60 protein-coding genes, 2 tRNA genes and 1 riboswitch (1 of these 63 cut by a window edge) are annotated in these 54,913 nt (G+C 63.0%); of the genes, 27 read left to right on the forward strand and 35 right to left on the reverse strand.

Annotated features, from left to right (window positions below; all coding sequences use genetic code 11):
- The 3 genes from OE856_RS09000 to OE856_RS09010 all read left to right on the forward strand — a co-directional run.
- On the forward strand, positions 1-182 hold a 182-nt coding region (locus OE856_RS09000; RefSeq protein ID WP_263715757.1), incomplete at its 5' end, for a hypothetical protein.
- 160 nt (positions 183-342) lie between these two features.
- Positions 343-585, forward strand: coding sequence for a helix-turn-helix domain-containing protein (locus tag OE856_RS09005; protein WP_263715758.1), 243 nt, complete (start codon positions 343-345; stop codon positions 583-585).
- Positions 586-4,416, forward strand: a complete 3,831-nt coding sequence (locus tag OE856_RS09010; RefSeq protein WP_263715759.1) for an SIR2 family protein — start codon at positions 586-588, stop codon at positions 4,414-4,416.
- Between the two features lie 26 nt (positions 4,417-4,442).
- Here OE856_RS09010 and OE856_RS09015 read toward each other — a convergent pair whose 3' ends face one another.
- The 4 genes from OE856_RS09015 to OE856_RS09030 form a co-directional block, all read right to left on the reverse strand.
- Positions 4,443-6,293, reverse strand: coding sequence for an endonuclease NucS domain-containing protein (locus tag OE856_RS09015; RefSeq protein WP_263715760.1), 1,851 nt, complete (start codon positions 6,291-6,293; stop codon positions 4,443-4,445).
- An 84-nt stretch (positions 6,294-6,377) separates the two neighbouring features.
- Positions 6,378-6,467: transfer RNA gene (locus OE856_RS09020), tRNA-Ser, on the reverse strand.
- 64 nt (positions 6,468-6,531) lie between these two features.
- Positions 6,532-7,629 carry a redox-regulated ATPase YchF gene (gene ychF / locus OE856_RS09025; RefSeq protein WP_263715761.1) on the reverse strand — a complete coding sequence of 366 codons (1,098 nt, stop codon included), beginning with the start codon at positions 7,627-7,629 and terminating at the stop codon, positions 6,532-6,534.
- Between the two features lie 84 nt (positions 7,630-7,713).
- On the reverse strand, positions 7,714-8,544 hold the full coding sequence (locus OE856_RS09030; protein WP_263716054.1) for a PhzF family phenazine biosynthesis protein: 831 nt from the start codon (positions 8,542-8,544) through the stop codon (positions 7,714-7,716).
- Positions 8,545-8,639: 95 nt separating this feature from the next.
- On the opposite strand from OE856_RS09030, the gene trpA reads away from it, so the two are divergent.
- From trpA to OE856_RS09045, 3 genes are all read left to right on the forward strand, one after another.
- On the forward strand, positions 8,640-9,431 hold the full coding sequence (gene trpA, locus OE856_RS09035) for a tryptophan synthase subunit alpha (protein WP_263715762.1): 792 nt from the start codon (positions 8,640-8,642) through the stop codon (positions 9,429-9,431).
- A gap of 108 nt (positions 9,432-9,539) precedes the next feature.
- Entirely contained in the window at positions 9,540-10,181 is a 642-nt protein-coding gene (locus OE856_RS09040; RefSeq protein ID WP_263715763.1) for a hypothetical protein, read from the forward strand.
- Positions 10,182-10,245: 64 nt separating this feature from the next.
- Positions 10,246-11,409: an alpha-hydroxy acid oxidase gene (locus OE856_RS09045; protein WP_263715764.1), complete on the forward strand. Its 1,164-nt coding sequence runs from the start codon at positions 10,246-10,248 to the stop codon at positions 11,407-11,409.
- Positions 11,410-11,412: 3 nt separating this feature from the next.
- On the opposite strand, the gene OE856_RS09050 is transcribed toward OE856_RS09045, so the two are convergent.
- Entirely contained in the window at positions 11,413-11,979 is a 567-nt protein-coding gene (locus OE856_RS09050) for a GNAT family N-acetyltransferase (protein WP_263715765.1), read from the reverse strand.
- 435 nt (positions 11,980-12,414) lie between these two features.
- Here OE856_RS09050 and OE856_RS09055 point away from each other — a divergent pair, with 435 nt between their 5' ends.
- From OE856_RS09055 to OE856_RS09065, 3 genes are all read left to right on the forward strand, one after another.
- Positions 12,415-13,044, forward strand: coding sequence for a 50S ribosomal protein L25/general stress protein Ctc (locus OE856_RS09055; protein WP_263715766.1), 630 nt, complete (start codon positions 12,415-12,417; stop codon positions 13,042-13,044).
- Between the two features lie 104 nt (positions 13,045-13,148).
- Positions 13,149-13,841: an aminoacyl-tRNA hydrolase gene (gene pth / locus OE856_RS09060; RefSeq protein ID WP_263715767.1), complete on the forward strand. Its 693-nt coding sequence runs from the start codon at positions 13,149-13,151 to the stop codon at positions 13,839-13,841.
- 8 nt (positions 13,842-13,849) lie between these two features.
- Complete coding sequence (locus tag OE856_RS09065) at positions 13,850-14,242, forward strand: DUF2237 family protein (RefSeq protein WP_263715768.1); 393 nt, start codon at positions 13,850-13,852, stop codon at positions 14,240-14,242.
- On the opposite strand, the gene OE856_RS09070 is transcribed toward OE856_RS09065, so the two are convergent.
- The 11 genes from OE856_RS09070 to OE856_RS09120 form a co-directional block, all read right to left on the reverse strand.
- Positions 14,206-14,733 carry a helix-turn-helix transcriptional regulator gene (locus OE856_RS09070; RefSeq protein WP_263715769.1) on the reverse strand — a complete coding sequence of 176 codons (528 nt, stop codon included), beginning with the start codon at positions 14,731-14,733 and terminating at the stop codon, positions 14,206-14,208. The two genes, OE856_RS09065 and OE856_RS09070, sit on opposite strands and share 37 nt — an antisense overlap.
- Before the next feature lie 46 nt (positions 14,734-14,779).
- Positions 14,780-15,322, reverse strand: coding sequence for a PepSY domain-containing protein (locus tag OE856_RS09075; protein ID WP_263715770.1), 543 nt, complete (start codon positions 15,320-15,322; stop codon positions 14,780-14,782).
- Between the two features lie 104 nt (positions 15,323-15,426).
- On the reverse strand, positions 15,427-16,062 hold the full coding sequence (locus OE856_RS09080) for a hypothetical protein (protein ID WP_263715771.1): 636 nt from the start codon (positions 16,060-16,062) through the stop codon (positions 15,427-15,429).
- Positions 16,063-16,269: 207 nt separating this feature from the next.
- Complete coding sequence (gene trpB, locus OE856_RS09085) at positions 16,270-17,508, reverse strand: tryptophan synthase subunit beta (protein WP_263715772.1); 1,239 nt, start codon at positions 17,506-17,508, stop codon at positions 16,270-16,272.
- A gap of 76 nt (positions 17,509-17,584) precedes the next feature.
- A complete protein-coding gene (locus OE856_RS09090) occupies positions 17,585-18,235 on the reverse strand; it encodes a phosphoribosylanthranilate isomerase (protein ID WP_263715773.1) in 651 nt (216 codons plus the stop codon).
- 9 nt (positions 18,236-18,244) lie between these two features.
- Positions 18,245-18,607 carry a lipopolysaccharide assembly protein LapA domain-containing protein gene (locus tag OE856_RS09095; protein WP_412174881.1) on the reverse strand — a complete coding sequence of 121 codons (363 nt, stop codon included), beginning with the start codon at positions 18,605-18,607 and terminating at the stop codon, positions 18,245-18,247.
- A gap of 16 nt (positions 18,608-18,623) precedes the next feature.
- Complete coding sequence (ihfB, locus tag OE856_RS09100) at positions 18,624-18,902, reverse strand: integration host factor subunit beta (RefSeq protein ID WP_263715774.1); 279 nt, start codon at positions 18,900-18,902, stop codon at positions 18,624-18,626.
- A gap of 295 nt (positions 18,903-19,197) precedes the next feature.
- Complete coding sequence (gene rpsA / locus OE856_RS09105) at positions 19,198-20,982, reverse strand: 30S ribosomal protein S1 (protein WP_263715775.1); 1,785 nt, start codon at positions 20,980-20,982, stop codon at positions 19,198-19,200.
- A 264-nt stretch (positions 20,983-21,246) separates the two neighbouring features.
- A complete protein-coding gene (gene cmk, locus OE856_RS09110; protein ID WP_263715776.1) occupies positions 21,247-21,858 on the reverse strand; it encodes a (d)CMP kinase in 612 nt (203 codons plus the stop codon).
- Positions 21,855-23,207, reverse strand: a complete 1,353-nt coding sequence (gene aroA, locus OE856_RS09115; RefSeq protein ID WP_263715777.1) for a 3-phosphoshikimate 1-carboxyvinyltransferase — start codon at positions 23,205-23,207, stop codon at positions 21,855-21,857. The genes cmk and aroA overlap by 4 nt, the downstream gene beginning before the upstream one ends.
- 63 nt (positions 23,208-23,270) lie before the next feature.
- Positions 23,271-23,753, reverse strand: a complete 483-nt coding sequence (locus OE856_RS09120) for a hypothetical protein (RefSeq protein WP_263715778.1) — start codon at positions 23,751-23,753, stop codon at positions 23,271-23,273.
- Between the two features lie 77 nt (positions 23,754-23,830).
- Between OE856_RS09120 and OE856_RS09125 the strand changes: the two genes are divergently transcribed.
- Positions 23,831-24,262, forward strand: a complete 432-nt coding sequence (locus OE856_RS09125) for a MarR family winged helix-turn-helix transcriptional regulator (RefSeq protein WP_263715779.1) — start codon at positions 23,831-23,833, stop codon at positions 24,260-24,262.
- A gap of 6 nt (positions 24,263-24,268) precedes the next feature.
- Here OE856_RS09125 and trmB read toward each other — a convergent pair whose 3' ends face one another.
- The 11 genes from trmB to miaB form a co-directional block, all read right to left on the reverse strand.
- The gene (trmB, locus tag OE856_RS09130; protein WP_263715780.1) at positions 24,269-24,982 is read right to left on the reverse strand and encodes a tRNA (guanosine(46)-N7)-methyltransferase TrmB; all 714 of its coding nucleotides are present in this window, start codon (positions 24,980-24,982) and stop codon (positions 24,269-24,271) included.
- A 41-nt stretch (positions 24,983-25,023) separates the two neighbouring features.
- Positions 25,024-25,488 carry a preQ(1) synthase gene (gene queF / locus OE856_RS09135; protein WP_263715781.1) on the reverse strand — a complete coding sequence of 155 codons (465 nt, stop codon included), beginning with the start codon at positions 25,486-25,488 and terminating at the stop codon, positions 25,024-25,026.
- A gap of 3 nt (positions 25,489-25,491) precedes the next feature.
- Positions 25,492-26,658 (reverse strand): methionine adenosyltransferase, encoded by a 1,167-nt coding sequence (gene metK / locus OE856_RS09140; protein ID WP_263715782.1) that lies wholly within the window; start codon positions 26,656-26,658, stop codon positions 25,492-25,494.
- A gap of 6 nt (positions 26,659-26,664) precedes the next feature.
- Positions 26,665-26,713: riboswitch (SAM-SAH riboswitch) on the reverse strand.
- Between the two features lie 34 nt (positions 26,714-26,747).
- Complete coding sequence (gene lnt / locus OE856_RS09145; RefSeq protein WP_263715783.1) at positions 26,748-28,268, reverse strand: apolipoprotein N-acyltransferase; 1,521 nt, start codon at positions 28,266-28,268, stop codon at positions 26,748-26,750.
- A gap of 2 nt (positions 28,269-28,270) precedes the next feature.
- Positions 28,271-29,197 (reverse strand): hemolysin family protein, encoded by a 927-nt coding sequence (locus tag OE856_RS09150; RefSeq protein WP_263715784.1) that lies wholly within the window; start codon positions 29,195-29,197, stop codon positions 28,271-28,273.
- Between the two features lie 25 nt (positions 29,198-29,222).
- Positions 29,223-29,732: an rRNA maturation RNase YbeY gene (gene ybeY, locus OE856_RS09155; protein ID WP_263715785.1), complete on the reverse strand. Its 510-nt coding sequence runs from the start codon at positions 29,730-29,732 to the stop codon at positions 29,223-29,225.
- Between the two features lie 103 nt (positions 29,733-29,835).
- Positions 29,836-30,342, reverse strand: a complete 507-nt coding sequence (locus OE856_RS09160) for a VPLPA-CTERM sorting domain-containing protein (protein ID WP_263715786.1) — start codon at positions 30,340-30,342, stop codon at positions 29,836-29,838.
- Between the two features lie 87 nt (positions 30,343-30,429).
- Positions 30,430-31,446 (reverse strand): PhoH family protein, encoded by a 1,017-nt coding sequence (locus OE856_RS09165; RefSeq protein WP_263715787.1) that lies wholly within the window; start codon positions 31,444-31,446, stop codon positions 30,430-30,432.
- Between the two features lie 148 nt (positions 31,447-31,594).
- Positions 31,595-31,897, reverse strand: coding sequence for a hypothetical protein (locus tag OE856_RS09170; RefSeq protein WP_263715788.1), 303 nt, complete (start codon positions 31,895-31,897; stop codon positions 31,595-31,597).
- A gap of 10 nt (positions 31,898-31,907) precedes the next feature.
- Positions 31,908-32,468, reverse strand: coding sequence for an OmpA family protein (locus OE856_RS09175; protein ID WP_263715789.1), 561 nt, complete (start codon positions 32,466-32,468; stop codon positions 31,908-31,910).
- A gap of 186 nt (positions 32,469-32,654) precedes the next feature.
- A complete protein-coding gene (gene miaB / locus OE856_RS09180; protein ID WP_263715790.1) occupies positions 32,655-33,986 on the reverse strand; it encodes a tRNA (N6-isopentenyl adenosine(37)-C2)-methylthiotransferase MiaB in 1,332 nt (443 codons plus the stop codon).
- A 116-nt stretch (positions 33,987-34,102) separates the two neighbouring features.
- Here miaB and OE856_RS09185 point away from each other — a divergent pair, with 116 nt between their 5' ends.
- Both OE856_RS09185 and OE856_RS09190 read left to right on the forward strand, forming a co-directional pair.
- The gene (locus tag OE856_RS09185) at positions 34,103-34,972 is read left to right on the forward strand and encodes a glycosyltransferase family 2 protein (RefSeq protein ID WP_263715792.1); all 870 of its coding nucleotides are present in this window, start codon (positions 34,103-34,105) and stop codon (positions 34,970-34,972) included.
- 11 nt (positions 34,973-34,983) lie between these two features.
- Positions 34,984-35,577, forward strand: coding sequence for a DUF2238 domain-containing protein (locus tag OE856_RS09190; protein WP_263715793.1), 594 nt, complete (start codon positions 34,984-34,986; stop codon positions 35,575-35,577).
- Here the strand turns inward: OE856_RS09190 and irrA are convergent.
- Complete coding sequence (gene irrA / locus OE856_RS09195; protein ID WP_263716056.1) at positions 35,574-35,990, reverse strand: iron response transcriptional regulator IrrA; 417 nt, start codon at positions 35,988-35,990, stop codon at positions 35,574-35,576. The genes OE856_RS09190 and irrA overlap by 4 nt on opposite strands.
- Before the next feature lie 178 nt (positions 35,991-36,168).
- On the opposite strand from irrA, the gene fabA reads away from it, so the two are divergent.
- Genes fabA through OE856_RS09210 form a run of 3 tightly spaced genes read left to right on the forward strand, consistent with a single transcriptional unit; the run spans position 36,169 to position 38,728 of the window.
- On the forward strand, positions 36,169-36,678 hold the full coding sequence (gene fabA / locus OE856_RS09200; RefSeq protein ID WP_263715794.1) for a bifunctional 3-hydroxydecanoyl-ACP dehydratase/trans-2-decenoyl-ACP isomerase: 510 nt from the start codon (positions 36,169-36,171) through the stop codon (positions 36,676-36,678).
- A gap of 25 nt (positions 36,679-36,703) precedes the next feature.
- Positions 36,704-37,933, forward strand: coding sequence for a beta-ketoacyl-ACP synthase I (gene fabB / locus OE856_RS09205; RefSeq protein ID WP_263715795.1), 1,230 nt, complete (start codon positions 36,704-36,706; stop codon positions 37,931-37,933).
- Positions 37,934-37,939: 6 nt separating this feature from the next.
- Positions 37,940-38,728 (forward strand): enoyl-ACP reductase, encoded by a 789-nt coding sequence (locus OE856_RS09210; RefSeq protein WP_263715796.1) that lies wholly within the window; start codon positions 37,940-37,942, stop codon positions 38,726-38,728.
- On the opposite strand, the gene OE856_RS09215 is transcribed toward OE856_RS09210, so the two are convergent.
- Together OE856_RS09215 and OE856_RS09220 are read right to left on the reverse strand one after the other, a co-directional pair.
- The gene (locus tag OE856_RS09215; RefSeq protein ID WP_263715797.1) at positions 38,725-39,354 is read right to left on the reverse strand and encodes a hypothetical protein; all 630 of its coding nucleotides are present in this window, start codon (positions 39,352-39,354) and stop codon (positions 38,725-38,727) included. The genes OE856_RS09210 and OE856_RS09215 overlap by 4 nt on opposite strands.
- Positions 39,355-39,419: 65 nt before the next feature.
- Entirely contained in the window at positions 39,420-39,848 is a 429-nt protein-coding gene (locus OE856_RS09220; protein WP_263715798.1) for an FKBP-type peptidyl-prolyl cis-trans isomerase, read from the reverse strand.
- Positions 39,849-40,001: 153 nt separating this feature from the next.
- Between OE856_RS09220 and OE856_RS09225 the strand changes: the two genes are divergently transcribed.
- From OE856_RS09225 to OE856_RS09260, 8 genes are all read left to right on the forward strand, one after another.
- The gene (locus tag OE856_RS09225) at positions 40,002-40,688 is read left to right on the forward strand and encodes a haloacid dehalogenase type II (protein ID WP_263715799.1); all 687 of its coding nucleotides are present in this window, start codon (positions 40,002-40,004) and stop codon (positions 40,686-40,688) included.
- Positions 40,685-41,509, forward strand: a complete 825-nt coding sequence (locus tag OE856_RS09230) for an alpha/beta fold hydrolase (RefSeq protein WP_263715800.1) — start codon at positions 40,685-40,687, stop codon at positions 41,507-41,509. Before OE856_RS09225 ends, OE856_RS09230 begins: the two co-directional genes overlap by 4 nt.
- Before the next feature lie 2 nt (positions 41,510-41,511).
- Entirely contained in the window at positions 41,512-42,477 is a 966-nt protein-coding gene (locus OE856_RS09235) for a threonine/serine dehydratase (protein WP_263716058.1), read from the forward strand.
- 96 nt (positions 42,478-42,573) lie between these two features.
- Positions 42,574-43,743, forward strand: coding sequence for a 4-hydroxybenzoate 3-monooxygenase (gene pobA, locus OE856_RS09240; protein WP_263715801.1), 1,170 nt, complete (start codon positions 42,574-42,576; stop codon positions 43,741-43,743).
- Positions 43,740-44,531, forward strand: a complete 792-nt coding sequence (gene pcaD / locus OE856_RS09245; RefSeq protein ID WP_263716060.1) for a 3-oxoadipate enol-lactonase — start codon at positions 43,740-43,742, stop codon at positions 44,529-44,531. The genes pobA and pcaD overlap by 4 nt, the downstream gene beginning before the upstream one ends.
- A gap of 21 nt (positions 44,532-44,552) precedes the next feature.
- Complete coding sequence (locus OE856_RS09250; RefSeq protein ID WP_263715802.1) at positions 44,553-45,269, forward strand: alpha/beta fold hydrolase; 717 nt, start codon at positions 44,553-44,555, stop codon at positions 45,267-45,269.
- 70 nt (positions 45,270-45,339) lie between these two features.
- Positions 45,340-46,419 (forward strand): Zn-dependent alcohol dehydrogenase, encoded by a 1,080-nt coding sequence (locus OE856_RS09255; RefSeq protein WP_263715803.1) that lies wholly within the window; start codon positions 45,340-45,342, stop codon positions 46,417-46,419.
- Positions 46,420-46,560: 141 nt separating this feature from the next.
- Complete coding sequence (locus OE856_RS09260; protein WP_263715804.1) at positions 46,561-47,166, forward strand: TetR/AcrR family transcriptional regulator; 606 nt, start codon at positions 46,561-46,563, stop codon at positions 47,164-47,166.
- A gap of 31 nt (positions 47,167-47,197) precedes the next feature.
- Here the strand turns inward: OE856_RS09260 and OE856_RS09265 are convergent.
- Positions 47,198-47,274: transfer RNA gene (locus OE856_RS09265), tRNA-Arg, on the reverse strand.
- 129 nt (positions 47,275-47,403) lie between these two features.
- Here OE856_RS09265 and OE856_RS09270 point away from each other — a divergent pair.
- The gene (locus tag OE856_RS09270) at positions 47,404-48,519 is read left to right on the forward strand and encodes a THUMP domain-containing class I SAM-dependent RNA methyltransferase (protein WP_263715805.1); all 1,116 of its coding nucleotides are present in this window, start codon (positions 47,404-47,406) and stop codon (positions 48,517-48,519) included.
- A gap of 3 nt (positions 48,520-48,522) precedes the next feature.
- Here OE856_RS09270 and OE856_RS09275 read toward each other — a convergent pair whose 3' ends face one another.
- The 4 genes from OE856_RS09275 to OE856_RS09290 are packed head-to-tail and all read right to left on the reverse strand — an operon-like array spanning position 48,523 to position 52,749.
- Positions 48,523-49,659 carry a CaiB/BaiF CoA transferase family protein gene (locus tag OE856_RS09275; RefSeq protein WP_263715806.1) on the reverse strand — a complete coding sequence of 379 codons (1,137 nt, stop codon included), beginning with the start codon at positions 49,657-49,659 and terminating at the stop codon, positions 48,523-48,525.
- Positions 49,656-50,789, reverse strand: a complete 1,134-nt coding sequence (locus OE856_RS09280; RefSeq protein WP_263715807.1) for an acyl-CoA dehydrogenase family protein — start codon at positions 50,787-50,789, stop codon at positions 49,656-49,658. The genes OE856_RS09275 and OE856_RS09280 overlap by 4 nt, the downstream gene beginning before the upstream one ends.
- 10 nt (positions 50,790-50,799) lie before the next feature.
- Positions 50,800-51,987: an acetyl-CoA C-acyltransferase gene (locus tag OE856_RS09285; protein WP_263715808.1), complete on the reverse strand. Its 1,188-nt coding sequence runs from the start codon at positions 51,985-51,987 to the stop codon at positions 50,800-50,802.
- 12 nt (positions 51,988-51,999) lie between these two features.
- The gene (locus tag OE856_RS09290) at positions 52,000-52,749 is read right to left on the reverse strand and encodes a 3-hydroxyacyl-CoA dehydrogenase (RefSeq protein WP_263715809.1); all 750 of its coding nucleotides are present in this window, start codon (positions 52,747-52,749) and stop codon (positions 52,000-52,002) included.
- Between the two features lie 112 nt (positions 52,750-52,861).
- Between OE856_RS09290 and OE856_RS09295 the strand changes: the two genes are divergently transcribed.
- The 3 genes in view from OE856_RS09295 to OE856_RS09305 are tightly spaced (at most 57 nt apart) and all read left to right on the forward strand, a layout consistent with a single transcriptional unit that may run on beyond the window.
- Complete coding sequence (locus OE856_RS09295) at positions 52,862-53,875, forward strand: AraC family transcriptional regulator (RefSeq protein WP_263715810.1); 1,014 nt, start codon at positions 52,862-52,864, stop codon at positions 53,873-53,875.
- Between the two features lie 57 nt (positions 53,876-53,932).
- Complete coding sequence (locus OE856_RS09300; protein WP_263715811.1) at positions 53,933-54,199, forward strand: hypothetical protein; 267 nt, start codon at positions 53,933-53,935, stop codon at positions 54,197-54,199.
- Positions 54,196-54,913, forward strand: the 5' portion of a protein-coding gene (locus OE856_RS09305) for a hypothetical protein (protein ID WP_263715813.1). It continues 98 nt past the right edge of the window; 718 of the gene's 816 nt are visible here — the first part of the coding sequence; it begins with the start codon at positions 54,196-54,198; its stop codon lies off the right edge, out of view. The genes OE856_RS09300 and OE856_RS09305 overlap by 4 nt, the downstream gene beginning before the upstream one ends.

A 54,913-nucleotide genomic window follows, 5' to 3' on the forward strand; every position in this document is an offset into this window, starting at 1 on the left:
GCCCCATCAAAACTTCAACCTGCCGCAACTTCGAGACAATCTCTTCGGGCTTCGGTCGCTTGTTCGCCATTCTCAGTCCTCCGTTTCCTAAACATAACGGTGGACCAGTTCAGATGGGGAGGCTCACCGTAGAAACAGCGACTTCTTTGTACCAGCTTGGCGTCCGTTCAACCGGATTTTGAACTGGGGCCGTGACGTTGCAGGCCGCGACACTCAACAATGCAAAGGCTGCGGTCAACGGAAAGGCAAATTTCATGGTATCCCCACGTGAAATATCTGAATTTTAGATAACTGATTTTCAGATATATGTGAAGTGCCCATTCGGAGTAAGGATGGGCGAACGTGGAGAAGACACTTACCTCAAAGGCACATGCGAAGTTGGTACGGATGTTGATCGACAAGCGGGAAGCCGCAGGGATCACCCAAACGGAACTGGCCAGCAAGCTGGGCGAGTATCAGTCTTTTGTCGCACGTTTGGAGAGTGGCCAACGGCGCATCGACGTCGTAGAATTTATCGAACTTGTCCGCGTTTTGAATTTCGATGCAGCGGGTTTCATTGAAGAATTGATGCAGGATGGTTGCTAGTTGCGTTTCGTCGATCTTGGCCCAGACATACCAGATGAGTTGCTTCTGGCCTTAGATGAAGGCCGGGTTGTATTCTTCTGCGGTGCGGGGGTTTCACGAGCTAAGGCTGAACTACCTGATTTCTTCGGCCTTGCGGATCAAGTTCTAGGAACACTTGGCGTTCCTGACGACTCCCCAGCGGTCAAGATTTTGACCGAAGCTCGCGAAATCGAAGCACGAACGGGCGTGTCGGGTTTGATCTCAGCCGACCGCATTTTTGGCCTTCTTGAGCGCGACTTTCTCGAACGCGACATTGAACGCGCGGTTGCGCAAGCGCTTGCCCCTAGCAAAGGTGTCAACCTGTGGGCACATGAACTTCTGTTGGACCTTGCCACCACCAAGGAAGGTGTCACGAAGCTTGTAACGACCAACTTTGACAGGTTGTTTGATGATTGCGGGCGTGGATTGGACGCGTGGCAACCTCCAAGACTACCTGACCCGGCAAGACCGGGCGATTTGAACGGAATTGTCTACTTGCATGGTCGTGCGACAGAAAACTACGATGGGTCCGAGGGCGACGGGTTTGTCCTGTCTAGCGCTGAATTCGGTCGGGCTTATCTTGCAGAAGGTTGGGCAACTCGATTTTTCAAAGACGTGATCGACCGCTATTCTGTTGTGTTCGTCGGCTACAACGCAGACGATCCGCCGGTACAATACTTGCTCGAAGCACTGAACAAGTCGAATGGTCGGCTGGATGAAGTCTACGCTTTCCAATCCGGTGACGCTGACGACGCAACTTCGCGCTGGGCGCACAAGGGTGTAACGGCAATCCCTTACGACAGCGACGAAGGTCACTCAGCACTGTGGGAAACTCTTAAGGAATGGGCGGATCGCGCCAATGACCCCGAGGGCTGGCAGGTAAAAACTATCGCGATGGCCCAACACGGCCCGGAGGCGTTATCGCCCTTCGAACGCGAACAAGTCACGCATTTAGTGTCCACCAAAGAAGGTGCCCGAAAATTCCTTGAAAGCGACCCGCCTGCACCTGCCACTTGGCTATGCGTTTTTGACCCTTCAATTCGCTACTCAAAGCCGGAGCAAGACGAAAACGGATATGAAGTAAACCCCTTTGCGCTCTATGGGTTGGCAAGTGACATAGTGCCCGCGCCCATCCCCCCCGACGATCACTATGCTAAGCGCGAAACACCATCGACGGCATGGGACGCATTTTCGCTTAACCGCCGGGACAGGTTGGAGTTGCGAGACGACCACATTACGCCAATGCGGGGTGGTGCTTCACTTGTAGCGGGGCGGCTGCCCGACCGTATCAATCATTTGGGCGTATGGATTGGGAAAGTCTCCAATCAAAACGCGGCGGTTTGGTGGGGTGCACGGCAGCTAGGGTTGCACGAGGGTATTCAGGGACAAATCCGTTGGCGTCTTGAACGTAGTGACGTCGAATGTGCTCCCCACATTCTTCAAGCTTGGCACTACCTGTTCGAACATTGGCGCGCTGGGAACGTAGACGACCGTCCTGATTGGTATCGCTTCGCCGATGAACTCAAGGTTGTTGGCTGGAGCAAGACGGCTATTCGAAAGTACGAAAAGCTCTCGCGCCCGCGTCTCACTGCGCACAGCAACTATTTCCGGGACACAGTTCCTCCACAGGCTGACCAAGAGATTCGGCTGCAAGACTTGATAAGACTCGAACTTGCCTACAACGAAAACGGCCCAGACATATCAATACCAGATGAATGGTTGGCCGACGTTGTAGCAGCCCTCAAACGCAATCTGGATATTGGAATACAGCTTGAGACGGAGCGTGGCCATTACAGTTGGATGGACATACCTCCGATCATTCCTTCGGACGACCCGGACATTAGCGATTATGCCCGCAACGAAGGACTTTCCGGAGCCGTATTGTCTTATGCCGCCCTCTTCGAACGACTTCTGAACCTAGACGTCGAAAAGGCACGGCAGGAAGCCGCGACCTGGCCCACAGATGACGACAACGTTTTTGCTCGGCTGCGGATGTGGGCTAGCCGGTTTGATACGCTAGTTCCCAACGAAGATTTCACCGAGTTCTTCGACAAAGTTAGTCGTGATGCGTTCTGGAAAGTCCGTCATCAACGTGACCTGTTGTTGACACTGCAAGAGCGCTGGGCACGGCTCCCAATGCCTGCAACTAGACGGATTGAGGACCGCATCCTTGAAGGCCGAGAACGCTGGGACAACGAAGCAGAGCATGACTTTGCGCAACGCCGGGCATGGAACATTGCCGAACGTCTTCATTGGCTCCATTCCAGAGGGTGCAACCTGAACGTCAATTACGAACAGGAAATAGAACGGCTGCAAAACGCGGCCCCAGATTGGTCGCCTGAACACGCCGAAAACGCGGACCGATCTTGGGAAAGCCGGGGGGGATGGGTACGCACCGAGACTGAACATAGCCTCTTGTTGTCTGAACCTCTTTCCAACGTTTTGGCGAAAGCTCAAGAAATTGGGGGGCGAACCGGGCTAGCGCTTGTTGAACATGATCCGTTTCAAGGATTGTCTACCAGCCACCCGGTTATGGCAATTTCTGCCCTACGGTTGGAAGCCTCGCGTGGCGAGTACCCGGAATGGGCTTGGCGGCGCTACTTGAACTCAGACCAACGCAAAGAGGACAAAGGACGTCTCAAGAACTTCATTGCCGAACTTGTCATTGGGGCAAACGACGAAGCGTTAGGAGGCATAATTTACCCGGTCTCCGAGTGGTTGTTGTCCACGACTGACGACTTGCCGAATGAATGCGTTCCGACTTTCGAGCGCCTCGTCGTGCGCCTAATGGCGTTCTTGAACGAAACCCCAGACGCTGGTGGCTCTGGCATCGTGCGTGGAAGCCGCGACCCGGATTGGGCAACGGAGGCGCTAAACTCGCCCGCCGGGAAAATCGCCCAAGCATTGTATAACGATCCGCGCCGCAAGGACCTTGAGAAAAACCAAGGGCTTCCAGCCGAGTGGAAAACACTCGTCGAAAGTGCTCTTTCTCTGCCCGGCGACAATGGCCGTTTTGCCTTGGTCTTTGTTAGTCACTTGTCGAACTGGTTCCACTACGTCGATCCTGCTTGGACAAGCGACAATCTGTTGACCGTGTTGGAAACCGACGATGAAGACACGCTCGAAGCTTGGTGGACGGGCTACCTGTGGGGAGTAAAGACGCTTCCACCGATGGACCTTTTCGAAAAGCTGAAACCACATTTGCTGGCCAAGGCAGCAAGCCAAACCAAGAGCGAAAGAGACAATCGCGACAGCCTAGCAGGCTTAGTTCTTGCAAGCTGGGCCTACCCCGACTCTGACACAGGGGCAGAGCGCATCACAGACGGCGAGTTGCGCCAGCTTTTGCTGGACGCCGGTGATGGCTTCAGGGCGCGCACGCTATGGGTTCTGGAACACCGGGGTGAAGGAGAAGAAGACGACGGCGAGCACTGGAAGGCCCTTCAAGAACGGTTCCTGCGCAATGTATGGCCTGTGCAGAAAGCCGCCCGTACGCCAAAAAACTCAGCCCGCTTGATCGAACTTGCGTTCTCAAACGAAGAAACCTTCATGGCCATTTCGGAAGCAATCCTTCCGCTCCTTAGCCCAATTGAGCGCGACCACATCATGTTGCCTTCAATCCGGCGTGGCGAAGGGAACATTGTCGATAAACACCCGGAACGCGTGCTTGAAATCCTGTATTTGGCCCTTCCCGAAAATGCGAACAGTTGGCCTTACGAGATAGACGCCACCCTTGCACGCATCGGCGATTCCAAGCCGAGCCTGAAACAAGACGTACGCCTAGTCGAATTGCTCAGACGTTGGAACAATCGCTAGAGGTTCGATGCTGCACAAATGCACGATTAACTGCCTGCAACCAAGAACCAGGTCCCACCATTTCTGGCGTACAACTGCCCCTTTCCGAGACCAACCCCTTGACCAACTTCTTTGAAGCAAGCCGCACAGTAGTTCGCCCAAGGGCCGCTCTGGCCAACGGCACCGTCAATCATCAACCTGCATTGAGAGAATGGCCGGTCGCATAGTTGGCAGACAGGTAGCTCTCCCGCCCACCTTTTTGAAGATGTGGGTTCTTCGGATATTGCGAACTCTTCGATCAGATCGTTTTCGCAATCACGTAATGTCTTGGCATCTTGCAGGGCTTCAACATAGCCAGAGAATTCAGTCGAATGATTGACAAAACACGATGCTAGCTCGCTAACGAATTCACGAACCTCCGAAGCAAAGTCAAAGATGTTCTTTCCCAACGGTTTAGTGGCAATGTTCATTGACATGCCGCGGAAACGAACTTTTACGGGTTTTTGATCATCATCTAGCATCACCAATACAAATGACATTCCGAGTTCCGCTAAAATCTCGTCGTTGATGGACCGGTTCTCACCAAAGTGTTCGAACATCAAGATCATGAAGGGATCACCGCTGAAATAGCTTTGAACCAACTCGCCAAAGTTAGGCTTGGCACCGTTCCACTCTAGGAGGCCGTAAAACGTATGCGTCTCATCCTGCTTTGATATTGTCACTTCAAGGTTCGGTACATACCCGAGCTGACCGACAGCAATACCAGCAATTGACTTCAAAATGTCATCGTTGTTGAAGCAGCGCACATGGACTGTTTCATAAGCGTTCTTCTGCGCGTAATCGACAAGTGCTCCAAGCTGAGACTTCCACTGCTCGTTTGCATAGAGAACTTCAGCCATTGCATCTTTTAGCTCCGCAACTTGCGGCTTGGAGTTCAGGTCCACGACCCTATCCAAATGATAGGAACTGGTTCCGGCTTGACCGCAAATCTCGGAAACAATGGTTTCGTCATCTATATTATCGTCAGCAAACCTACCGTATCTATGCACCTCAATTTTCGCCGCTCGCTCGTTTGAAAGCCAGTGCATCGCCCTTTCTGGGTACGAGATTTGTTGTCCCCTTGGCCGCACTGCTTCGTACGCTCCGCATCCGCCCCACACCCGGTCAGCCGCTTCACCAACCTTGTCACTTTCTTCAGTAAGGTCAGAAATCCACTCCAAGAACTCTTCCAACTCACCCTTGGACAAGTTCTTCTCTATCCTCTCCATATAGTATTTGAGGCTGTGTTCCTGTTGGGCAAAGTAGATCAGACCACCGATGCCATCGACTTCGCTTCGAAGCGAAACATCCAACAGCACAAAATCTTCCAAGCCAGCATTCTTCAGAGCACTCGCCAAGGCTGGAATTCTGTTTCGCGGCTCGTCGGCCCCAACCATCTCCCAAATGTGCTGGCGGGGCGAAATCCGACGAACCAGCGCTTGTGAAGTTCTCTCGATTTCGGAAATAGCGGTGATCTCACCACTCTCTCGGACTTCTATTGAGTATCCGACACAATCGTATGGACTAGTGCGTAAGAACTCCGAAAAGGGCACCGAAAGTTCATGCCATTGCGTTGAGACGACCGCTAGGCGAATCTCGCTATCTCGAAGCAACTTGTTCTTTTTCAGAAGGGCCACATACTTTGAGAGTTCGTGGATTGCTTGCCTCGATGCCGCATCGCTTTTCTTGATCTCGACGATCAGCAATCGGTTTGCTGAATCTTTGCAGAAAATATCAACGAAACCGGATGATCCCTCATCGTTGGGAAGATACTTTTCCTTCTTGATCAGGGTTAGTCCCGGTTCAAGGATATCTAGGTTCTGGGCCAGATAGTCCCGAATATCAGCTTCTACAACCATGACTGCCTCGAGCAAGATTTCCCGTGGGTAGATCGTGGGTAGAAATCCAAATTTGGGAAATAATTGAATAAAATCAAAGCCTAATGGCGGAGACGAAGGGATTCGAACCCTCGAGACGGTTTCCCGTCTACTCCCTTAGCAGGGGAGCGCCTTCGACCACTCGGCCACGTCTCCGCCGACCCGTTTAATTGGCAGTGCGGGCGGGGGCAAGCGGAAATCTTTCGGAAAGTGATGCCGCTTAGGTGTTGAACAGAAAGTGCATCACGTCGCCGTCCTGCACGATGTATCCCTTGCCCTCGGCGCGCATCTTGCCGGTATCCTTGGCGCCCTGTTCGCCGTTGCAGGCGATAAAGTCGTCATAGGCGATGGTTTCGGCGCGGATAAAGCCCTTTTCGAAATCGCCGTGGATCACCCCGGCGGCTTGCGGGGCGGACACGCCTTTGCGGATGGTCCAGGCGCGGGCCTCTTTGGGGCCGACGGTGAAATAGGTTTGCAGGCCCAGGAGTTCATGCCCGGCGCGGATCAGGCGATCGAGGCCCGCCTCTTCCAGGCCCAGCTCGCCCAGGAACATCTCGGCCTCGTCAGCATCCAACTGGCTGATCTCTTCCTCGATCTTGGCCGAGATCACCACCGCGGCGGCGCCCTGCTCGGCCGCCATCTTGGCGACGGCCTCGGAATGGGCGTTGCCGGTGGCGGCCTCGTCCTCGGCGACGTTGCAGACATAGAGAATGGGCTTGCTGGTCAGCAGTTGCAGCATGCTCCAGGCCTTGCGGTCATCCTCGGCCACCTCGACGGTGCGCACGGGCTGGCCGTTTTCCAGCGTCGCCAGCGCGGTTTTCAGCAGGCGTTCCTGCTGCACGGCCTCTTTGTCGCCGCCACGCACCTTGCGCACGATGTTCTGCAGGCGCTTTTCGATCGATTCCATGTCGGCCAGCATCAGCTCGGTCTCGATCACCTCGGCATCGGCCACGGGGTCAACGCGGCCCTCGACATGGGTCACGTCGCCATCCTCGAAGCAGCGCAGCACATGGGCAATGGCGTCGCATTCGCGGATATTGGCCAGGAACTGGTTGCCCAGGCCTTCGCCCTTGGACGCGCCTTTGACCAGGCCGGCGATGTCGACAAAGGTCATGCGGGTGGGGATGATCTGTTTCGACTTGGCAATCGCGGCCAGTTTGTCGAGGCGCGGATCGGGCACGGCCACGTCGCCGACATTCGGCTCGATGGTGCAGAACGGGAAATTCGCCGCCTGCGCAGCGGCGGTTTTGGTCAGCGCGTTGAACAGCGTCGATTTACCAACATTCGGCAGACCCACGATCCCGGTTTTAAAGCCCATCTTTTCCAGCCCTTTCTGTCCAAAGCTGGTAGCCTTCTAGGGCCAAGTTCCCACGGCTTCAAGCTGTATGGGGTCGTGGCATTGTCAGGCAGAGATCGCGCGCGTCAGGCCACTTATACGCACGGGCTGACCGGTGCCGGGCAATGGTGCGACATGAATATGCGACGGCATCCCCATATCGGCGCCTTGAATGACGTCGAATGCCCCATAGGCCAAGCCTGCATCGCGTAAATATCCACCCAGTGCAGCGGCTGCGGCCCCGGTGGCCGGGTCTTCGTAAACCCCGTGACCGGCAAACGGGTTACGGCTGTGAAACAGGACATCGGTTTCGCGCCAGATCAGGTCAATCGTGACCAGCCCGAATTCGCGCATCAGGGCCGCTCCGGCGCTGAACTCATAGCTCATGTTTTGCAGCAGGGCATGATCCCGCAATGCAATCAGCAAGTGCTCGGCACCAGCATTGATTCGGACAATCGGAACGGAAGGGTCCAGATCGCTGTGATCCCAGCCAAAGAGATCCAGCACCCGTTTGGCCAGAGGCGCCTCGACTGGCCGGAAAGAGGTGGGCGGCGAGAGCAGCGTAATCTGCCATCCCTCTTGGGTCTGTTCAGCACTCACATGAATCTGCGCCTCGTTCAGCGTCAATGAATAGTCGCCTCGCCCGTGAACCCCGGCAAGAACAGCGCCCAAAGCGATTGTAGCATGGCCGCAAAACGGCACTTCGCCGTCAGGCGCGAAATACCGCACCCGATAGCCAGACTCTCGCGGAACGACAAAGGCGGTTTCGGAATATCCTACCTCGGTGGCCACGCGTTGCATCTCTGCGTCGGGGGGCATCTGGGCCAGCAGCGCCACACCTGCCGGATTACCCCCTGCCTCGCCCCTCGAGAAAGCTGCGATATGTTGAACGTTCATAAGAGGTCCCTTAACACCAATCAAAATAGCCACGAGCGCTTGATTTCCACTTGGGCATACAGCAAACCCGGTTCAAGAAAAACCTGAGGACTCCTATGACTCGTATCGACGCCAAATTCGCCGCCCTGAAAGCCGAAGGCAAAAAGGCCTTTGTCGCCTATGTGATGGCGGGCGATCCCGATTACGAGACCTCGCTGGAGATCGTGAAGGGCCTGCCGGGCGCGGGTGTTGATGTGATCGAACTGGGCCTGCCCTTTACCGATCCGATGGCCGATGGCCCCACCATCCAACTGGCCGGGCAGCGCGCGCTTGAGGCCGGGCAGACGCTGCAAAAAACGCTGGATATGGCGGCAGAGTTCCGCAAGGGCGATGACGAGACCCCGATCGTGCTGATGGGCTATTACAACCCGATCTACAATCGCGGCGTGCCCAAGTTCCTTGAGGATGCCAAGGCCGCCGGCATTGACGGGCTGATCGTGGTGGACCTGCCCCCCGAAGAAGATTCAGAGCTGTGCATTCCTGCCACCGAGGCGGGGATGAATTTCATCCGCCTGGCGACCCCCACCACCGATGACAAGCGCCTGCCCAAGGTTCTGCAAAACACGTCGGGCTTTGTCTATTACGTCTCGATCACCGGGATCACCGGCGCGGGCGAGGCCCAGGCCGGCGACGTGGCCCCCGAGGTCGCCCGCATCAAGTCGCAGACCGATCTGCCCGTGATCGTGGGCTTTGGCATCAAGACGCCTGACGCGGCGCAGAACATCGCCGGCGTGGCCGATGGCGCGGTTGTGGGCTCGGCCATCGTCAAGCTGGTCGAAGAGCGCAAGCCCGTGGCCGACATCCTGGCCTATGTGAAATCGCTGGCCGACGGCGCCCACCGCGCCTGATTGTTTCACATCCTTGATTTGCCGCGCGGACGCGTTGGGCGCTAGACTGATCCGTGAAAGGGTTGGGATGAACCTGCGCGCGACGCTCTCGATGCCCCTGCACCCCCGATGCTGACCACCAGATGGATCGCGGTGCTTGCGGCCTATGGCGCGCTGATGGCCTTGGGCATCGGCGCCAGTCAGGTTCTTTACACCTTTGCCGCCCCCAATCTGACCGAGGGCGAGGTTCTGGGCCTGAACGCGATGGTGGTCACTGTGGTGGCGATCTATGTGCTGGCCTCGGCCATCCCGTTCGTGCCGGGGGCCGAGATCGGGCTGGGCATGCTGATGGTGTTCGGGGCGCCGGTGGCGGTGCTGGTCTATCTGTGCATGGTCGCGGCGCTGTGCCTGGCCTTTCTGGCCGGGCGGCTTGTGCCGCAGGCCGCATTGGTTCGTTTTTTTGAGTTCCTGCACCTGCGCCGTGCCGCGGCTCTGGCCCGGCAAAGCGCCGATATGCCCCCCGATCAACGCCTGAACCTGTTGATCGAACGCGCGCCAACGCGGCTGATCCCGTTCCTGCTGCGGCACCGCTATCTGGCGCTGGCGCTGGCATTCAACCTGCCCGGCAACAGCCTGCTGGGCGGCGGCGGCGGGCTGGCGATGTTCGCGGGGCTGTCGCGGCTGTTCGCGATCCGGTGGTTCCTGCTGAGCGTGGTGCTGGCCGTGGCGCCGGTGCCGGCGCTGATCATGCTGATCGGCTATCACCCCTAAGCTGGCGCATTGCAATGCCCGCCGCAAATTGGTAGCAAACCTTGACCAATTTGCGAGAGTCTCCATGCCCGTCATCACCTGCATCGACGATCTGCGTCGCCTCTACAAACGCCGCGCGCCCAAGATGTTTTACGACTATGCCGAAACCGGCAGTTGGACGGGCCAGACATTCACCGAGAACACCACCGACTTTCAGAAAATCTATCTGCGCCAGCGCGTGGCCGTCGACATGGAGGGCCGCAGCACCCGGTCGCGCATGATCGGTCAGGATGTGGCGATGCCCGTGGCGCTGGCGCCCGTGGGGATGACCGGGATGCAATGCGCCGATGGCGAGATCAAGGCCGCCCGCGCGGCGCGTGATTTCGGCGTGCCCTATACCCTGTCGACCATGTCGATCTGCTCGATCGAGGACGTGGCCGAGGCCACCAACGCGCCCTTCTGGTTCCAGCTATATGTGATGCGTGACGAGGACTACGTCGACCGGCTGATCCAGCGGGCCAAGGATGCGGGCTGTAACGCGATGGTGCTGACGCTGGATCTGCAGATCCTGGGGCAGCGCCACAAGGATCTGAAAAACGGCCTGTCGACCCCGCCCAAGCCGACGCTGAACACCCTGCTGGATCTCAGCACCAAATGGCGCTGGGGCATGGGCATGCTGGGCACGAAACGCCGGCAGTTCGGCAATATCGTCGGCCATGCGCGCGATGTGGGCGATATGACGTCGCTGATCGACTGGACGCATAAACAGTTCGACCCGCGGCTCGATTGGGAAAAGGTCAAGGACTACAAACGCAAATGGGGCGGCAAGCTGATCCTCAAGGGCATTCTGGATGCCGAGGACGCCAAGATGGCCCTGCAAGTCGGCGCCGATGCGATCATCGTGTCGAACCATGGCGGGCGTCAGCTGGACGGCGCGATCTCGGCCATCCGCGCGCTTCCGTCGATCATGGATGCGGTGGGTGACAAGGTCGAGGTGCATCTCGACAGCGGTATCCGCTCGGGTCAGGACGTGCTCAAGGCGCTGGCGCTGGGGGCGACGGGCACCTATGTGGGCCGCGCCTATATCTATGGGCTAGGCGCGATGGGCCAGGCCGGGGTGACCAAGGCGCTCGAGATCATCCACAAGGAACTGGACACCACCATGGCGCTTTGCGGTCGAAAATCCGTGACGGATCTCGACCGCAGCGTTCTTTTGGTGCCCAAGGGCTTTGCGGGCGACTGGGAATAGTCGTCAGGTCAGCCGCCCCTGCCGGCGCGGCAGGTGCAGCGCCTGTGCAATCGTGCTTTCGGCCCAAGCCATCGCCGCAAGCGCCATCGCCTGCATGTCGGGCTTAAGCCGGATCAGGGCGGTCACAACGCCGGCCTCCTGGCTCAGCTCGGCGCCCATGGCCCGCACCATCCGCAGCATGGCGGTGTTTTCATGCAGAACCAGCAGGCGCACGCAGCGCATGTGGCGCGCGCGGGCCTTTTCCAGCGCGCTTTCGCACAGATGACGGCCCAGACCGCGGCCGCGCCAGTGCGGCTCGACCGAAACGGCCAGTTCCATTCCGCGCTGCCATCGCGGCCCCGAGGGCAGCAGCTCGGCCAGCCCGACCATCCGGGCGCCCGAGAAATGGCCGATCAGCACCGACGCCTTCCAGTCGATACCGTCGACATACCTGCGGATACCGTTGTCGGTGATGCCGGCAAAGAAGCGCATATAGCGATCCTCGGCATCCAGGCGCAACAGATGCGCCAAGACCGCCGCCTTGTCGCGGTGGCTCAGGACTCGGGTAATCCCGCCTGCGGGTTTGGGCATGACGCCCTGCTTTCCAATCCGTTCACTCGATACATTGAGCATCTTGAAGACCTTTCATTTGCACAGTCTTCCTCCCAGCTCTGCGGGGCGGCTCTTGGTTTCGGACCTTTGCCCCGCATGAGGAATAGATTGGCAGATTGCGCTATCAGTTCAAGATGCTGCGGCGCAGAATAGATTTGCGCAAAACACATGCCTCGTAAGGCGCTGTTAATAAAGGTATTTTCTGATCGCGCTTTTGTGACGCCGCGACAGGCGCTGGAAATGCTGCCTGTTGCCCGTGTGACACGCCCGACCTACACGGAAGTTGCCTCAGAGCCTTAGAAAATGGGTATTTGCAGGTGTTTTTCACTTTCCAACAAGGGGATTCTGGCCTATACGCGCGGCTTCACGCGGGCATACACCCTTGGAGGATGCCCATAACCTAGGAGAATTATCATGGCTGGTCAGATTCCTGATCTTGAAGTCACGGTTCGCGCGGGGACAGGCAAGGGGGCCGCTCGCCAAGCACGTCGTGACAATCTGGTTCCCGGTGTCGTCTATGGTGGCGGCGCAGACCCGATCGCAATCAACATCCCCTTCAACGTGCTGTTCAAGCGCCTGAAAGCGGGCCGTTTCATGTCGACCCTGTTCAACCTGAAAGCCGAAGGCCAGGACGACGTGCGCGTCATCTGCCGCGGCGTGCAGCGTGACGTGGTCAAAGACCTGCCGATCCACGTCGATTTCATGCGTCTGCACCGCAGCTCGCGCGTCAACCTGTTCATCCCCGTCGAGTTCATCAACGAGGACAAGGCCCCCGGCATCAAAAAAGGCGGCGTTCTGACCGCTGTGCGCCCCGAGGTCGAACTGGTCGTGACCGCTGGTGACATCCCCGATCACATCACCGTTGACCTGACCGGCCTGAATGTCGGCGACATCGTCCATATCTCGGACGTGACCCTGCCCGAAGGCGCCCGCCCGACCATCACCGACCGTGACTTTGTCATCGCCAACATCTCGGCCCCGTCGGGCCTGCGTTCGGCCGACAACGACGCCGATGAGGACGAAGGCGAAGCAGCCGAAGAATAAGACATCGCCAAGCGCGAACAGGAAACGCGGGGCCTTGGCCTCGCGTTTTTGTTTGCGCCACAGGCAGGCGGGGCTAAGTTATTGCCAATGACAGGAGAGGTTTGATGCGGCTGTTCGTGGGGCTGGGCAATCCCGGCGCGAAATATGCTGGCAACCGGCACAATATCGGGTTCATGGCGATGGACCAGATCGCCGGCGATCACGGCTTTGGGCCGTGGCGGGCCAAGTTCCAGGGCCAGTTGACCGAGGGCCGGCTGGGCCGCGAGAAGGTGCTGTTGCTCAAGCCCGAGACCTTCATGAACCTGTCGGGTCAGTCGGTGGGCGAGGCGATGCGGTTCTACAAGCTGACCCCCGATGACGTGGTGGTGTTTCACGACGAGCTGGACCTGGCGCCGGGCCGGTGCCGCGTCAAGACCGGCGGCGGCCATGCGGGCCATAACGGGCTGCGTTCGATCCACGGCCATATCGGCGAGACCTATCTGCGCGTGCGCATGGGCATCGGGCATCCCGGCCACAAGGATCGGGTCTCGCATTACGTGCTGTCCGATTTCGCCAAGGCCGATCACGGCTGGCTGGACGACCTGCTGCGCGGCATCAGCGACGGCGCCCCCGCTCTGGCCGAGGGCGACAGCGCCAGGTTTTCCAATGCCGTGGCCCTGCGCACCGCACCGCCGCGCTCATCCAAAAGCGCCGCGCCCGATGCGGCCAAGGCGCCCCCTGCCCCCGAGGCACCCGCCGCCCAACCCCAAACCGATGACCGCAACCCGCTGCAAAAGCTGGTCGACAAGTTCAGGTAGGATACGCAATGCAGATGGACCCCTCTGTCAACGTTCTGGGCAAGCCGCTACAGCCGTGCTCGTCCAAGCCGCTGACCGGGTTCTTTCGCGACGCCCATTGCAACACCTGCGCCAATGACTTTGGCAGCCATACGGTCTGCGCGGTGATGACGGCCGAATTCCTGGCCTATTCGAAATATGTCGGCAACGACCTGTCCACGCCGCGCCCCGAATACGGCTTTCCCGGCCTTCAGCCCGGCGACAGCTGGTGCCTGTGCGCGGGGCGGTTCCTGCAAGCGCATGAAGAGGGCTGCGCCCCCCGCGTGCATCTCGAGGCCACGCATATCAACGCCCTTGAAATCGTGCCCTTGCCGGTGCTGCGCGCCTATGCGGCCTCGTCGGGCGAGGACGGGGCCGGCTGATCAGGCACCAACCCGTCGCCCAGCAGATCTTCGATGAACAGGCCCAGCAGTTGGGGCCGCCCGCTGACCCCGGCCTTGCGATAGATCGCGTTGGTCTGGGCCTTGACCGTGCCCTCGGACGTGTTGCGCAGCGCCGCGATCTCCTGGGTGCTCAGCCCCTTGATCGCGAACAGCGCCACGTCGCGCTCGGCCGGGGTCAGGCCCCATTCGGCGAAGCGGTCATTCATCACCTCGGTGAATGCCCCCGAGGCCAGGCGCAGTTTCTCCTGAGCATGGGCCGATTGCTGCATCGTGCGTCGCAGCGCCACCGCGCCCAGCACCACGCCCAGCAACAGGCCAATCGCGGCGCCAATTTCCATCATCTCGCGCAATTGCCAGCTGATCGGGGCGGTGCGCACGCCGATGACCGATATCAGGATGTCGGACACGAAGAAGAAGGCGCAGGCAACCTGCACCATCAGGATTACGAAGATCACGCCCTTACGTGTCACTGAGCTGTCCCTGCTGCGCCGTGGTGTCGGCGCTTATGTTCTGATCCTAGTCATCGCCGCCCCCGCCGGGACCGCTGTTGCCCCCGTCGCTGTCGCCATCTCCGTCGCCGTCGCCGTCGCCGTCATCGCCACCCCCGCCGGGGCCGCTATTGTCGTGGTCATCGCCACCATCGTCGTCACGATCATTGTCGCGGTCATCGTCACGATCATCATCGCGGTCATCGCGATCGTCGCGGTCGTCATCATCGTCGCGGCCGCGGCGTTTCCGGCGGTCGTCGTCATCATCAGACTTGCCCTTGCGCGTGCGCTTGGGTTCGGCCTCAAGCAGGCCGCCGCGCTCCGGCTGCGTGACTTTCCAATAGTCGCGCAGGATCTCGCCCGAATTGGGGTTCACGATGATCTCGCGCTCCAGCCCCTTGCCCTTGGCCTCGATCCGCACACGGCCCAGCAGGGTTTTCTTGGTCTTGATCGTGGTAAAGCCCTGGTCGATCAGCTGGCGCACGATCGTTTCCTCGACCGACGCGGAAAAGGCCGGCACCGCCAAAAGCGAGCCAGCCACCAGCATTGCCAGGAATTGCCGTTTACGCATTCGCGTCACCCCGGAACCCACAAATGTGGCGTTTCGCAACTGTTCAGCATCTGGCATGGGTTGGCAAGAGGCGCAGCCCGCGCCCCTTGCCCCTACTCGATTGATCAGTCGTCACCATCGCCATCGCCATCGCCATCGCCATCGCCGTCACCGCCGCTGCCGCTGCCGCTGCCGCCGCTACCACTGCCGCTGCCGCCGTGACCATCGCTGTCGTGATCACCGTCGCTGTCGTGATCACCATCGCTGTCATGGTCGCCGTCGCTGTCGCTGTCGCCGTCATCGTCGCCACCGCCGCCGTGACCACTGCGATCGCGATCGTGATCATCATCACGATCATCGCTGTCGTCATCATCATCATCATCGTCATCGTCGTCGTCACTGCCACGACCACGTCCGCGGCCGCGATGGCCATCATCGTCATCCTCGGCGGCGTGCACCTCGTGCTTGACCAGGTTGCCGGCCCGGTCAAAGCTGCGCTCGGTCTCGATCCCGGCCTCGGTCACTTCTTCCTTGCGCAGGTTGCCGGCGGCGTCATAGGTGCGCTCGACCTTGGCGGTGGGGCTGGTGCCTTCGATCTTGACGCCCAGCAGGCCGCGTTTGACCTCGAAATGAGTAAAGCCCTGCCCTGCCAGTTCCTGCACGGCCGACTGCACGGTCTGGTCGTTGGTTGTCTGGCTCCAGGCGATATTTCCCGACAGCACGATGGCTGCAACCAGGGGATAGAATTTAAGGTTCGGCATGTCTTTGTTCCTTCTGATTGGTCCCGATGCAGCCATCGCTGCGGGCCACCCCAGAACAGCACCCCTGACTGCCCTTGCCCATTTACCCAGGGTTTATCGGCACGATTTGATCCATCGATCTAGGCGCATAAACCATAGTTTATACGCCAAAACGAAGAAAGCCCCGCGTCACCGCGAGGCTTTTTCCGTTCATTATCAGGGCGTTGATCAGTCCTTGGTTTCCATCTCAAAACCAAGGTGCTTGGCCACGGTGAAAATGTCCTTGTCGCCACGACCGCACATATTCATCACGATGATATGGTCACGCGGCAGGTCGGGGGCGATTTTCATCACATGGGCCAGGGCGTGGCTGGGCTCTAGCGCGGGGATGATGCCCTCGGTGGTGCAGCACATCTGGAACGCCTCAAGCGCCTCTTTGTCGGTGATCGACACGTATTCGGCGCGGCCAGTATCGTGCAGCCAGGAATGCTCGGGCCCGATGCCGGGGTAATCGAGACCGGCCGAGATCGAATGACCTTCGAGGATCTGGCCGTCGTCATCCTGCAACAGATAGGTGCGGTTGCCGTGCAGCACGCCCGGACGCCCGCCGGTCAGGCTGGCGCAATGCTCCATCTTTTCGTTCACGCCCTTGCCGCCGGCCTCGACCCCGATGATGCGCACCGATTTGTCGTCGAGGAACGGGAAGAACAGCCCCATCGCGTTCGAGCCGCCACCGATGGCCGCGATCAGCGTGTCGGGCAGACGGCCTTCGCCCTCTTGCTCTTCCAGCTGCCAGCGGACCTCTTTGCCGATGATGGCCTGGAAATCGCGCACCATCGCCGGATAGGGATGCGGACCGGCCACGGTGCCGATGCAATAGAACGTGTCGCGCACATTGGTCACCCAGTCGCGCAGGGCGTCGTTCATCGCGTCTTTCAGCGTGCCGCGGCCCGACGTCACCGGCACCACCTTGGCGCCCAGCAGGCGCATGCGGAATACGTTGGGGGCCTGGCGCTCGACATCATGCGCGCCCATGTAGACCACGCATTCCAGCCCGAAACGGGCACAGACCGTCGCCGTGGCCACGCCATGCTGGCCGGCCCCGGTTTCGGCGATGATCCGGGTCTTGCCCATGCGGCGTGCCAGCAGGATCTGGCCCAGCACGTTATTGATCTTGTGCGCGCCGGTGTGGTTCAGCTCGTCGCGTTTGAGATAGATCTTGGCGCCGCCCAGATGCTCGGTCAGGCGCTCGGCGTAATACAGCGGGCTGGGACGGCCCACATAGTATTTCCACAGATAGTCCATCTCGGCCCAGAAATCGGTGTCGGTCTTGGCCTTTTCGTATTGCTCTTGCAGGCTGAGGATCAGCGGCATCAGGGTTTCCGACACGAACCGTCCGCCGAAATCGCCGAAGCGGCCGTTTTCGTCCGGGCCGGTCATGAAGCTGTTGAAAAGGTCATTGGCCATGGGTGCCTCCGCTGGGTTTGCTCAGGCGTTTAATGGTTTCGCACTGTGCGGTAAAGCGGCGGGCCGGAAAAATCGGTTATCCGCGAGCCGCCGCCTTGACGAATGCCTCGATCAGGGCCGCATCCTTGACGCCCGGTGCGCTTTCGACGCCCGAAGACACATCGACCTGCCGCGCCCCGGTCAGGCGCGCGGCCTCGGCCACGTTGTCGGGCGTCAGGCCACCGGCCAGCATCCAGGGGCGCGTCCAGTATTTGCGCGCGGCCAGCAGCCGCCAGTCGAAGGACAGCCCGTTGCCCCCCGGCAGATCGGCGCCCTTGGGCGGCTTGGCGTCGATCAACAGCTGGTCGGCCACGGCGGCATAGGCGTCGATCTGGTCAAGGTCCTGCGCGTCGGCCACGCCGATCGCCTTCATCACCGGCAGGCCGTAGCGGGCGCGCAGATCGGCGACGCGCTGCGGGCTTTCATGGCCATGCAGCTGCAACATGTCCAGCGGCACCCGATCCATGATCGCATCCAGCGTGGCGTCATCGGCATCGACAACCAGCCCGACCTTGGCCACGCCGGGCGGCACGTCAAAGGCCAGCTCGGCCGCCTGCTCGACGCTGACATTGCGCGGTGATTTCGGAAAAAACACAAAGCCCACATAGGTGGCCCCGGCAGCAACGGCCGCCGCCACGTGCTCGGCCGTTTTCAGGCCGCAAATCTTGACGCGAATATTCGAGGTCATGGCGCCGGTTTATCCGGCTTTGCCGCCGCCCTCAAGCAGGGCCAGAACCTCGTCCTTGTGTTCGGGCTTGTCCTTGCGCAGGCGCTTGACCTCGCGCTCCAGCACACGAGCGTCACGCTGGGCCTGGCTGGCCTTGGCACGGTGCTTGGCCTCGCGCAGCCATTCCCAGAAGAACCCGATCAGCAGGCCCGCGATGATGCCGCCAAAGACGACCAGGAACAGCGGCAGCTCGATCGCCCAGGTCAGGCCGGTGTAATGGGCCATCTCTTCGGGCAGCAGCCGCAGGGTGACAACCTGGCGGTTGGCAAGGGCAACGGTGATCAGGCAAATGCCCAATACCGCAAGAAAACCGTAGCGCAGATAACGCAGCATATAAGCCTCGGTCAGATCAGTTGTCGTTCAGACGGTCGCGCAGCAGTTTACCGGTCTTGAAGAAGGGTACGCATTTTTCTTCGACCTCGACCGATTCACCGGTGCGCGGGTTGCGGCCGGTGCGGGCGTCGCGTTGCTTGACCGAGAATGCGCCAAAGCCGCGCAGCTCGACACGATCGCCCGACGACATCGCATCGATGATCTCTTCGAAGATCGTGTTCACGATCCGCTCGGCCTGGTTGAGGTTGAGCTCATGTTCATCCGCGATCTTCTGGATCAGTTCCGACCGGATCATTGGTTTTCGTCCCCCCCGGGAAACGCCACATGGGCGCGTTTATCATTGACTTGAGCGCCTCAAATATATGCGGGAATTCATCGTGGAGAAACAGGAACCATCGGAAAACTAAGAGAAACTGCCCATTTACACCCAATCTGACGGAGGGTTTTCCATACTTCTGCGGCGCGGCACGGCATTTCCCGGCGCGCAAACGGGCTGGTTGCGCCGTGCATGCCACAGTTGATTCGGCAAAAACAAACGGCCCCGCCGGTATGGCGGGGCCGTCCGATACCGGGCCGATGGCCCGTTGTTCTTATTCGCCGCCCTTCAGAGCAGCGCCCAGGATATCGCCCAGCGAGGCGCCCGAGTCGGACGAGCCATACTGTTCGACGGCCTCTTTCTCTTCGGCGATCTCGCGCGCCTTGATCGACAGGCCCAGACGGCGGGTCTTGCTGTCGACGTTGGTCACGCGCACGTCAAGCTTGTCACCGACCTGGAAGCGCTCGGGGCGCTGCTCGGCACGGTCACGCGACAGGTCGCTGCGGCGGATGAAGGATTTCATGCCTTCGTATTCCACCTCGATGCCACCATCCTCGATCGAGGTCACTTCGACGGTGATGATCGAGCCACGCTTGACGCCATCGACGGCTTCGGCAAAGGCGTCGCCGCCCAGAGCCTTGACGCTGAGCGAGATACGCTCTTTCTCGATGTCCACCTCGGTGACGACGGCCTTGACCATGTCGCCCTTGTGGTAGTTCTGGATGGCTTCTTCGCCGCGCTGATCCCACGACAGGTCCGATAGGTGAACCATGCCGTCGATGTCGTTTTCCAGACCGATGAACAGACCGAATTCGGTGATGTTCTTGACCTCGCCCTCGACCTGAGTGCCTTCGGGGTGGGTTTCGGCGAACACTTCCCACGGGTTGCGCATGGTCTGTTTCAGACCCAGCGAAACGCGGCGCTTGGCGGTGTCGATTTCCAGAACCATGACGTCAACCTCTTGCGAGGTCGAAACGATCTTGCCGGGGTGAACGTTCTTCTTGGTCCACGACATTTCCGACACGTGCACCAGGCCTTCGACGCCGGGCTCCAGCTCGACGAACGCACCGTAATCGGTGATGTTGGTGACGCGGCCGGTATGAACCGAGGCCAGCGGGAACTTGGCTTCGACGGCATCCCACGGGTCGGCCTGCAGCTGTTTCATGCCCAGGCTGATACGGTGAGTGTCCTTGTTGATCTTGATGACCTGAACCTTGACGGTCTCGCCGATCGCCAGGATCTCCGACGGGTGGTTGACGCGGCGCCAGGCCATGTCGGTGACGTGCAGCAGGCCGTCAACGCCGCCCAGGTCAACGAACGCACCATATTCGGTGATGTTCTTGACCACGCCGTCCACGGCATCGCCTTCGCTCAGCTTGCCGATAACCTCGGCGCGCTGTTCGGCACGCGATTCTTCCAGGATGGCGCGGCGCGACACGACGATGTTGCCACGGCGGCGGTCCATTTTCAGGATCTGGAAGGGCTGCTTCAGACCCATCAGCGGGCCGGCGTCGCGCACGGGGCGCACATCAACCTGAGAGCCGGGCAGGAACGCAACAGCGCCGCCCAGATCGACGGTAAAGCCACCTTTGACGCGGCCAAAGATCGCGCCTTCGACGCGGGCGTCGTCGGCATAGGCTTTTTCCAGGCGGTCCCAGGCTTCTTCGCGGCGGGCCTTGTCACGGCTGATGACGGCTTCGCCACGGGCGTTCTCGACGCGGTCCAGATAGACCTCGACGTCGTCGCCAACTTCGATTTCGGGAGCTTCGCCAGGATTTGCGAATTCTTTCAGATCAACGCGGCCTTCCATCTTGTAGCCGACGTCGATGATGGCCTGGCCTGCCTCGATGGCAATGACGCGGCCTTTGACGACAGAGCCCTCGGCGGGGGTGTCGATTTCGAAGCTTTCGTTCAGGAGGGCTTCGAATTCCTCCATAGATACGTTCTGAGCCATGTGGTCTCGGGTTCCTTTACAAACGTTTTTTCTGGCCGAGCGGTTGTCTCCGCCGGTCTTGGTTGGTGTCCGCCTTGGGCGAACGGGTTGGTCCGGGCGGGTCATAAAACAAAGAGGGCCGGATGTTCCGACCCTGCTCGTCTCTTTTGTTCTATGGCTTTGATCGCCTTGTCGACGGGCGCGGTATAGTGCCGTTTTGCCTTACAGGCAAGCCCTGAACAGATTGCGCGCGCTTTCGCGCGCATTGTTATATCTCGCGGCCTGCGGCCGCTCGGGATGCCTCCGGCGGGGATACTTTACCAAAGAAGAAACCTGGCTTCTTTTTCGTCCAAATATCCCGGGGTCCGGGGCAGCGCCCCGGTACGGCGCTCAGGCGAGGCGGCGCGATTGGATATGGGCGATGGCGGCGGCGACGGCCTGGTCGATGGTCATTTGCGAAGTGTCCAGAACGACCGCATCCTCGGCGGGTTTCAGGGGCGCGGTGGCGCGGCTTTGATCGCGGCGGTCGCGTTCCTGAAGGTCGGCCAGCACCTGGTCGCGGGTGACGGATTGGCCCTTTTCGGTCAGCTCCAGGTAGCGACGTTCGGCGCGGACCTGATCCGAAGCGGTGACGTAGAGTTTTGCCTCGGCATCGGGGCAGATGACCGTGCCGATATCGCGGCCGTCGAGCACGGCGCCGCCGGCGCGGCGGGCAAAAGAGCGTTGGAAATCAACCAACGCGGCGCGGACCTCTGGCAGGGCCGCAACCTTGCTGGCGGCCTGGGCAACGGCGGGGGTGCGCAGGTCGTCGCGGTCAAAGTCGGCAGGGTCGAGGGTTTGCGCGGCCTCGATCGGGTCAAGCCCGGCCAGCATGCGCGCGCCGACGACGCGGTAGAGCAGCCCGGTATCGAGATGCGGCATGTCGAAATGCGCGGCCACCGCCTTGGAGATCGTGCCTTTGCCGGCGGCGGCGGGGCCGTCGATGGCGATGCAGAAGCTCATGACTTGGTTCGCGCCAGATGCGCGCCCAGGCTTTCCATCAGCGGCTCGAAGATCGGGAAAGAGGTGGCGATGGGGCCGGCGTCATCGACGCTGATCGGCTGTTGCGACGCCATGCCGGCGCAGAGGAACGACATGGCGATGCGGTGATCCAGACGCGCCTGCGCGGTGGCGCCGCCGGGCAGCCCCCCTGCCCCCATGCCGCGGACGATGAACGTGTCTTCGTCCTCTTCGATGGTGGCGCCGCAGGCCTCGAGCCCGCGGGCCATGGCGTCGATCCGGTCGGATTCCTTGACGCGCAATTCCTTGACGCCGCGCATCACCGTCTTGCCGTTGGCAAAGGCCGCGACCACCGACAGGATCGGGTATTCGTCGATCATCGAGGGCGCGCGTTCGGGCGGCACCTCGATGCCTTGCATATTGTCCGAGAAGCGGGCTCGCAGGTCGGCGACGGGCTCGCCCCCCTCTTCGCGCAGGTTCTCGAATGTCAGCTCGGCCCCCATTTCCTGGAGCGTGGTGAAGAGGCCCGCGCGGGTCGGGTTGAGGCCGATACCCGGCACCAGCACGTCCGAGCCCGGCACGATCAGCGCGGCGCAGACCGGGAAGGCGGCGCTGGACGGGTCGCGCGGCACGGCGATGGTTTGCGGTTTCAGCTCGGGCTGGCCGGTCAGGGTGATGACGCGGCCTTCGGGGCTGTCATGGGTGGTGATTTCGGCGCCAAAGCCCGCCAGCATACGCTCGGTATGGTCGCGGGTGGCTTCTTTCTCGATCACGACGGTCTGGCCGGGGGCGTTCAGCCCCGCCAGCAGCACCGCCGATTTCACCTGCGCCGACGGCACGGGCACGACATAGCGCACGGGCACGGGGTTTTCGGCGCCCACGATGGTCATGGGCAGGCGCCCGCCCTGACGGCCATAAGAGCGCGCGCCGAACAGCGCCAGCGGATCGGTGACGCGGCCCATCGGGCGGCCGCGCAGGCTGGCATCGCCGGTAAAGGTGGCGGAGATCGGCGAGGTCGCCATGCAGCCCATGATCAGGCGCACGCCGGTGCCCGAGTTGCCGCAGTCGATCACATCCTGCGGTTCGGCAAAGCCGCCTACGCCGACGCCGTTCACGACCCATTCGCCATGGCCCAGATGCGAGACCTCTGCCCCGAAGGCGCGCATGGCCTTGGCGGTGTCCAGCACGTCCTGGCCTTCGAGCAGGCCGGTGATGCGGGTTTCTCCCACGGCCATCGCCCCGAACAGCAGCGCGCGGTGCGAGATCGACTTGTCGCCGGGCACCTCGGCCACGCCGGACAGCGGGCCGCCTTTGCGGGCAGTCATCGGGATCGGGTCACCATGGCCGGACATGTGGCTTGCTCCTATCGGAAAATTTGCGACAGGCTTAGCGAAACCGCTGGGGGTGGTCCACCGTCAATTGCGACGAGAGATCTTGCGGCCGGTCCTGGCCATGGTGATCAGCAGCGCGATGTTAACCGCGCCGGCCAGCAGCTCGGCCCATTGGGCGCGGTGATACCAAGGGTCAAAGGCGCCCTGCCCGGCCTTGGCTGCCAGATAAAAGGCCAGCGGCATCAGCACCAGCACCCCGTTGGCCGCGATCAGCGGCATCAGGCGGCGTTTGCGTTCGATCATCCGCCCGCGCCAGCCGCGCGACAGGTGCCGACCGCTGAGCGCGGCAAAGATCAAGGCCGGAACCAGCAGCAGAAAGCCCCAGGGGATGGCCTGTTTGACCCAAAGCGTTGCCTCGGGGTTGCCCCAGATCTTGGTCGCGACGGTTGCGCCCCAGAAGGTCATGATGGTCAACAGGCCGATCACGCCGGCGATCGGATGCAGGCGGCGCAACAGGGCCTTGGATCCGGGGGCGGGTTTGGTGGCAGTGCGGGGTGTGGCGGGCATGGTGGCCTCCTGCGACTCAATTATATAGCTTACTATATAATATTGCATAGCCAGCTATTCAACATGTAGAACAGGCCATGAGCTTCGATCCTTCCAGTTCCGCCGGATATCTGGCCAATCACATGGCGCGCCTGTTTGCCCAGCAGTTGCAGGCCCGCATCGCCCCACTGGGCCTGACGCCGGGGCAGTTTCCGGCCCTGCTGGCGCTATGGGCCAAAGACGGGCAAACCCAGCGCGAGCTGGTGCAAGAGCTGAATATCGAGCAGGCCACATTGGCGAATACGCTGACCCGGATGGAGCGCGACGGGCTGATCATTCGACAGCCCAACCCGGCGGACGGGCGGTCGACCATCATTCGCCTGACCGCCAAGGCCAAGGCCCTGCAAAGCCCGGCCACAGGCGCCGCGAAAGAGGTCAACGCCATGGCGCTGGCTGGGCTGAGCGATCAGGAACGCGAGATGTTTCTGGGCGCCATGCGACAGATTATCCAGCAGCTCAAGCCAGACTAGGCCGGATCAGACCCGGCGGAAGGTCAGGTAATGCGGCGTGCGGCCTTCGCGCAGGGCTTTTTGTTCGTAGCGCGTGGAAATCCAGTCGCCCCAGGGCTGACGCCAGTCCTCGGGGTGTTCGGCCAGCCATTCGAACCCGTGGCGCGGCACTTGTTCCAGCGTCTGGCGCACATAGTCGGGGATATCGGTCGCCACGCGAAAGATCGCGCCGGGTTTCAGCACGCGGGCCAGCGGCTCCAGATGATCGGGCGTCACGAACCGGCGGCGATGGTGGCGTTTTTTCGGCCACGGGTCTGGGTAGAGCAGAAACGCGCGCGAGATCGAGGCCTCGGGCAGCACATCGAACATGTCGCGCACGTCGCCCGGATGCACGGCGACATTGTCGACCTCGGCCTGACGGATCTTGCCCAACAGCATCGCCACGCCGTTGATGAAAGGCTCGCACCCGATGATACCGACATCTGGGTTCTGCGCGGCCTGGTGCACCATGTGCTCGCCACCGCCAAAGCCGACCTCGAGCCAGACATCGCGCCCACCGAACAGCGCCTTGAGGTCAATCGGTGCGCGATCGGGGTTTTCGTCCCAACCGACCTTGCCGGGCGACAGCGCGTCGAGGTCGGTATCGAGGAATTCCTTATGGGCATCGCGCAGCGTCTTGCCGTGGATGCGACCATAGAAATTGCGCCAAGGCGCCTGGGGATGTTTGTTCGAGCCGGTCATGGCCGCGCACTTAACCGAAAGGCGCTGGCGGTGCAATCGGTCTAGCCGCGCCCGCGATAGGGCGACACGCCCTGATCTGGGATCCATACGCCCTCGGGCGGGGTGCCGGTCTGCCAGAACACGTCGATCGGGATGCCGCCGCGCGGATACCAATAGGCCCCGATCCGCAGCCAGTCTGGATCAAGCAAGTTAACCAGCCGCTTGGCGATGTCGATGGTGCAATCCTCGTGAAAGGCGCCATGATTGCGGAAGGAATGCAGGTAAAGCTTGAGCGACTTGGATTCCACCAGCCAGTCGCGCGGCACATAGTCGATGACGATATGTGCGAAATCGGGCTGGCCGGTCATCGGGCAGATCGAGGTGAACTCGGGCGCGGTGAACCGCACCACGTATTGCGTGCCCGAATGGCCGGCGGGCACCTTCTCCAGGATCGCCTCTTCGGGGCTTTGCGGGGCCTCGACATTGCTGCCAAGCTGGCTAAGGCCCGAAACGTCGGTCTTGGGCATGGATCACACGGCCTTTTTCAGGGTCTCAACCAGATCGGTCTTTTCCCAGCTGAACCCGCCATCGGCATCGGGCGCGCGGCCGAAATGGCCATAGGCGGCGGTGCGTTGATAGACGGGCTTGTTCAGTTGCAGATGCTCGCGGATGCCGCGCGGCGTCAGGCTCATCGTGTCGCGGATGGCGCGTTCAATCGCGGCGTCATCGACATGGCCGGTGCCGTGGGTGTCAACATACAGCGACTGCGGCTCGGCGATGCCGATCGCATAGCTCAGCTGGATGGTGCAGCGGCTGGCCATGCCCGAGGCCACGACGTTCTTGGCCAGATAGCGCGCGGCATAGGCGGCCGAGCGGTCGACCTTGGTCGGATCCTTGCCGGAAAACGCGCCGCCGCCGTGCGGGGCCGCGCCGCCATAGGTGTCGACGATGATCTTGCGGCCTGTCAGGCCAGCATCGCCATCGGGGCCACCGATCACGAACTTGCCGGTCGGGTTGACGTGCCAGACAGTGTCGGCATCCAGCCAGCCCTCGGGCAGAACCTCGCGGATATAGGGTTCGACGATGGTGCGCACATCGGCCGAGGTCAGATCCTCGGAGCGATGCTGGGTCGACAGCACCAGCGCGGCAACGCCCACCGGGACGCCGTTCACATAGCGCAGGGTCAGCTGCGATTTGGCGTCGGGCTCCAGCTCGGGCTCGGCGCCCGATTTGCGCACCTCGGCAAGCCGGCGCAGGATGGCATGGGCATAATGGACCGGGGCCGGCATCAGGTGCTCGGTCTCATTCACGGCATAGCCGAACATGATGCCCTGATCGCCGGCGCCTTCGTCCTTGTTGTCGCCGGCATCAACGCCTTGGGCGATATGGGCGGATTGCTCGTGCAGGTAATTGTCGACGGTCAGGTTTTCCCAGTGAAAGCCATCTTGCGCATAGCCGATATCGCGGACGCATTCGCGGGCGATGTCGGCCACGCGGTCCATCACCGATTTCGAGCCGCGAACCTCGCCGCCGATGATGACGCGATTGGTGGTGGCGAAGGTCTCGCAGGCGACGCGGGCCTGCGGTTCTTCGGCCAGGAAGGCATCAAGCACTGCGTCGGAAATGCGGTCGCACACCTTGTCGGGGTGCCCCTCCGAGACGGATTCAGAGGTGAAGAGGTAATTCTGCCGGGTCATGAAAGGTGCTCCATTGGGTTATCCCCGTCACGCCAGGAAGCCGTTGTGACGGTTCGATCACGCCCCCTTACGCCCGCAAGGCGAGTGGGTCAACGGGATATTGCGCCGCGCCTGTGGCCGCGCAGCGCCACCAGCACCAGCCCGGCCAGCAGCAGGATCGCCGCCGGCAGGTCGCCCGTCCGGGCGTAAAACGTGGGCGGCAGCGCACCCGGCAGCGCCACATCCAGCGCGCCCTGACGGTTCAGCGGCAGGCTGGCCACCACCTGCCCGCGCGCGGTGATCGCCGCCGACACCCCGGTATTGGCAGACCGCAGAACCGGCAGCCCCTGCTCGACCGCGCGCAGACGCGCCTGGGCCAGGTGCTGATACGGCCCCGAGAACGACCCGAACCAGGCGTCGTTGGTCAGTTGCAGCACCCAGTCGGGCCGCCGGGGCGCGGCGCGCAGATCGTTGGGAAAGATCATCTCGTAGCAAATAAGCGGCAGCACCTTGCCGGCCCCACCCAGATCCCAGACCTGCGGCCCGGGGCCGGGGCTAAAGCCGATACCGCCCGAGGCCAGGCCAAAGAGGCCCAGCCGCGCCAGCCGGTCGCCAAAGGGCATGTATTCGCCAAAGGGCACCAGGTGGTATTTGTCATAGATCTGCGTCACCTCGCCCTGCGCATCCAACGCCACGGCGGCGTTGAACACGCGGTCGCCCTCGCGGCGATTGGCGCCCAGGATCACCGGCGCCCCGCCCGAGGCCAGCGCGATCTGGCGCAGGGCGGGGCCGGCGCTGTTCAGCGACCAGGCGATCGCGGTTTCGGGCCAGACGATCAGATCGGGCGCCGGATCGCCCGGCGCGCGGGTCAGCGCGATCTGGCGATCAAAGAACACCGGCACCATGTCGCGCTGCCATTTCAGATGTTGGGCCGCATTGGGCTGGATCAGGCGCACGGTCATGGGCTGGTCTCGCGCGGGCACCGGTTGGGCCTGCATCCATGCCCCCGTCCCCCACAGCAGCGCCAGCAGCACCGCCGCGCCCACGGCCTGGCGAAGACCCAGCGCCAACAACGCGGCCAACGCCCAGACCAGCAGGTTCAGCCCGTGCGGCCCGATAAAAGCCGCCAGTTGCAGCGCCGGCGTGGCAATCCAGGCATGACCCGGCAAGGCCCAGGGAAAGCCGGTAAAGAGATAAGACCGCAAGAGCCCGCCCAGCGCCAACAGCAGAACCAGCGCCACCGCCCTGCCCCCGCGACTGCCGCCAAGCCGGGCCGCGCCATATCCGGCCGCGCCCCAAAACAGCGCCAGCCCGCCCGCCAACAGGATCAGCGCGAAAGGCGCCATCCAGCCATGTCGGCCGGCATCCACCAGAAAGGGCTGCACGATCCACACCAGCGCCACGGCGAAATAGCCCGCGCCCCCCAGCCACATCAGCCGTGCGACGCGCCAAAGCCCCTGCGCCGGCAGGACCAGCGCAATCAGGCAGGCCAGACCGGCCGGCGTCAGAAACCACAGATCAAAGGGCGCCTGGCCCAGCGCCGCGACGCCGCCCGAGACCAAAGCCGCCAGCATCGCGCCCCAGCCGGCGCGGCCCTCACCAATCAGACGGGCGGCGGGCCGCGTGGTCATGTTCAGTCGGCCTTCTCGGCCTGTTCGCCCACCTCGATCGCGGCGGCCACCGATTGCGGCAGACGCACCCGCAGGCGCTTGATCCGGCGCGGATCGGCATCGACGATCTCGAACTCAGCGCCGCTTTCATGGGGAATGACCTCACCACGGGCCGGCACGCGGCCGGTGACCATGAAGACCAGACCGCCCAGCGTGTCGATCTCTTCCTCGTCCTCTTCATCGACCAGCTTCATGCCGATGGCGGCCTCGAACTCATCCAGCGGCGCGCGGGCCTGAACCAGATAGCTGCCGGCGCTTTCGCGGCTCCAGAACTTGCCTTCGGCGACGTCATGTTCATCCTCGATCTCGCCGATGACCTGTTCGATCAGATCCTCGATGGTGACCAAGCCATCGACCCCGCCATATTCGTCGATCACCAGCGCCATATGCATCCGGTCGCTCTGCATCTTTTGCAGCAGCACGCCGATCGGCATCGACGGCGGCACGAACAGCAGCGGGCGCAGCATCGGTTTCAGCGTGAACCGCGTGCCTTTGCCGTTAAAGCCGTGGCGCAGTGCGAAATCCTTGAGGTGGACCAGCCCGACGGGGCTGTCCAGCGTGCCGTCATAGACCGGCAGGCGGGTCATCCCGCTGTCGCGGAACACCTTGACCAGCTCGTCCTTGCCGATGTCCAGCGGCACGGCGACGATTTCGACCTTGGGCCAGGCCACGTCCTCGACCCGAAGGGTGCGCAGGTTGCCGATGCCCAGGGCCGATGGCACGCGCGGCTGGCGCGGCTGCACCTGCCCGTCACTATCGCCGGTTTTCTGAGATTGTGCGCCGCTGCCCAGCGCCTCGGTCAGCCGGGCCCAAAGCCCGCGCCGACTGTGATCTTCATTCTCGGGCGCGCCCTGCGCCGCCATAGAAGAGCCGTCTGTTTCCTGGCCCATAAGTCCTTACCAAACCAACCGGGCCTTAGAACCCGTCCTCTTCATATGGGTCAGCCAGCCCCATGGATGCAAGTATTTCCACCTCGATGCGTTCCATCAGGGCGGCATCTTGCGGGCGGATGTGGTCAAAACCCAACAGGTGCAGCGTGCCGTGCACCAACAGATGCGTCACATGATCGGCAAACGCCTTGCCCTGCTCGGTGGCCTCGCGGGCGCAGGTGTCATAGGCGATGGCGATATCGCCCAGTTCCAGCGGCATGTCGGGCAAGTCGGGTTCGGGCGCATAGGGGCGCGCGCCGTCCTCTTCGGCGGCCAGATCGTCGGATGGCCAGGACAGCACGTTGGTCGGCACGGGCTTGTCGCGGAACTCGGCGTTGAGGGTGGCGATGCGGGCGTCGTCACAGCCCAAGAGGCTGATCTCGGCGTCATCCGGCAGGCCCAGATGCGCCAGCGCGGCGGCGCAGGCCCGGTCGGCCAGCACCTGCAGCCCGGCCTCGGCCCAGCGGTCGTCTTCGATGATCAGGTCAACGCTCATGCGCGGGCCATAGCGCAGCGGCGGGCCAAGGAAAACAGAATTCGCACATGCAAACGGCCCGCCCCAGTCGGGACGGGCCGCGCAATTATTGATCGGGGTGCGATCAGGCTTTCTTGCGGCGACGCAGCGCGGCCAGACCGCCAATACCGGTCAGCAGCAGCAGACCGCCAGCCGGCAGCGGCACCACGGCGACGCGGAAGGCATAGTTGGTCGGGCCAACCGCTTCGCCGGGATCGCCAAAGTGGTCGCTGACATAGGCGGTGGTTTCACCGAACACGTTGTATTTGCCATCACCACCGTCGTTGACATAGTCCTGCGCAACCTTGGTCGCCGTGTAGGGCCACGGTTGAGCATAGGTATCAACCCAGGTCATAAAGTCGATATCGGCGACCAGATCGCTGACGGTCGAGATGACGTAATCGGCAGCGGTGCCGCCAAACAGCAGCGCAGCGGCCTCTTGCCCGGTCAGGGCATCCGCAACAGTAAAGTTCGGGCCATCGCCCAGTTTCCAGCTGCCAACATAGTTATAGGTCGCCGCATCGGCGGTTTGGGCAAGCCCGGCAACGGATACAACCGCGCCAGCCGCCAGGATATTTTTCCAGTGCTTCACAATAGCCCCCTGTGAATGACATTTACCATAATTGTGGATCACCACCCCAAGAGGCTAGCGCAAAAGCGCATCTCAGTCGAATCTTTACTATTTCGCCGGATCGTCGGCGTCATAGGCCTCGATGATCTTGGCAACCAGCGGGTGGCGGACGACGTCCTTGGATGTGAAATAGTTGAAACTGATCTTGTCGATGCCTTTCAGCAGGCGCTCGGCATCCTGCAGGCCCGACTGCACGCCGCGCGGCAGGTCGACCTGGCTGCGGTCGCCGGTGATCACCATGCGCGAGCCCTCGCCCAGGCGGGTCAGGAACATCTTCATCTGCATGGTGGTGGCGTTCTGTGCCTCGTCCAGCACCACAAAGGCATTGGCCAGCGTGCGGCCCCGCATGAAGGCCAGCGGCGCGATCTCGATCCGCTTTTCCTCGATCAGCTTGGCAACCTGCTTGCCGGGCAGGAAATCGTTCAGCGCATCGTAGAGCGGCTGCATGTAGGGGTCGACCTTGTCTTTCATGTCGCCGGGCAGATAGCCCAGTTTCTCGCCCGCTTCGACGGCGGGGCGCGACAGGATGATGCGGTCGACATGGCCGCCGATGAACATGTTCACGCCTACGGCCACGGCCAGATAGGTCTTGCCGGTGCCGGCGGGGCCGATGCCAAAGGCCAGTTCATTCTCGAACAGCGCCTTCACGTAAGCCTTTTGTGCGTCGGTGCGCGGCTCGACCAGTTTCTTGCGGGTCTTGATCTCGGTGCGGCCGCCCTGGAACAGCTCCATCTGGTCGCCCTGGCGGGTGCCGGTGCCCTCGGCCGAGTTGCCCATGCGGATCAGCCCCTCGATATCGCCGGCCTCGACCGACTTGCCGGTTTCCAGCCGTCCGTAAAGCTGTTGCAGGATCATCGCCGCCTGGCCGCGCGCCTCGCCGTCCCCGACCACCGCCAGCAGGTTGCCGCGGCGGATGATATGGACGTTCAGCGTGTGCTCTATTTGCGCGAGATTGCGGTCGAACTCACCGCACAGATCGATCAGCAGGCGATTATCGGGAAACTCCAGAAGCGTCTCGTGGACGTCTTCGGCGTTGGGCGGGGGTGTGATTGCGCTGATGCCCAAAACGACTCCGTTCTCTAAAGCCAGTATAGATATGGTGGCAAGCAAAGGCCTTTAACGCAAGCACTGGTCGCGCATGTTTGAAAAAAACATGTGACAAGGCCGCCCATAAACCAGGGCGGCCTTGAATTTTTGGCGTTTTCAGACGGTTTTAGATCGGGTCTTCGATGGGCGAGCCGGCCTTGTAGGGGCCCACGGCCACCTCGGGCGGGGCGATGCCCGAGCACACGGGCTTGCCGTATTTGTCGAGGCGGGCGGACATGTAGCCCTCGATTCCGTCGTCGATGATCCACTGATCACAGCCGGTGGGGTCGACCCAGATCCCGGCGCGCAGCTTGCTGAGATCCTTGCTGTCGATACCGCGGTCGATCGACTTGTCGTATTTGGGTGCGTACATACAGCCCGACAGGCTGGCGGCGATTGCGAGGACGGTGAACCCTTTGATGATGGTCATGGCTCTCTCCTCAGCGCAGGCAGATGATTTCGACACGGCGGTTCTTGGCCATGCCGGCGTTGGTGCGGTTCGAGGCGACCGGCAGCCGTTCGCCATAGCCGCGCACATCGACGACACGCAGGCCGGCGGCGCGGGCCACCTGGGCCACGGCATCGGCGCGGCGCTGCGACAGGGCCAGGTTATAGGCATCCGAAGCGCGGGAATCCGTGTGCCCCACGATGATCACCGCGCGGCTGGGCGAGGTGCGGAAGAACTGGCGCAGTCGCGCCACGCTGTCGGCGTTCAGATTATGGCTGTCGGTGGTGAACAGTTGATCGGACGGGAAAGTGCCGCAGGCGGGGCCACGGCGGCAGACCGGAATGCCGTCACGGCTGACGTGGGGGGTCATGTAGCCCTCCCAGCCATCATCCAAGACCCAATGCTCGCAGCCATCGGGATCGACCCAGACACCGGGGCGATAGTGTTCGCCCTTGATCACCTGCTGTTCCGCGGCAGCAGCGCCGGCAGTGAACAGCATGCTCAGTGCCAGAATAGCCGAGATCAGCGTCAGAAACCTGTTACGCGTATTCATAACCGTTTACCTTCGTCCTCGAGCCCCCACTGCCCAAGGGCAGACCCGTTCCGAAGGTAGATATTTAAAAGACTCTGCGTGATCCGCCCAGCTGAACCCCATTCTTTGGGGCGCGCTGATCACCAAACTGGCGCAATGCGGGGGATGGCGCGGAATTGTTCGTCGTGACGCAACAATCGTCGCGACTCACCCGGCGATGAGTTCACCCGCCAGCGAGTGGCTGGCCGAGCCAGTGATGCGCACGCGCCCGATCTGGCCCAAGAGGGCCTCGGGGGCGATGACATGCACGGCATGCAGGTGATCGGACTTGCCGACCAGCTGCCCGGGCAGACGGCCTTTCTTTTCGAACAGCACACCCACTTCGCGGCCCACCATTTCGGCCTGGATCTCGGCCTGTTGCTGGTTCAGCAGGGCTTGCAGCCGTTGCAAGCGCTCGTCCTTGACGCTTTCGGGCAGTTGGGCGCGCTCGGCCGCCGGTGTGCCGGGGCGGGTCGAGTATTTGAAGCTGTAGCACTGGCCATAGCGCACCTGTTCCACCAGGCGCAGCGTGGCCTCGAAATCGTCATCCGTTTCCTCGGGGAAGCCGACGATGAAATCGCCCGACAACAGGATATCGGGGCGGGCCTCGCGGATGCGGTCGATCAGGCGCAGATAGCTGTCGGCGGTATGGCTGCGGTTCATCCGTTTCAGGATGCGGTCGCTGCCCGACTGCACCGGCAGATGCAGATAGGGCATCAATTTCGGACAATCGCCATGGGCCTTGATCAGGTCGTCTTCCATGTCGTTGGGGTGGCTGGTGGTATAGCGGATACGGTCCAGCCCATCGACCTCGGCCAGTTCACGGATCAGCCGGGCCAGCCCCCAGTCGCGGCCATCGGCGCCCTCGCCATGGTAGGCGTTGACGTTCTGACCCAGCAGGGTGATTTCACGCACCCCGCGCGACACCAGCTCGCGCGCCTCGGCCAGCACGCGGTCAGCGGGGCGCGAGACCTCGGCGCCGCGGGTATAGGGCACCACGCAGAAGGCGCAGAACTTGTCGCAGCCTTCCTGTACGGTCAGAAACGCGGTCGGGCCGCGCTTGGCCGCCGGACCGCGCGACTTGAGCTTTTCAAACTTGTCCTCTTCGGGGAAATCGGTGTCCAGCGCCTTTTCCCCGGCGCGGGTCTTTGCCTCCATCTGGGGCAGGCGGTGATAGCTTTGCGGCCCCACCACCAGATCGACCAGCGGCTGGCGGCGCATGATTTCCTCGCCCTCGGCCTGGGCGACACAGCCCGCGACCCCGATTTTCAGGTCGGGCTTTTCGGCCTTCAGGCCCTTGAACCGCCCCAGTTCCGAATAGACCTTTTCGGCGGCCTTTTCGCGGATATGGCAGGTATTGAGCAGGATCATGTCGGCATCTTCGGGGCTGTCAGTGGTGACATAGCCCGACCCGCCCATGGCCTCTGCCATGCGCTCGCTGTCGTAGACGTTCATTTGACAGCCATAGGTCTTGATAAACAGTTTCTTCGGCTCGGCCATGATCGCGCCCCTTTTGTCCGCGTCCCGCCTCTACACAATCGGCGCCTTGCCCGCAACGCTTGCAATGGTAACCGATATACAAGAGTTTTGCCGCAACAAGGCAGATGAGGCGGCAAATGACCTATACGGTGTTGGATGATTTCCTGACCAACGGCAAAGCCGTGCTGGCCAAGGGGCCGGTTGGGGTGATCCTGGTCGAGGATCTGGTCGAGGTCGACACCACCATCCGCCATCACCTGGGGCTGGGGTTCAAGGCGCTGGTGGTTCTGGGCCCGCCCGAGCTGGAGCTGCCGGCCGATATCCGCGACCGGGTGCATCTGGTGATCACCGATATTTACCGCGAGGGCGTGTTCATCGACGCGCTGAACCGGATCATCGCCGCTGCGCCGGGGGTGTGGCTGTATTACTGCTATAACGCCGAATACCTGTTCTTTCCCTTCTGCGAGACCCGCAGCGTGGGCGAAATGCTGACCTTTCACGGCGAAGAGCGGCGCGACGCGATGCTGAGCTACGTGATCGACCTTTATGCCGGCGATCTGCGCGCCTTTCCCAATGCGGTGTCGCTGGAAAACGCATTGCTGGATCGCACCGGGTATTACGCGCTGGCGCGGCCCGACCCCGACAATCACGATCACCCCAAGGAACGGCAGCTGGATTTCTATGGCGGGCTGCGCTGGCGGTTCGAGGAACACATCCCCAAGGAACGCCGCAAGATCGACCGCATCGCCCTGTTCCGCGCCGTACCGGGGCTGGTGCTGCGGCCCGATCACACGTTCAACACCGAGGAATACAACACCTATTCCTGCCCCTGGCACCATAACCTGACGGCGGCGGTCTGTTCGTTCCGCACCGCCAAGGCGCTGAAGGTAAACGCCGGGTCGACCTTTGATATCCGCCGGTTCGAATGGCACAACTCGGTTGCCTTCGACTGGACCTCGCAACAGTTGCTTGACCTCGGCCTGATGGAGCCGGGGCAGTGGTTCTGAAAGGACAAAGCATGCGCATCAAGAAATCGGAATGGGCGGTGTGCTGGTTCACCCTGGCCTATGTGGGGGCGTTTGGCGCATGGTTCCTGTCGATCGGGAATTACGAGTTCATCTGGTACATCGCCACGATGGTCGGGCTGATCCTGCTGGTGGGCATCAACCTGCGCAAAGCCGAGTTCCCGGTGGCGCTGCTGTGGGCGCTGACACTCTGGGGCTTGGCACATATGGCCGGCGGCGGGGTCAAGGTTGGCGACAGCGTGCTCTATTCCGCGATGGTCATCCCGTTCAGCGTGAATGGCGAGTTGTCGATCCTGAAGTACGACCAGATCGTGCATGCCTATGGGTTTGGCACCACTGCCTGGTTGCTGTGGCATCTGCTGACCCGGCACTACCCCGACACGCGCGGCACCTGGACGGCGGCGGTTTACCCCGCCTTTGGGGCAATGGGTCTGGGTGCGGTGAACGAGATCATCGAATTCATCGCCGTGCTGGGCATCGCCGACACCAATGTGGGCGGCTATTACAACACGGCGCTGGATCTGGTGTTCAATGCCACGGGCGCGATCATCGCGGTGGTGATATTGTCGCTGCGCGGCAGGCGTTAGGCGCGGCGCAGGCGGATGACCACGTCAACGCGCGACACTTCGGCCCCTTCCGGCGCGTCGGGCAGGCCGGTGATCCGCAAACGGTCGGCGGGGGCGTCGCTGAGGCGGCCGTCGTCCTCCCAGTAGAAATGCGGATGGTCGCAGGTATTGGTGTCGAAATAGCTTTTCGAGCCATCAACCATGATTTCCTGCATCAAGCCCGCGTCGCAAAACACCCGCAGCGTATTATAGACGGTGGCCAGCGACACGCGCTCGCCCGCCTGTTCGGCCAGGGCAAAGAGGCTTTCGGCGGTCACGTGGCGATCTTGCCCGTCGCCCACCAGCAACGCCGCCAGCGACACGCGTTGCCGTGTCGGGCGCAGGCCGGCCCTGGCCAGCCACTCGCTGCCGCGTTCGATCGAAATGGGCGCCATCATTGTCCGTCCCCAAAGGTTCATCGCATTGTATACGACGCCCGGCGGGCCAGTTTCAATTGATTTCCTGTTGCATTCCGCTGGCACAGTTGGTGCACGGCCTATTGCATGGCCACAAAGCGCGGTGTTACACGGTGAAGCTAACCACAGGGGACCATAGAACAAGGGGCAGGGCTGAATGGCCGATTTTCCGACCAGTTTCGACAAAGACGACCTTTTGAAATGCGCACGAGGCGAGCTGTTCGGGCCGGGCAATGCCCAGTTGCCGGCGCCGCCCATGTTGATGATGGACCGCATCACCGAGATCTCGGGCGATGGCGGCCTGCATGGCAAGGGCCATGTCGTGGCCGAGTTCGACATCACGCCCGACCTTTGGTTCTTTGACTGCCACTTTCCCGGCAACCCGATCATGCCGGGCTGCCTGGGCCTGGATGGCCTGTGGCAGCTGACCGGGTTCAACCTGGGCTGGCGCGGCTGGCTGGGCCGCGGCTATGCGCTGGGCGTGGGCGAGGTCAAACTGACGGGCATGGTGCGCCCCGACCGCAAGATGCTGACCTACAAGGTTGATTTCACCAAGGCCGTGCAGACGCGCCGCCTGACCATGGGCGTGGCCGACGGCATCGTCGAGGCCGATGGCGAAGTCATCTATCAGGTCAAGGATATGAAAGTCGCGCTCTCCGAGAGCTGACCCCAATCAAGTAAGGAGTGCGCCAATGCGCCGTGTCGTCATCACCGGGATCGGGATCGTTTCGCCCATCGGCAACAATGCCGCCGAAGTCGAAGCCAGCCTGCGCGCAGGCCGTTCGGGCATCCGGTTCGAAGAAAACTACGCCCAGCACGGGTTTCGCAGCCAGGTCGCGGGCATTCCGCAGATCGACCTGACCGCCTCGATCGACAAGCGCCAGCTGCGCTTTATGGGGCCGGGTGCGGCGTATAACTACATCGCCATGGAACAGGCGGTTGCCGATTCCGGGCTTGAGGAAAGCGATGTGTCGAACGAGCGCACCGGCCTGATCATGGGCTCGGGCGGTCCGTCGACCTCGAACTTCTTTACCGCCTTCGACACGGTCATCACCAAGGGCAGCCCGAAACGCATGGGCCCGTTCATGGTGACGCGCTGCATGTCGTCGACCAACTCGGCCTGTCTGGCGACGCCCTTCAAGATCAAGGGCATCAACTATTCGATCACCTCGGCCTGTTCGACCTCGGCGCATTGCATCGGCAACGGCGTCGAGCAGATCCAGATGGGCAAGCAGGACATCGTGTTCGCCGGCGGCGGCGAAGAGGTCGACTGGACCCTGTCGTGCCTGTTCGACGCGATGGGTGCGATGTCGAGCAAATATAACGACGCGCCGGAAACCGCCTCGCGCCCGTTCGACGCCACGCGCGACGGGTTCGTAATCGGTGGCGGCGGCGGCGTTCTGGTTCTGGAAGAGCTCGAGCACGCCAAGGCCCGCGGCGCCAAGATCTATGCCGAAGTGACCGGTTATGGCGCCACGTCCGACGGCTATGACATGGTCGCCCCGTCGGGCGAAGGCGGCGAGCGCTCGATGCGCCTGGCCGTCAGCACCCTGCCCGAGGGCCGCAAGATCGACTATATCAACGCCCACGGCACTTCGACGCCCGCCGGCGACGTGACCGAGGTAAAGGCCGTGCGCCGCGTCTTTGGCGAAGGCAACACCCCGCCGATCGCCTCGACCAAGTCGCTGACCGGCCACAGCCTGGGCGCCACCGGCGTGCACGAGGCGATCTATTCGCTGATCATGATGCAGGGCAATTTCATCGCGGCCTCGGCCAACGTGAAAGAGCTGGACCCCGAGATCAACGAAGGCGAGATCGTGACCGAGCTGCGCGAGAATGTCGAGCTGGACAGCGTGCTGTCGAACAGCTTTGGCTTTGGCGGCACCAACGCCACGCTGGTGATGAGCAAGTATCAGGGATAAGGCATCATGGCTGATCTGATGAAGGGAAAACGCGGGCTGATCATGGGCGTTGCCAATGACCGCTCGATCGCATGGGGCATCGCCAAGGCGCTGCATGCCGAAGGGGCCGAACTGGCCTTTTCCTACCAGGGCGAGGCCTTTGGCAAACGCGTGCAGCCGCTCGCCGAAAGCCTGGGCTCGGATATTCTGGTCGATGTCGATGTCACCAATGACGAGTCCCTGGATGCCGCGTTTGCGGTGCTCAAGGAACGCTGGGGCAAGCTGGATTTCCTGGTTCACGCCATCGCGTTTTCCGACAAGAACGAGCTGACCGGCCGCTTCATCAACACCTCGCGCGAGAATTTCAAAACCTCGCTGGTGATTTCCTGCTATTCGCTGATCGACGTGGCGCGGCGTGCCGTGCCGATGATGACCGATGGCGGGTCGATCATGACGCTGACCTATCAGGGCTCGAACCGCGTGACGCCCTATTACAACGTCATGGGCGTGGCCAAGGCAGCGCTGGAATCTACCGTGCGGTATCTGGCCAACGATCTGGGCCCCGAGGGCATCCGCGTCAACGCGATCTCGCCCGGCCCGATGAAGACCCTGGCCGGCGCGGCCATCGGCGGCGCGCGTAAGACCTATCGGTTCTGCGAAACCAACGCCCCGCTGCGTGCCAATGCCACGCTCGAGGCCGTGGGCGGCACCGCCGTCTACCTGGCCTCGGCCCACGGCGCCTGCACCACCGGCGAGATCATCAATGTCGATGGCGGCGTGCATGTCCTGGGCATGCCGCAGGCCGAAAACATCTAAGTCTCTGGCCGGCCTTCGGGCCGGTCATCCCCCCTGCCCGCCCGTTCCTTGGCCAGTTCGGCCCGCAGGCGCATCAGCTCGGCGCGATAGGACTGGGCATCCCCGTAATCGGTGAAACTGCCATAGCGGTCATGGGTTTCCGCCAGCCGCCGGGCGTGCTTGATCGGGCACCAGTATTGCTCGGTGCGCGCGGCGATTTCGCGGACATAGGCCAGCAGGCCGTTGCAATAGCCGCAATAGACACAGTTCAGTTTCTGCAGCGCGTTCAGATAGGCCAGGTGGTGGCGGTCGACGGCGATGTAATCGCGCCGTTTCACACGCGCGATGCCGTAAACCGGGAAACAGATCGCCTGGTAGAGCGTCACGAACAGATCGAGCAGCGCAAAGGGCAGGATCAGCGCATAGATCGCGGGTGCGGTCAGCACCACCAGCGGCCGGGTATGTGCCAGAAAGCTGGCCAGCCCCTCGCGCGCGGCTCGCTGGGCAGCGCGGGCCTCGGCCTCGAATTCGACCTTGTGATGGTGGATCTGATAGCGGAATTCCTGCTGCCGCTCTTCGATCTCGGCCTCAAGCGCGTCTTTCAGTTCCTGAACATGCGCGCGCAGCTTTTCGACAGTGCTTTCCATGGCTCCGGTCCTTTTCGCGTCTACATCCAATGTAGCGCGGATCAGGCCCGGAGCCATGAGCCAGATCAGACGATTTCGACCAGTTCGAAATCAAAGGTCAGGTCTTTGCCGGCCAGCGGATGGTTGGCATCCAGCGTCACGGTTTCTTCGGAGACCGCTGCGACGGTCACGGGCATCACCTGACCGGTGGGCGTCTGCATTTGCAGTTGCAGGCCGACCTCAAGCGGGATCTCGGCCGGGATCTGGCCGCGCGGAATGTCTTGCTGGGCGTCGGGGTGGCGCTCGCCATAGGCTTCGGCACAGGGGATATCGACGGTCTTTTTGTCGCCCACGGCCATGCCGGCCAGTTCCTTGTCGAGGCCGGGAATGATCTGACCCGAACCGACGGTGAATTCCAGCGGCTCGCGCCCGGCCGAGCTGTCAAAGGTAGAGCCATCGGCCAGAGTGCCGGTGTAATGAATACGGACCTTGTCGCCCGGTTTGACCTGCGTCATCGTGTTTTTCCTGCTGTTCGGGATGGGTTTGCAGAGGCCGCAGCGGGCGGGTGCTCTGAGCGTCCGCCTAACCTAACGCGCCCTGCCCTGATGTAAACCCCGCCCTTTTCGTACCCGCCTGGCTGTGCCACTCTCTGCTGCAAGGGGGATCTCATGACCATTACCACCTGCGTATTCGATGCCTATGGCACCTTGTTCGACGTGGCCGCCGCCGCGCGTCAGGCGGCAGCAGAGCCGGGCAATGACGCCCTGGCCGCGATCTGGCCCAGGCTGGCCGAGGACTGGCGGCGCAAGCAGCTGGAATATTCCTGGCTCTTGGCGGTGACTGGCGACCACATGGATTTCTGGCAGGTCACCCAGCGCGGGCTGGATTGGGCGCTAGAGGCCGCGGGCCTTGATGACCCCGCCCTGCGCGCGCGTCTGCTGGCGCTTTACTGGGAGCTGTCGGCCTATCCCGAGGTGCCCTTGATGCTGGCCGCGCTGAAGCAGGCGGGCATGAACACGGCGATCTTGTCGAACGGCTCGCCCGAGATGCTGGCTGGCGCGGTGCAATCGGCGGGGATCGGTGATGTGCTGGATGACGTTCTGTCTGTGGAAAGCGTCGGTGTCTTCAAACCCGACGCGCGGGTCTATGACCTGGTCGGGGCGCGGTTCGGCTGTGCCAAGGGCGAGGTTCTGTTCGTATCGTCCAATGGCTGGGACGCGGGCGCGGCCACCGGTTATGGGTTTCAGACCGCATGGGTAAACCGCGCCGGATTGCCCATGGACCGCTTGCCTTGGGCGCCCGCACATGTTCTGTCAGACCTGACCACAATACCCGAACTGGCACGGAGTCTTTGATGCAGTATTTCAACGCCGATGACGGCGCCAAGATCGCCTATCGTGACACTGGCAGCGGGCTGCCGCTGCTCTGCCTGTCGGGCCTGACCCGCAACAGCGCCGATTTCGACTATGTCGCCCCGCATCTGGGCGATGTGCGGATGATCTGCATGGATTACCGGGGCCGGGGCCAGTCGGAATGGACCGGGGCCGACAGCTATACGGTCATGCGCGAGGGCGCGGATGCACTGCAACTGCTGGATCATCTGGGGCTGGAGAAAGCCGCCATTCTGGGCACCTCGCGCGGCGGGCTGATCGGGATGGGGCTGGCCGCGCTGGCGGGCGACCGTATCACCGGGCTGTGCATGAACGACATCGGCCCCGCGCTGGATCGCGACGGGCTAGAGCGGATCTTTGACTATGTCGGGCGCAACCCGGCGGGCCGCAGCTACGAAGACGTCGCCGCCGGGCTGGAGCGCAACCTGCCGGGTTTTGACAACATGCCCGAGGGGCGCTGGCTGGAAGAGGCGCGCAAGCACTACATCCCGACCGACACCGGCATGAAGATCAACTATGACCCCGAGCTGCGCGCCGCCTTTTTGCGCGACTACGAGACTGAGGCGCCCGATCTGTGGCCCTATTTCGACATGCTCAAGGGCAAGCCCGTTGCGGTGATCCGGGGCGCCAATTCCGACCTGCTGTCGGCGGAAACCGTGGCCGAGATGAAGCGCCGCATTCCCGACCTGATCACCGCCAGCGTGCCGGGCCGTGCCCATATTCCGTTCCTGGACGAGCCCGAGTCCCTGGCGGCCCTGCGCGCCTTCATCGCGGCCTTGGGGTAAGCATCGACGATATCCACGCCGCTGCCGCGCGGCTGGAAGGGCGCGCCATTCGCACGCCGCTGTTGAACTCGTCCGATCTGGATGCGCTGGCCGGGCGGCGGGTGCTGATCAAGCCCGAGTGCCTGCAACGCACCGGGTCGTTCAAGTTTCGCGGGGCCTGGGCCGCGCTCAGTGGATTGCCCGAACAGGACCGCACGCGGGGCGTGATCGCCTATTCGTCTGGCAACCATGCCCAGGGCGTGGCGCTGGCAGCGCGGATGCTGGGCGTGCCGGCGGTGATCGTCATGCCCGCCGATGCGCCGGCGCTGAAACTGGCCAATACCCGTGCCCTGGGGGCCGAGGTGGTGACCTATGATCGCACCCGTGAAAACCGCGAAGAGATCGGCCAGACCATGGCGCGCGATCGCGGGCTGGTGCTGATCAAACCCTATGACGACCCGCGCGTGATCGCCGGGCAGGCCAGCGTCGGGCTGGAGATCGCCGAAGACGCGGCCCGGCTGGGTGTGGCAACGGCCGATGTGCTGGTGCCCTGCGGCGGGGGCGGTCTGACCTCGGGCATCGCGCTGGCGCTAGAGGCCCACGCGCCGGGGCTGCGGGTGCGGCCTGTGGAACCGGTCGGTTTCGATGATACGGGCCACTCGTTGGTGGCGGGGCAGGTGCTGCGTAACGCGGCGCTGACCGGGTCGATCTGCGACGCGATCCTCACGCCACAGCCGGGCGATCTCACCTTTCCGATCATGCAGCGCCTGTGCGACCCCGGTCTAAGCGTGACGGACGCGCAGGCCCTGCAGGCCATGGCGCTGGCGATGCTGCGGCTCAAGATCGTGGTTGAACCGGGCGGCGCCGTTGCCCTTGCGGCGGCGCTGTTTCAGCCGGACGCCATCACGGGCGATACGGTGATCGTGGTGGCCAGCGGCGGCAATACCGACCCCGACATGATGGCCCGCGCCCTGACCACCCTGCCCTAAGCGGCGGATCGGGTTGGTCGGCTGGTGCGCAAATATAATTGACATTGACAACTATATGCGACAAAAAGGACCAATACCAAGAGGGGAGGAGAGCCCATGAGAACTCAGGTCTGCATCATCGGCGGGGGCCCGTCGGGGCTGTTGCTGTCGCAACTGCTGCACAACAAGGGCATCGACACGATCATTCTGGAACGCAAGACGCGCGACTATGTGCTGAGCCGCATTCGCGCCGGGGTGCTTGAGAAAGGCTTTGTCGAGCTGATGCGCGAGGCTGGCGTGGGCAAGCGCATGGATGCCAAGAGCTATATCCACGACGGCACGGTCATCGCCTATGGAAACGAAGAATTCCGCATCGACTTTACCGCCCATACCGGCACTCCCGTGGTCATCTATGGCCAGACAGAGCTGACGCGCGACCTGTATGACGCCCGCGAGGCCGACGGGGCCAAGCTGATCTTCAACACCGAGGATGTGGCGATCCACGATGCCGACACCGACACGCCCTATGTGACCTACACTGTCGGTGGTCAGTCGCAGCGCATTGATTGCGACTATGTGGCGGGCTGCGACGGGTTTCACGGCGTCAGCCGCCAGACCATCCCCTCGTCTGTGCGGCGCGACTATGAAAAGCTGTACCCGTTCGGCTGGCTGGGGGTTCTGTCCGAAACGCCCCCGGTGCATGAAGAGCTGGTCTATTCCAACTCGGACCGGGGCTTTGCACTGTGCTCGATGCGCAATGCCAACCTTAGCCGCTATTACATCCAGTGCCCGTTGTCCGACAGCCCCGATGACTGGAGCGATGGCAAGTTCTGGGATGAACTCAGACGCCGCCTGCCCGACCGCCATGCCGAAAGCCTGATCACCGGCCCGTCGATCGAGAAATCTATCGCGCCGCTGCGCAGTTTCGTCACCGAGCCGATGCGCTGGGGCCGCTTGTTCCTATGCGGCGACGCCGCGCATATCGTGCCGCCCACCGGCGCCAAGGGGTTGAACACGGCCGCCTCGGATATCTACTATCTGTATCACGCGATGGTCGCGTTCTATCACGACAAGGAGTCCGAAGGGCTGGACCGCTATTCCGAGAAAGCCCTGGCCCGCATCTGGAAAGCCGAGAGGTTCAGCTGGTGGATGACCAACCTGCTGCACCGTTTCCCTCAGCAGATCGAGTTCGATCTCAAGATGCAGCGCGCCGATCTGGAGTTCCTGCGCGAAAACGAGGCCGCGCAAAAGGTGTTGGCTGAAAACTATGTGGGGCTGCCATTCTGACGCGCTTTGCCGGGCTGAAAGATGTCCGAATTCATTACCGCGATGAGGGCGTCCCCGACGGGGCGCCCGTTGTCTTTGCCCATGCCCTGGGCACAGATCTGACCTTGTGGGACAATATCGTGCCGCTGTTGCCCGTCGGGCTGCGGGTCGTGCGCTATGACGCGCGCGGGCACGGGCAGTCATCTTGCCCCGACGGTCCCTACTCGATGGGGGCGCTGGTGCGTGATGCCGAGCAGTTGCTCGATCATCTGGGCCTGCGCGATTGCGTCTTTGTCGGCCTGTCGATGGGCGGGATGGTGGCGCAGGGGCTGGCGGTCAAACGGCTGGATCAGGTGCGCGCCATGGTTCTGTCGAATACCGCTGCCAAGATCGGCACCGCCGCGATGTGGCACGACCGGGCGCGCGTCGCGCGCGAACAGGGGATCGAGGCCCTGGCCGATGCCACGCTGGCCCGATGGTTCCCCCGCCCGTTTCGCGACAGCCCGCAGGCCGCCCATTGGCGCGCGGTGATGACCGGCCAGTTGGTCGAGGGCTATGCCAGCTGCTGCGCGGCCATCGCGGGAACCGATTTCTACACGCCCACATCGGGGCTGGGCCTGCCGACGCTGGGCATTGCCGGCAGCCATGATGGAACGACCCCGCCCGATCTGGTGCGTGAAACCGTCGATCTGGTGCGCGGGTCGAAATTTCATCTGATCCGGGGTGCAGGGCACTTGCCCTGCGTGGACAAACCCGGCGACTATGCCGAGGCACTGACCGGTTTCCTGCGCGATATCGGACATATCTGACCATCAGCAAGGGACATACTCATGGCAAAGATCATCCTTATTCATGGCGCGTGGGGCTGTGCCGATACGTGGTCCGACGTGGCGCCGTTGCTGCGTGCCGCCGGGCATGAGGTCACGGCGCTGACCCTGCCGGGCCACAAGGGAGACACCACCGCGCCCGACACGGTGGGGCTGGCCGATTATGCCCGCGCGATTTCTGACGCGGTGGGCGACGGGCCGGCCGTTCTGGTGGGGCATTCGATGGGTGGCATGGCGATCTCAGCCGCGGCAGAGCTGATCCCCGACCGCGTGACCCGGCTGATCTATGTCGCGGCCTTTCTGCCGCAGGACGGCGACAGCCTGTTGTCGCTGATCAAGCGCCAGGCGCTGACCATCGGCAACGCGGTGCGTAAGGGGCCGGTGGCAGGCACGACCGTGCTCGACCCCGACACGGCCGCCGGTTATCTGTTCCAGGACGCAACCCCCGATCAGCGCGCGCGGGGGCTGTCGCAGTTGGGCGTGCAGCCCAACGCCGCCCAGACCGATCCGGCCAGCCTCAGCGCCGGGCGTTTCGGCGCGATCCCCAAAGGCTATGTGCTGTGCGACGGCGATCAGACCATCCTGCCTCCGCTGCAACAGGCCATGGCGACGGGCACGGCGGGCGTCGATCTCCGGCATCTGGATGCGGGCCATTTCCCGCAGTTGACGGCGGCGGATGATCTGGCGGCGATGCTGCTGGACATGATCGGCGCAGAGTGACGTAACGGCAGCGCCCCCGCGCTTGCCCGCCTGCCCTCGCCTCGCCATTCTGCCGGCAAAGGAGAAGCCCATGGTCAAGATCCGCGCCGCCGTTTGCCACGAATTCAACGCCCCGCTGCGGATCGAAGAGGTCGAGCTGCGCGCGCCCGGCCCCGGCGAGGTCGAGGTGACGCTGGACGCGGTGGCGGTCTGCCATTCCGACATTTCCTATGCCGAGGGCGCTTGGGCCGGCCCTCTGCCCGCTGTCTATGGGCACGAGGCCGCCGGGCGCATCACCGCAATCGGCCCCGGTGTTGCGGCCCATGCCATGGGCGACCATGTGCTGGTGACGATGCTGCGCTCTTGCGGGGCCTGCCCGACCTGTGCGACCGGCCACCCCTCCAGCTGCACGGCGCCGGCCCCGATGCCCTCGCCGCTCTCGACCGCGCAGGGTGGCGTCGTGGATCAGGGGCTGGTGACCGGCGCCTTTGCCGAACGCGTGGTGGTGCATCACAGCCAGTTGGCCGCGCTGCCCGACGACATGCCGTCGGATGCCGCCTGCCTGCTGGCCTGCGGGGTGATCACCGGCATCGGCGCGGTGGCCAATACGGCGCAGGTGCGCCCCGGTCAGACGGTCGTGGTGATTGGCGCGGGCGGCGTTGGTCTGAATGCCATTCAGGGCGCACGCATCGCGGGCGCGGCCCGGATCATCGCCGTGGACATGCTGCCCGAAAAGCTGGACGCCGCGCGCGAATTCGGCGCGACCGACACCATTCTGGCGTCCGAGCCCAAGCCCTGGTCGATTGCCCGTCGCATCGCTGGCCGCGGCGCGGATGCGGTTCTGGTCACCGTTGGGGCCATTCCGGCCTATGACAGCGCACCGCGATACCTGGCGCCGGGCGGGCGGATGGTGATGGTCGGCATGCCGCATTCGGGCGCAGCGGCACAATACGAGCCGGTGATCCTGGCGCGCACCGGGCAGGGGCTGATCGGCAGCTATATGGGCGACACGATTCTGGCCCGCGATATCCCGTGGATGGTTGATCTCTATCGGCAGGGGCGGCTGAAACTGGACGAGCTGATTTCCGCCCGCTGGCCGCTGGACCAGATCAACGAGGCCATAGCAGACACCAAGACCGGCTCGGCCAGACGGAACGTAATTGTTTTCTGATCCCGTTTCGTGAAACTTTCGCACGGTTCTGGCGCTGAAATCGCAATCTCGGCTCAAAATGCTGCGGTGCAGCATTTTTTGCTTTCATAGAATCCCCGCTTTCGCTAAAAGGTGAACCAGGTTCGGGAAAAGGAGGATTCCATGACCCCTGCGACCATGGCCAAACGCGAGGCCCTGAAAGCCAAACTGCTGGATATTGCCGAGGCGGAGATCGCCCAAGGCGGCATCGTGGCACTGCGCGCACGCGATCTGGCCAAAGAGGCGGGCTGTGCCCTGGGCGCGATCTATACCGTCGTCGATGATCTGGGCGAGCTGGCCGTTGCCGTCAACCGCCGCACCGTCGACCAGATTGTTGCCCATATGCAGGGCTCGATCGACGGGCTGGAAGACGAAGCCCCGGCCGACCTGCTGATCACGCTGTCGCAGGCCTATCTGGCCTATGCCCAGACCGAAACCAACCGCTGGCGCACCCTGTTTTCGATCGGCCTGTCCGAAACCGATGACGCGCCGGGCTTTCACGATGCGATCACCCCGCTGGTCGAGCTGTTGTCGACGCAACTGGAACGGCTCAGCCGGTTCGAGACCTCGCGCAACCTTGACCGCAATGCGCGCGCCATCTTTGCCTCGGTGCATGGCATGATCGCGCTGGGGCTGGAGCCGCGCCTGGCCGCCCTGCAGACCCGCGACCTTGATCGCATGGTGTCGCGCGTTGTCGCCACGCTGAGCGACAAAGAAGAAAAGCTGTAAGGATATCGGGGCCGTTTTCCGGCCCCGTCTGTGGCGGCCCCTGAAGGATTCGAACCCTCGGCCGTCCGCTTAGAAGGCGGATGCTCTATCCAGCTGAGCTAAGGGGCCACGCCTGACCTCGTAGCAGGACACCCCTTTCCCGGCAAGCGCCCAACACATGGTTCAGGTGACAGAATTCGGCTGTTGCCTGGGTAAATTTGCGTTATGGCAGGGCCGACACCCGCGAAAGGTAAGGCCATGGCCAGCACGCAATCGTTCGAAATCTTTCTTGCCGCACCGCCTGGGCTAGAGGCCCCGCTGGCGCAAGAGGCGCGCGAGGCGGGCTTTGGCCCGGTGACAGAGGTGCCGGGCGGGGTGACGATGACGGGTGGCTGGCCGGATGTCTGGCGCGCCAATCTGCACCTGCGCGGCGCGGGCCGGGTGCTGGCCCGGATCGGCGAGTTTCGCGCCTTTCATCTGGCCCAGCTCGACAAGCGCGCGCGCAAGTTCAACTGGGGCGCGGTGCTGCGCGCCGATGTACCGGTGCGGGTCGAGGTGACCAGCAAGAAATCGAAAATCTATCACGCCGGCGCCGCGACCGAGCGGATCGAGCGCGCCATCACCGAAGAGCTGGGCGCGCCGATCTCGCCCGAGGCGGCGGTTTGCCTGAAGGTGCGGATCGACGACAACCTGTGCACGTTCAGCGTCGATACATCGGGCGAATCCCTGCACAAGCGCGGCCATAAAGAGGCCATCGGCAAAGCGCCCATGCGCGAGACCATGGCGGCGCTGTTCCTGCGTGCCTGCGGTTATACCGGGACCGAGCCGGTGCTGGACCCGATGTGCGGCTCTGGCACGTTCGTGATCGAGGCGGCGGAGATCGCCCGGGGCCTGTGGCCGGGGCGGTCACGCAGCTTTGCCTTTGAACATCTGGCGACATTTGATCCGGATGCCTGGGCGGCGATGCGCGCCGGGGGTGACCCGCGCGAGACCACGTTGCAGTTCCACGGGTCCGACCGCGACGGCGGCGCCATGGCCAACTGCCGCGCCAATGCCGATCGGGCGGGCGTGGGCGATATCTGCAGCTTTGAGAAACGCGCGGTCAGCGATCTGGTGCGGCCCGAGGGCGCGCCCGGCCTGGTGATCGTCAACCCGCCCTATGGCGCGCGGATCGGCAATAAAAAGGCCCTGTATCCGCTTTATGGCGCGCTGGGACAGACCTTGGCCGAACGGTTCTCGGGCTGGCGCGTCGGCATCATCACCACCGAGGCCCCGCTGGCCCATGCGACCGGCCTGCCGTTCCTGCCCGCCGGCCCCTATGTGGCGCATGGCGGGCTGAAGGTGCGGCTGTTCCAGACCGCACCCCTGCCCTAGGCGCTAGCTCAGCGCCGGCGGCCAATCCATACCGCTTTTGCCGGCCTTGCCCGCCGCCGGATCGGCGGCCTCGGCGCGGGCGGTCTCGTCCATGCCCAGCTCGGTCAGAACGGCCTGGGTTTCATCGCCGGGCTGTTCGATCGCGGTCGGGTTCGGCACGCCCATGCGCGGCACGACCGGCACAGCACCTGCGGGCAGGCCCGCGTGGCGGCTGGCCATTTGCGGGTCGCGCAGGCATTCGTCGGGGTCATAGACCGGGGTCACGCAGGCATCCGACCCCAGAAAGAACGTGGCCCAGCCATCGCGGCTGTGTGCCATAAAGGCCTGCGACAGGCGCTGTTCAATCATCGGCCAGTTGGCGCGCACCATGTGATCGGGCGCGGGGCCCAAGTCCAGCATGGCCCACATGCGTTCAAAGAACGGCTTTTCCAGCGCGCCGACGGCGACAAAACGGCCATCCTTGCAGGGATAGGTGCGATAGAACGGCGCGTCGCCCGCCAGAAGACCACTGCCGCGTTCGGGGAAATGCTCGGTCTGCCACATGGGCAGATGCATCGCCATCAACGACAGGCTGCCATCGATCATGGCGGCATCGACATGACAGCCCTTGCCGGTTGTCCGCACGCCGACCAGCGCGGCCAGAATGCCGATCGTGGCCACCATCGACCCGCCGGCGAAATCGGCGACCAGGTTCAGCGGGGCCTGCGGCGGCTGGCCCTTGGCGCCCAACGCGCCAAGCGCGCCGCTGACGGCCAGATAGTTGATGTCATGCCCGGCCTCGGCGGCACGGGGGCCGTCCTGGCCGTAACCCGTCACCGAGCAATAGACCAAACGCGGGTTCAGCGCGCTGAGATCGTCATAGCCCGCGCCCAGGCGCGCGGCCACGCCGGGGCGAAAGCCCTCGACAAAGACATCCGCCGTTTCGACCAGCTTGCGCAGCGCCGCCTGACCGGCGGGGGCCTTGAGGTTGAGCGACACGAACCGCTTGCCGCGCGAAAACTCGGGGATTGCGCCCGAGCTGCGCCCGCCGCCGACCACGATCACCTCGGCGCCGAGATCGGCCAGCAACATGGTGCAGTAAGGCCCCGGCGCGAGGCGCGACATGTCGATGACGCGCACCCCCGTCAGCGGGCCGGTCATGCGTGCAGGCTCCTCGAGATGACGATGCGCTGCACGTCGCTGGTGCCCTCGTAGATCTGGCTGACGCGCACGTCGCGATAGATGCGCTCGACCGGATAGTCGCTGAGATAGCCATAGCCGCCATGGATCTGGATCGCCGCCGAGCAGACCTTTTCGGCCATCTCGGAGGCGAACAGCTTGGCCATCGACGCTTCGCGCAGGCAGGGGCGACCGGCCTCGCGCAGGGCTGCGGCATGCAGCACCATCTGGTTCGCGGCCTCGATCTGGGTCGCCATGTCGGCCAGGCGGAAGCCCACGGCCTGATGTTCGACGATCGGTTTGCCGAAGGCCACACGCTCGCCAGCATAGTCGCGCGCGGTCTCAAAGGCGGCGCGGGCCATGCCCACCGATTGCGCGGCGATGCCGATACGGCCGCCTTCCAGACCGGCCAGGGCGATCTTATAGCCCTCGCCCTCGGCACCCAGCAGGTTTTCGACCGGGATGCGCATGTCGGTAAAGGACAGCTGGCAGGTGTCCGAGCAATGCTGGCCCAGCTTATCCTCGACCCGCACGACCTCGTAGCCGGGGGTATCGGTGGGCACGATAAAGGCGCTGATGCCCTTTTTGCCGGCGTCCTTGTTGGTGACGGCCATGACGATCAGCACATGGCCGTTCTGGCCCGAGGTGATGAACTGCTTGGCGCCGTTCAGAACGTAGTGGTCGCCATCCAGCCGCGCGGTGGTTTTCAGCATCGAGGCATCCGACCCGGCCTGCGGTTCGGTCAGGGCAAAGCCGCCGATCTTGGCGCCGCTGGCCATGTCGGGCAGAAAGCGCTGTTTCTGTTCCTCGTTGCCATAGCTGTAGATCGGCATGTAACCGACCGAGTTATGCACGCTCATGATGGTCGAGGTGCCGCCTTCGCCGGCGGCGATCTCTTGCAGGGCCAGCGCATAGGCCACCGCACCCGTATCCGAACCGCCGTATTCCTCAGGCAGCAGCATGCCGAGAAAACCCAGTTCGCCCATCTCGCGTATTTCGTCATGCGGGAAGGTGTGGTTGCGATCGCGGTCATGCGCGGTCGGGGCCAGACGGTCCTGGGCGAACTGGCGCGCGGTATCGCGCACCATTTCCTGAAGTTCGGTAAGGATCATGACGCGCCCCTCAGTTGATCAGTTCAAGCGCGATGGCCGTGGCCTCGCCGCCGCCGATGCAGAGCGACGCCATGCCGCGCTTCATCCCGTATTTTTGCAGGGCGGCCAGCATGGTCACCATGATGCGTGCGCCCGAGGCGCCGATCGGGTGGCCCAGCGCGCAGGCACCGCCATGGACGTTGACCTTGTCATGCGGCAGGTCGAGGTCGCGCATCGCGGCCATGGCGACCACGGCAAAGGCTTCGTTGATTTCGAACAGGTCGTAATCGGCCAGCGGGATGCCTGCCTTTTCCTCGAGCGCGCGCATTGCGCCGATGGGGGCGGTCGGGAACAGGTTGGGTTTGTAGGCATGGGTGGTGTGACCCAGCACGCGGGCGATCGGGGTCAGGCCCTGTGCCTCGGCCTGCGACTGGCGCATCATCACCAGCGCCGCGGCGCCATCCGAGATCGAGCTGGAGTTCGCGGCCGTCACCGTGCCGCCCTCGCGGAAGGCGGGTTTCAGCGACGGGATCTTGTCGATCCGGGCCTTGCCGGGCTGTTCGTCGGTATCGACGGTGCGGGCATTGCGGCCGGTCAGCTCAACGGGGATGATTTCCGATTTGAACGACCCGTCGGCGATGGCTTTGTTGGCGCGATCCAGCGAGGCGATGGCATAGGCGTCCTGTTCGTCACGCGAGAACTGATAGGACTGGGCGCAATCCTCGGCAAAGGTGCCCATCAGGCGGCCCTTGTCATAGGCGTCTTCCAGACCGTCGAGGAACATGTGATCCATCACGCGGCCATGGCCCAGGCGATAGCCGCCACGGGCATTGTCCAGCAGGTAGGGCGCGCGGGTCATGCTTTCCATGCCGCCAGCGACCATCACGTCGGCGGTGCCGGCGCGCAGCAGGTCATGGGCCAGCATCGCTGCTTTCATGCCCGAACCGCACATCTTGTTGATGGTCGTTGCCCCCGCTGACAGGGGCAGACCCGCACCAAGCGCCGCCTGGCGCGCGGGGGCCTGACCCTGCCCTGCGGGGAGGACGCAGCCGAAAATGACTTCTTCTACCTTGTCGGCAGACAGGCCGGCGCGCTCGGCGGCGGCCTTGATCGAGGCCGCGCCCAGAACGGCGGCATCAACCGATTTGAAATCGCCGTCGAACCCGCCCATGGGGGTGCGTGCGGCGCCGACGATGACGATGGGATCTTGAGCGGTCATACTTGGATCTCCTTATTTCGGGGCCATGCGCAGCGCGCCATCCAGACGGATGACCTCGCCGTTGAGCATGACGTTTTCACAGATATGGCGGACGGTGCTGGCGTATTCGGACGGGCGGCCAAGACGCGGCGGGAAGGGCACGCTGGCGCCCAGCGCGTCCTGCACCTCTTGCGGCATGCCCGACATCATGGGGGTGCCGAAGATGCCCGGCGCGATGGTGACGACACGGATACCGGTCGAGGCCAGCTCGCGCGCGGCGGGCAGGGTCAGGGCAGCGACGCCGCCTTTCGATGCGGCATAGGCGGCCTGGCCGATCTGGCCGTCAAAGGCTGCGACCGAGGCGGTGTTGACCACCACGCCGCGCTCGCCCTCGCTGTTGGGGGCGTTCTTGCTCATGGCGTCTGCGGCCAGGCGCAGCATGTTGAACGTGCCGACCAGGTTGATGTTGATGGCACGGGCAAAGCTTTCCAGACCGTGCACGCCCTTGCGACCGATGATCTTTTCGCCCGGCGCGACGCCGGCACAGTTGATCAGGCCCCACAGCGCGCCGAAATTCGACACAGCGGCATCAATCGCGGCCTGCGCGTCGTCGCCCGAGGTTACATCGGTTTTCTGGAACACGGCGCCGGCGGGCACCTCTGAGGGCGGGTTGATGTCGGCGATGACGACATTCGCGCCCTGTTCGAGCAGCATCTCGGTCACGGCCGACCCAAGGCCCGAAGCCCCGCCCGTTACCACGAATGCACGACCCTTGATTTCCATGACGCATCTCCCTGCTGTTGGTCAGTTTCAGGCAGGATAGCCCAAACCGATATTGCAAACGATGCCGATTCAGCGCAAATTTGTGATCTATTTTGCAAGATCAATCCTTGGCATGTGCAGCAAACCGATCTCTTCCGACTTTATCGCCGAGGCGCTGGACTGTGGCCGGCGCAAGGGCGTGGACACCGACGCCCTGTTGGCGCGGGTCGGGCTGCGCTATGAGCCGGGCGCGCAATACAGCGCCGAAGAGTTCGGCCGGCTGTGGCTGGATCTGTCGGCCACGATGAATGACGAATTCTTTGCGCTGGCCGACAGGCCGATGCGGCCGGGGTCGTTCACGCTGATGGGTCATGCAACGCGGCACGCGACCACGGTTCGGCAGGCCCTGCGCCGGGCGCTGCATTTCCTGCGGGTGTCGATTGATGCGCCCTATGGCACCCTGACCGAGGAAGACGGCCAGGCGGTGATCCGGCTGACTGATCCGGCCAGCGACCGGTCGGCCTTTGCCTACCGGACCTTCTGGATCGTGCTGCACGGGCTGACCTGCTGGCTGGCGCGGCGGCGTATTCCGCTGTTGCGCGTCGATTTCGCCTGCGCCGAACCGGCGCGCTGTGACGATTACCGGCTGTTCTTTGGCGCGCCGGTGCGGTTCGACTGTGAACACAGCCTGCTGGCCTTTGACAGCAGCTATCTGGACCTGCCCGCCAATCGCAGCGAGCGCGAGCTGAAGGCCTTCTTGCGCGGCGCACCGGCGAATATCCTGGTCGGCTATGTGCATGATGCGGGGTTTCAGCGTGACATTGCCCGGCGGCTGCGCGCGATCCCGCCGGCCGAATGGCCCAGCTTTGACGTGCTGGCCCAGCAGCTGCGCCTGCCCGAGCCCAGCCTGCGCCGCAGCATGGCGCGCCAAGGCATCACCTATAGCCAGATCAAGGACGAAATCCGCCTGTCGCGCGCCAAGGCGCTGTTGGGGCGGTCGGACCTGTCGGTAGCCGATATCGCCATCGCCCTAGGCTATGCCGAGCCCAGCGCGTTCTACCGCGCCTTTCGGAAATGGACCGGGCTGGCGCCCGGCGCGTTTCGGCAGGCGCAACAGGCAGCGCACGCTGCCCGCACAGACGATTAAGCAAGCTGTCTTATCACTTGGCCCGACGCGATACCGCGAATTCACAAGGAGCCAAGGATGAAAAACCCGTTTGAAAACCGTGCGCCGTCGCTGAACGGCCCGGCCACCGACATTCTGCCCGTCACGCCCAGCGACACCACCGACCTGCCTCAGATCGCGGTGGCACTGTATGTCGAAACCGGCGGTGTGGTTGCCTTTATCACCGCCGCGGGCGAAACCCGCAGCGTCACCCTGCCCGATTTCGCCTTTCTGCCGGTCGGCGCGTCGCGCATTCTGGCGACGGGCACCACGGCAACCAATATCCATGCCCTGACGGTCGCATGATGCTGGGTCTGGGATTTGGCATCCACAGGCTGGCTCTGTGCCGGCGTGGGAATGGCGCGGCGCCCCCGCCTCCGCCGCCTCCGCCTTCGTTTCCCTATCAGCTGACGCTGGCGGCCTGGTATGATCCGTCAGACCTGGGCACGCTGTTTCAGGATACGGTAGGCACGGTGCCGGTCGCGGCCGATGGCGACCCTGTGGCGCTGATGCAGGACAAGTCGGGCAACGGCCACCACATGACCCAGTCCGACCCGGCGCGTCAGCCGGTCTATCGCAGCGCCGGCGGGCTGCACTGGCTGGAAACCGACGGTGCCGATGACAGCATGAGCACCCCGGCGCGGCTGGGTCTGCCGGGCGATCCCAGCGTCACGATCAGCGCCGCGATCCGGGTTCTGGCGGCGACCAATAGCGTCGAGCGCGTGCTGTACCTGGGCACTCCGGGCAACAACTATACGCTTTGCGCCTCGGTCGGGACGGGTGGATTTTCATGGCGTCACAACAACGGCAATGCGGTGTTCGGATCGACGGTTCTGAACACTGACCTGGTGGCAACATGGCTGCGGGGCGCGGGCGCGACCTATGCCGGCGGGCGGTTCTGGCTGAACGATGCCGAGCAGACCCAGACCGGCAATTCGGGCGCCACGCGTATTCCCACCGATGCGTCACAAGGGGCGCATCTTTTTGCCCATGGCAACAGCACCAACAACCCGGCGCGGC

It is taken from the genome of Actibacterium sp. XHP0104, from assembly GCF_025751515.1.
Classification (GTDB): Bacteria; Pseudomonadota; Alphaproteobacteria; order Rhodobacterales; family Rhodobacteraceae; genus Actibacterium_D.

Excerpts from the sequence above, each read along its gene's own strand:
- OE856_RS09015 (WP_263715760.1), bottom strand. The coding sequence starts at position 6,293 with ATGGTTGTAGAAGCTGATATTCGGGACTATCTGGCCCAGAACCTAGAT.
- ychF (WP_263715761.1), bottom strand. The coding sequence starts at position 7,629 with ATGGGCTTTAAAACCGGGATCGTGGGTCTGCCGAATGTTGGTAAATCG.
- OE856_RS09030 (WP_263716054.1), bottom strand. The coding sequence starts at position 8,544 with ATGAACGTTCAACATATCGCAGCTTTCTCGAGGGGCGAGGCAGGGGGT.
- trpA (WP_263715762.1), top strand. The coding sequence starts at position 8,640 with ATGACTCGTATCGACGCCAAATTCGCCGCCCTGAAAGCCGAAGGCAAA.
- OE856_RS09040 (WP_263715763.1), top strand. The coding sequence starts at position 9,540 with ATGCTGACCACCAGATGGATCGCGGTGCTTGCGGCCTATGGCGCGCTG.
- OE856_RS09045 (WP_263715764.1), top strand. The coding sequence starts at position 10,246 with ATGCCCGTCATCACCTGCATCGACGATCTGCGTCGCCTCTACAAACGC.
- OE856_RS09050 (WP_263715765.1), bottom strand. The coding sequence starts at position 11,979 with ATGCCCAAACCCGCAGGCGGGATTACCCGAGTCCTGAGCCACCGCGAC.
- OE856_RS09055 (WP_263715766.1), top strand. The coding sequence starts at position 12,415 with ATGGCTGGTCAGATTCCTGATCTTGAAGTCACGGTTCGCGCGGGGACA.
- pth (WP_263715767.1), top strand. The coding sequence starts at position 13,149 with ATGCGGCTGTTCGTGGGGCTGGGCAATCCCGGCGCGAAATATGCTGGC.
- OE856_RS09065 (WP_263715768.1), top strand. The coding sequence starts at position 13,850 with ATGCAGATGGACCCCTCTGTCAACGTTCTGGGCAAGCCGCTACAGCCG.
- OE856_RS09075 (WP_263715770.1), bottom strand. The coding sequence starts at position 15,322 with ATGCGTAAACGGCAATTCCTGGCAATGCTGGTGGCTGGCTCGCTTTTG.
- OE856_RS09080 (WP_263715771.1), bottom strand. The coding sequence starts at position 16,062 with ATGCCGAACCTTAAATTCTATCCCCTGGTTGCAGCCATCGTGCTGTCG.
- trpB (WP_263715772.1), bottom strand. The coding sequence starts at position 17,508 with ATGGCCAATGACCTTTTCAACAGCTTCATGACCGGCCCGGACGAAAAC.
- OE856_RS09090 (WP_263715773.1), bottom strand. The coding sequence starts at position 18,235 with ATGACCTCGAATATTCGCGTCAAGATTTGCGGCCTGAAAACGGCCGAG.
- OE856_RS09095 (WP_412174881.1), bottom strand. The coding sequence starts at position 18,607 with ATGCTGCGTTATCTGCGCTACGGTTTTCTTGCGGTATTGGGCATTTGC.
- ihfB (WP_263715774.1), bottom strand. The coding sequence starts at position 18,902 with ATGATCCGGTCGGAACTGATCCAGAAGATCGCGGATGAACATGAGCTC.
- rpsA (WP_263715775.1), bottom strand. The coding sequence starts at position 20,982 with ATGACCCGCCCGGACCAACCCGTTCGCCCAAGGCGGACACCAACCAAG.
- cmk (WP_263715776.1), bottom strand. The coding sequence starts at position 21,858 with ATGAGCTTCTGCATCGCCATCGACGGCCCCGCCGCCGCCGGCAAAGGC.
- aroA (WP_263715777.1), bottom strand. The coding sequence starts at position 23,207 with ATGTCCGGCCATGGTGACCCGATCCCGATGACTGCCCGCAAAGGCGGC.
- OE856_RS09120 (WP_263715778.1), bottom strand. The coding sequence starts at position 23,753 with ATGCCCGCCACACCCCGCACTGCCACCAAACCCGCCCCCGGATCCAAG.
- OE856_RS09125 (WP_263715779.1), top strand. The coding sequence starts at position 23,831 with ATGAGCTTCGATCCTTCCAGTTCCGCCGGATATCTGGCCAATCACATG.
- trmB (WP_263715780.1), bottom strand. The coding sequence starts at position 24,982 with ATGACCGGCTCGAACAAACATCCCCAGGCGCCTTGGCGCAATTTCTAT.
- queF (WP_263715781.1), bottom strand. The coding sequence starts at position 25,488 with ATGCCCAAGACCGACGTTTCGGGCCTTAGCCAGCTTGGCAGCAATGTC.
- metK (WP_263715782.1), bottom strand. The coding sequence starts at position 26,658 with ATGACCCGGCAGAATTACCTCTTCACCTCTGAATCCGTCTCGGAGGGG.
- lnt (WP_263715783.1), bottom strand. The coding sequence starts at position 28,268 with ATGACCACGCGGCCCGCCGCCCGTCTGATTGGTGAGGGCCGCGCCGGC.
- OE856_RS09150 (WP_263715784.1), bottom strand. The coding sequence starts at position 29,197 with ATGGGCCAGGAAACAGACGGCTCTTCTATGGCGGCGCAGGGCGCGCCC.
- ybeY (WP_263715785.1), bottom strand. The coding sequence starts at position 29,732 with ATGAGCGTTGACCTGATCATCGAAGACGACCGCTGGGCCGAGGCCGGG.
- OE856_RS09170 (WP_263715788.1), bottom strand. The coding sequence starts at position 31,897 with ATGACCATCATCAAAGGGTTCACCGTCCTCGCAATCGCCGCCAGCCTG.
- OE856_RS09175 (WP_263715789.1), bottom strand. The coding sequence starts at position 32,468 with ATGAATACGCGTAACAGGTTTCTGACGCTGATCTCGGCTATTCTGGCA.
- miaB (WP_263715790.1), bottom strand. The coding sequence starts at position 33,986 with ATGGCCGAGCCGAAGAAACTGTTTATCAAGACCTATGGCTGTCAAATG.
- OE856_RS09185 (WP_263715792.1), top strand. The coding sequence starts at position 34,103 with ATGACCTATACGGTGTTGGATGATTTCCTGACCAACGGCAAAGCCGTG.
- OE856_RS09190 (WP_263715793.1), top strand. The coding sequence starts at position 34,984 with ATGCGCATCAAGAAATCGGAATGGGCGGTGTGCTGGTTCACCCTGGCC.
- irrA (WP_263716056.1), bottom strand. The coding sequence starts at position 35,990 with ATGGCGCCCATTTCGATCGAACGCGGCAGCGAGTGGCTGGCCAGGGCC.
- fabA (WP_263715794.1), top strand. The coding sequence starts at position 36,169 with ATGGCCGATTTTCCGACCAGTTTCGACAAAGACGACCTTTTGAAATGC.
- fabB (WP_263715795.1), top strand. The coding sequence starts at position 36,704 with ATGCGCCGTGTCGTCATCACCGGGATCGGGATCGTTTCGCCCATCGGC.
- OE856_RS09210 (WP_263715796.1), top strand. The coding sequence starts at position 37,940 with ATGGCTGATCTGATGAAGGGAAAACGCGGGCTGATCATGGGCGTTGCC.
- OE856_RS09215 (WP_263715797.1), bottom strand. The coding sequence starts at position 39,354 with ATGGAAAGCACTGTCGAAAAGCTGCGCGCGCATGTTCAGGAACTGAAA.
- OE856_RS09220 (WP_263715798.1), bottom strand. The coding sequence starts at position 39,848 with ATGACGCAGGTCAAACCGGGCGACAAGGTCCGTATTCATTACACCGGC.
- OE856_RS09225 (WP_263715799.1), top strand. The coding sequence starts at position 40,002 with ATGACCATTACCACCTGCGTATTCGATGCCTATGGCACCTTGTTCGAC.
- pobA (WP_263715801.1), top strand. The coding sequence starts at position 42,574 with ATGAGAACTCAGGTCTGCATCATCGGCGGGGGCCCGTCGGGGCTGTTG.
- OE856_RS09250 (WP_263715802.1), top strand. The coding sequence starts at position 44,553 with ATGGCAAAGATCATCCTTATTCATGGCGCGTGGGGCTGTGCCGATACG.
- OE856_RS09255 (WP_263715803.1), top strand. The coding sequence starts at position 45,340 with ATGGTCAAGATCCGCGCCGCCGTTTGCCACGAATTCAACGCCCCGCTG.
- OE856_RS09260 (WP_263715804.1), top strand. The coding sequence starts at position 46,561 with ATGACCCCTGCGACCATGGCCAAACGCGAGGCCCTGAAAGCCAAACTG.
- OE856_RS09270 (WP_263715805.1), top strand. The coding sequence starts at position 47,404 with ATGGCCAGCACGCAATCGTTCGAAATCTTTCTTGCCGCACCGCCTGGG.
- OE856_RS09275 (WP_263715806.1), bottom strand. The coding sequence starts at position 49,659 with ATGACCGGCCCGCTGACGGGGGTGCGCGTCATCGACATGTCGCGCCTC.
- OE856_RS09280 (WP_263715807.1), bottom strand. The coding sequence starts at position 50,789 with ATGATCCTTACCGAACTTCAGGAAATGGTGCGCGATACCGCGCGCCAG.
- OE856_RS09285 (WP_263715808.1), bottom strand. The coding sequence starts at position 51,987 with ATGACCGCTCAAGATCCCATCGTCATCGTCGGCGCCGCACGCACCCCC.
- OE856_RS09290 (WP_263715809.1), bottom strand. The coding sequence starts at position 52,749 with ATGGAAATCAAGGGTCGTGCATTCGTGGTAACGGGCGGGGCTTCGGGC.
- OE856_RS09295 (WP_263715810.1), top strand. The coding sequence starts at position 52,862 with ATGTGCAGCAAACCGATCTCTTCCGACTTTATCGCCGAGGCGCTGGAC.
- OE856_RS09300 (WP_263715811.1), top strand. The coding sequence starts at position 53,933 with ATGAAAAACCCGTTTGAAAACCGTGCGCCGTCGCTGAACGGCCCGGCC.